This is a genomic window from Capnocytophaga sp. oral taxon 902, from assembly GCF_013394735.1.
GTDB lineage: Bacteria > Bacteroidota > Bacteroidia > Flavobacteriales > Flavobacteriaceae > Capnocytophaga > Capnocytophaga ochracea.
Genome location: NZ_CP058261.1, coordinates 1,348,870 through 1,406,540, shown reverse-complemented (window position 1 = coordinate 1,406,540; position 57,671 = coordinate 1,348,870). Strand labels below are relative to the sequence as shown.

The 57,671-nt window shown below is 36.7% G+C and carries 50 protein-coding genes and 1 pseudogene (2 of these 51 only partly in view); 8 read left to right on the top strand and 43 right to left on the bottom strand.

Annotated elements, in window-relative coordinates:
• The 6 genes in view from traK to HW278_RS05970 are tightly spaced (at most 40 nt apart) and all read right to left on the bottom strand, a layout consistent with a single transcriptional unit that may run on beyond the window.
• Window positions 1-475, bottom strand: partial view of a conjugative transposon protein TraK gene (gene traK / locus HW278_RS05995; protein WP_009389087.1) — the 5' portion only. Its footprint begins 149 nt before the window's first position; 475 of the gene's 624 nt are visible here — the first part of the coding sequence; the start codon lies at window positions 473-475; its stop codon lies beyond the left edge, outside the window.
• A 28-nt stretch (window positions 476-503) separates the two neighbouring features.
• On the bottom strand, window positions 504-1,490 hold the full coding sequence (gene traJ / locus HW278_RS05990; protein WP_009389084.1) for a conjugative transposon protein TraJ: 987 nt from the start codon (window positions 1,488-1,490) through the stop codon (window positions 504-506).
• An 11-nt stretch (window positions 1,491-1,501) separates the two neighbouring features.
• Window positions 1,502-2,131: a DUF4141 domain-containing protein gene (locus HW278_RS05985; protein ID WP_178977243.1), complete on the bottom strand. Its 630-nt coding sequence runs from the start codon at window positions 2,129-2,131 to the stop codon at window positions 1,502-1,504.
• 40 nt (window positions 2,132-2,171) lie between these two features.
• Window positions 2,172-4,661, bottom strand: a complete 2,490-nt coding sequence (locus tag HW278_RS05980) for a TraG family conjugative transposon ATPase (protein WP_178977242.1) — start codon at window positions 4,659-4,661, stop codon at window positions 2,172-2,174.
• Window positions 4,651-5,001 carry a DUF4133 domain-containing protein gene (locus tag HW278_RS05975; RefSeq protein WP_009750754.1) on the bottom strand — a complete coding sequence of 117 codons (351 nt, stop codon included), beginning with the start codon at window positions 4,999-5,001 and terminating at the stop codon, window positions 4,651-4,653. Before HW278_RS05975 ends, HW278_RS05980 begins: the two co-directional genes overlap by 11 nt.
• A gap of 3 nt (window positions 5,002-5,004) precedes the next feature.
• Window positions 5,005-5,271, bottom strand: coding sequence for a DUF4134 domain-containing protein (locus tag HW278_RS05970; RefSeq protein WP_074698907.1), 267 nt, complete (start codon window positions 5,269-5,271; stop codon window positions 5,005-5,007).
• A 215-nt stretch (window positions 5,272-5,486) separates the two neighbouring features.
• Between HW278_RS05970 and HW278_RS05965 the strand changes: the two genes are divergently transcribed.
• The 4 genes from HW278_RS05965 to HW278_RS05950 are packed head-to-tail and all read left to right on the top strand — an operon-like array spanning window position 5,487 to window position 8,841.
• Window positions 5,487-5,825, top strand: coding sequence for a hypothetical protein (locus tag HW278_RS05965; protein WP_178977241.1), 339 nt, complete (start codon window positions 5,487-5,489; stop codon window positions 5,823-5,825).
• Window positions 5,822-6,394 (top strand): ABC-three component system protein, encoded by a 573-nt coding sequence (locus HW278_RS05960; RefSeq protein ID WP_178977240.1) that lies wholly within the window; start codon window positions 5,822-5,824, stop codon window positions 6,392-6,394. The genes HW278_RS05965 and HW278_RS05960 overlap by 4 nt, the downstream gene beginning before the upstream one ends.
• The gene (locus HW278_RS05955; RefSeq protein ID WP_178977239.1) at window positions 6,381-6,899 is read left to right on the top strand and encodes an ABC-three component system middle component 5; all 519 of its coding nucleotides are present in this window, start codon (window positions 6,381-6,383) and stop codon (window positions 6,897-6,899) included. Before HW278_RS05960 ends, HW278_RS05955 begins: the two co-directional genes overlap by 14 nt.
• The gene (locus HW278_RS05950; protein ID WP_178977238.1) at window positions 6,889-8,841 is read left to right on the top strand and encodes an AAA family ATPase; all 1,953 of its coding nucleotides are present in this window, start codon (window positions 6,889-6,891) and stop codon (window positions 8,839-8,841) included. Before HW278_RS05955 ends, HW278_RS05950 begins: the two co-directional genes overlap by 11 nt.
• Before the next feature lie 70 nt (window positions 8,842-8,911).
• Here the strand turns inward: HW278_RS05950 and HW278_RS05945 are convergent, their stop codons facing one another.
• From HW278_RS05945 to HW278_RS05935, 3 genes are read right to left on the bottom strand one after another with little or no spacing between them, the layout of a single operon-like run.
• Window positions 8,912-9,463, bottom strand: a complete 552-nt coding sequence (locus HW278_RS05945) for a hypothetical protein (protein WP_178977237.1) — start codon at window positions 9,461-9,463, stop codon at window positions 8,912-8,914.
• Window positions 9,464-9,465: 2 nt separating this feature from the next.
• Window positions 9,466-9,849: a DUF3408 domain-containing protein gene (locus HW278_RS05940; protein WP_178977236.1), complete on the bottom strand. Its 384-nt coding sequence runs from the start codon at window positions 9,847-9,849 to the stop codon at window positions 9,466-9,468.
• Between the two features lie 11 nt (window positions 9,850-9,860).
• Complete coding sequence (locus HW278_RS05935; protein WP_107782025.1) at window positions 9,861-10,619, bottom strand: ParA family protein; 759 nt, start codon at window positions 10,617-10,619, stop codon at window positions 9,861-9,863.
• Window positions 10,620-11,200: 581 nt separating this feature from the next.
• Here HW278_RS05935 and mobA point away from each other — a divergent pair.
• From mobA to mobC, 3 genes are all read left to right on the top strand, one after another.
• Window positions 11,201-11,626, top strand: a complete 426-nt coding sequence (gene mobA, locus HW278_RS05930; protein ID WP_178977235.1) for a conjugal transfer protein MobA — start codon at window positions 11,201-11,203, stop codon at window positions 11,624-11,626.
• A gap of 24 nt (window positions 11,627-11,650) precedes the next feature.
• Window positions 11,651-12,988, top strand: a complete 1,338-nt coding sequence (gene mobB / locus HW278_RS05925) for a conjugal transfer protein MobB (RefSeq protein ID WP_178977234.1) — start codon at window positions 11,651-11,653, stop codon at window positions 12,986-12,988.
• A gap of 65 nt (window positions 12,989-13,053) precedes the next feature.
• Complete coding sequence (mobC, locus tag HW278_RS05920) at window positions 13,054-15,063, top strand: conjugal transfer protein MobC (protein ID WP_178977233.1); 2,010 nt, start codon at window positions 13,054-13,056, stop codon at window positions 15,061-15,063.
• Between the two features lie 54 nt (window positions 15,064-15,117).
• Here the strand turns inward: mobC and HW278_RS05915 are convergent, their stop codons facing one another.
• A complete protein-coding gene (locus HW278_RS05915; protein WP_178977232.1) occupies window positions 15,118-16,050 on the bottom strand; it encodes a hypothetical protein in 933 nt (310 codons plus the stop codon).
• Window positions 16,051-16,250: 200 nt separating this feature from the next.
• Here HW278_RS05915 and HW278_RS12890 point away from each other — a divergent pair, with 200 nt between their 5' ends.
• Window positions 16,251-16,367, top strand: a complete 117-nt coding sequence (locus HW278_RS12890; RefSeq protein ID WP_178977231.1) for a DUF4372 domain-containing protein — start codon at window positions 16,251-16,253, stop codon at window positions 16,365-16,367.
• A 283-nt stretch (window positions 16,368-16,650) separates the two neighbouring features.
• Here HW278_RS12890 and HW278_RS05905 read toward each other — a convergent pair whose 3' ends face one another.
• From HW278_RS05905 to HW278_RS05745, 33 genes and pseudogenes are all read right to left on the bottom strand, one after another.
• Window positions 16,651-17,544 (bottom strand): hypothetical protein, encoded by an 894-nt coding sequence (locus tag HW278_RS05905; RefSeq protein ID WP_178977230.1) that lies wholly within the window; start codon window positions 17,542-17,544, stop codon window positions 16,651-16,653.
• 5 nt (window positions 17,545-17,549) lie between these two features.
• Complete coding sequence (locus HW278_RS05900; RefSeq protein ID WP_178977229.1) at window positions 17,550-18,398, bottom strand: hypothetical protein; 849 nt, start codon at window positions 18,396-18,398, stop codon at window positions 17,550-17,552.
• A complete protein-coding gene (locus HW278_RS05895) occupies window positions 18,359-18,958 on the bottom strand; it encodes a hypothetical protein (protein ID WP_178977228.1) in 600 nt (199 codons plus the stop codon). Before HW278_RS05895 ends, HW278_RS05900 begins: the two co-directional genes overlap by 40 nt.
• Window positions 18,959-18,960: 2 nt before the next feature.
• Window positions 18,961-20,907 (bottom strand): phospholipase effector Tle1 domain-containing protein, encoded by a 1,947-nt coding sequence (locus HW278_RS05890; RefSeq protein WP_178977227.1) that lies wholly within the window; start codon window positions 20,905-20,907, stop codon window positions 18,961-18,963.
• Between the two features lie 14 nt (window positions 20,908-20,921).
• Window positions 20,922-22,061 (bottom strand): DUF2931 family protein, encoded by a 1,140-nt coding sequence (locus tag HW278_RS05885; protein ID WP_178977226.1) that lies wholly within the window; start codon window positions 22,059-22,061, stop codon window positions 20,922-20,924.
• A 4-nt stretch (window positions 22,062-22,065) separates the two neighbouring features.
• Complete coding sequence (locus tag HW278_RS05880; RefSeq protein ID WP_178977225.1) at window positions 22,066-23,205, bottom strand: DUF2931 family protein; 1,140 nt, start codon at window positions 23,203-23,205, stop codon at window positions 22,066-22,068.
• 4 nt (window positions 23,206-23,209) lie between these two features.
• Window positions 23,210-24,348 (bottom strand): annotated as a pseudogene (locus HW278_RS05875) (DUF2931 family protein).
• Between the two features lie 4 nt (window positions 24,349-24,352).
• Window positions 24,353-25,477, bottom strand: a complete 1,125-nt coding sequence (locus tag HW278_RS05870) for a DUF2931 family protein (RefSeq protein ID WP_178977224.1) — start codon at window positions 25,475-25,477, stop codon at window positions 24,353-24,355.
• 2 nt (window positions 25,478-25,479) lie between these two features.
• Window positions 25,480-27,384 carry a type VI secretion system Vgr family protein gene (locus tag HW278_RS05865; RefSeq protein WP_178977223.1) on the bottom strand — a complete coding sequence of 635 codons (1,905 nt, stop codon included), beginning with the start codon at window positions 27,382-27,384 and terminating at the stop codon, window positions 25,480-25,482.
• 82 nt (window positions 27,385-27,466) lie between these two features.
• The gene (gene tssD / locus HW278_RS05860) at window positions 27,467-27,862 is read right to left on the bottom strand and encodes a type VI secretion system tube protein TssD (protein WP_095900710.1); all 396 of its coding nucleotides are present in this window, start codon (window positions 27,860-27,862) and stop codon (window positions 27,467-27,469) included.
• 92 nt (window positions 27,863-27,954) lie between these two features.
• Window positions 27,955-28,341, bottom strand: a complete 387-nt coding sequence (gene tssD, locus HW278_RS05855) for a type VI secretion system tube protein TssD (RefSeq protein WP_009411177.1) — start codon at window positions 28,339-28,341, stop codon at window positions 27,955-27,957.
• A gap of 51 nt (window positions 28,342-28,392) precedes the next feature.
• The gene (gene tssD / locus HW278_RS05850) at window positions 28,393-28,779 is read right to left on the bottom strand and encodes a type VI secretion system tube protein TssD (RefSeq protein WP_009411176.1); all 387 of its coding nucleotides are present in this window, start codon (window positions 28,777-28,779) and stop codon (window positions 28,393-28,395) included.
• Window positions 28,780-28,917: 138 nt separating this feature from the next.
• Entirely contained in the window at window positions 28,918-30,285 is a 1,368-nt protein-coding gene (locus HW278_RS05845; RefSeq protein ID WP_178977222.1) for a DUF5458 family protein, read from the bottom strand.
• Between the two features lie 32 nt (window positions 30,286-30,317).
• Window positions 30,318-30,758: a hypothetical protein gene (locus HW278_RS05840; RefSeq protein ID WP_002682314.1), complete on the bottom strand. Its 441-nt coding sequence runs from the start codon at window positions 30,756-30,758 to the stop codon at window positions 30,318-30,320.
• A 245-nt stretch (window positions 30,759-31,003) separates the two neighbouring features.
• Window positions 31,004-32,833, bottom strand: coding sequence for a type VI secretion system baseplate subunit TssF (locus HW278_RS05835; protein WP_178977221.1), 1,830 nt, complete (start codon window positions 32,831-32,833; stop codon window positions 31,004-31,006).
• Between the two features lie 25 nt (window positions 32,834-32,858).
• Window positions 32,859-33,287: a GPW/gp25 family protein gene (locus HW278_RS05830; protein WP_178977220.1), complete on the bottom strand. Its 429-nt coding sequence runs from the start codon at window positions 33,285-33,287 to the stop codon at window positions 32,859-32,861.
• A gap of 41 nt (window positions 33,288-33,328) precedes the next feature.
• Complete coding sequence (locus HW278_RS05825; RefSeq protein ID WP_178977219.1) at window positions 33,329-34,027, bottom strand: hypothetical protein; 699 nt, start codon at window positions 34,025-34,027, stop codon at window positions 33,329-33,331.
• A gap of 12 nt (window positions 34,028-34,039) precedes the next feature.
• A complete protein-coding gene (locus HW278_RS05820; protein WP_178977218.1) occupies window positions 34,040-34,600 on the bottom strand; it encodes a hypothetical protein in 561 nt (186 codons plus the stop codon).
• 26 nt (window positions 34,601-34,626) lie between these two features.
• A complete protein-coding gene (tssO, locus tag HW278_RS05815) occupies window positions 34,627-35,148 on the bottom strand; it encodes a type VI secretion system TssO (protein ID WP_178977217.1) in 522 nt (173 codons plus the stop codon).
• 30 nt (window positions 35,149-35,178) lie between these two features.
• Window positions 35,179-36,330, bottom strand: coding sequence for a hypothetical protein (locus HW278_RS05810; RefSeq protein ID WP_016479348.1), 1,152 nt, complete (start codon window positions 36,328-36,330; stop codon window positions 35,179-35,181).
• Window positions 36,331-36,383: 53 nt separating this feature from the next.
• Window positions 36,384-37,352: a TssN family type VI secretion system protein gene (locus HW278_RS05805; protein WP_178977216.1), complete on the bottom strand. Its 969-nt coding sequence runs from the start codon at window positions 37,350-37,352 to the stop codon at window positions 36,384-36,386.
• Window positions 37,349-38,287, bottom strand: coding sequence for a type VI secretion system baseplate subunit TssG (locus tag HW278_RS05800; RefSeq protein WP_178977215.1), 939 nt, complete (start codon window positions 38,285-38,287; stop codon window positions 37,349-37,351). The genes HW278_RS05805 and HW278_RS05800 overlap by 4 nt, the downstream gene beginning before the upstream one ends.
• Before the next feature lie 61 nt (window positions 38,288-38,348).
• Window positions 38,349-38,699: a DUF4280 domain-containing protein gene (locus HW278_RS05795; RefSeq protein ID WP_178977214.1), complete on the bottom strand. Its 351-nt coding sequence runs from the start codon at window positions 38,697-38,699 to the stop codon at window positions 38,349-38,351.
• A 23-nt stretch (window positions 38,700-38,722) separates the two neighbouring features.
• On the bottom strand, window positions 38,723-39,415 hold the full coding sequence (locus HW278_RS05790) for a hypothetical protein (RefSeq protein ID WP_178977213.1): 693 nt from the start codon (window positions 39,413-39,415) through the stop codon (window positions 38,723-38,725).
• Window positions 39,416-39,495: 80 nt separating this feature from the next.
• Window positions 39,496-42,849, bottom strand: a complete 3,354-nt coding sequence (locus HW278_RS05785) for a phage baseplate assembly protein V (RefSeq protein WP_178977212.1) — start codon at window positions 42,847-42,849, stop codon at window positions 39,496-39,498.
• Between the two features lie 77 nt (window positions 42,850-42,926).
• Entirely contained in the window at window positions 42,927-43,565 is a 639-nt protein-coding gene (locus HW278_RS05780; protein ID WP_178977211.1) for a C40 family peptidase, read from the bottom strand.
• Between the two features lie 5 nt (window positions 43,566-43,570).
• Window positions 43,571-46,048 carry an AAA family ATPase gene (locus HW278_RS05775; RefSeq protein ID WP_178977210.1) on the bottom strand — a complete coding sequence of 826 codons (2,478 nt, stop codon included), beginning with the start codon at window positions 46,046-46,048 and terminating at the stop codon, window positions 43,571-43,573.
• A gap of 25 nt (window positions 46,049-46,073) precedes the next feature.
• The gene (locus HW278_RS05770; protein WP_178977209.1) at window positions 46,074-47,141 is read right to left on the bottom strand and encodes a PKD domain-containing protein; all 1,068 of its coding nucleotides are present in this window, start codon (window positions 47,139-47,141) and stop codon (window positions 46,074-46,076) included.
• 216 nt (window positions 47,142-47,357) lie between these two features.
• On the bottom strand, window positions 47,358-52,901 hold the full coding sequence (locus HW278_RS05765) for a helicase-related protein (protein WP_178977208.1): 5,544 nt from the start codon (window positions 52,899-52,901) through the stop codon (window positions 47,358-47,360).
• On the bottom strand, window positions 52,888-53,361 hold the full coding sequence (locus HW278_RS05760; protein ID WP_178977207.1) for a DUF1896 family protein: 474 nt from the start codon (window positions 53,359-53,361) through the stop codon (window positions 52,888-52,890). The genes HW278_RS05765 and HW278_RS05760 overlap by 14 nt, the downstream gene beginning before the upstream one ends.
• A gap of 40 nt (window positions 53,362-53,401) precedes the next feature.
• Window positions 53,402-54,265, bottom strand: coding sequence for a type IV toxin-antitoxin system AbiEi family antitoxin (locus HW278_RS05755; RefSeq protein WP_178977206.1), 864 nt, complete (start codon window positions 54,263-54,265; stop codon window positions 53,402-53,404).
• A 177-nt stretch (window positions 54,266-54,442) separates the two neighbouring features.
• Window positions 54,443-56,560, bottom strand: coding sequence for a type IA DNA topoisomerase (locus tag HW278_RS05750; protein ID WP_178977205.1), 2,118 nt, complete (start codon window positions 56,558-56,560; stop codon window positions 54,443-54,445).
• A 32-nt stretch (window positions 56,561-56,592) separates the two neighbouring features.
• On the bottom strand, window positions 56,593-57,671 hold the 3' portion of the coding sequence (locus tag HW278_RS05745; RefSeq protein WP_178977204.1) for a DUF3945 domain-containing protein. The gene runs 400 nt beyond the window's last position; the window shows 1,079 of its 1,479 coding nt (coding positions 401-1,479); its start codon lies beyond the right edge, outside the window — the gene reads right to left on this strand; its stop codon occupies window positions 56,593-56,595.

The following is a 57,671-nucleotide window of genomic DNA, read 5'->3' as shown; positions in this document are numbered from 1 at the left end:
TGAACTGTTTGGCAAAGGTTTCCACCTGATAAGGATAGCTATTAAAGTTACAGCGCACGCTATCGATGACTACCCGTTGGAGGATATTACCAGAGATGATGCGGTTGTAATAGCCTTTTTCAGCCAAATCTTTATAGTAGTTAAAGGCAGATTTATCAGCCATAAAGAAGGCACGTTTGGTATTGTCTTCAATTGCTTTTTTATCGGGCGCTAAGTTGAAGAAGAGTTCGTGAAACCTGCGCACGTGTTCTTTAGCCTCGACAGGACGATTGATTTTTTCATCTTGAGAGAGTGCCAGCATTAGTGATTTACCGTTGTCTAACACATAGATTTTCTCGCGCTGTTTCTCGGCAAAGTAATAGGCATAGCCTACAGCGAAGATACTCACGCCTGAGCAGAGCACAGCAAAGGCTATGGCATACATACGGATTTGCTTGAATCCGTTTTCAATGTTTCTAAAGATTTTAAATTCCATTAATTTTAGTATTCAATTAGACTTGTTTTTACTTCATTAACCTGCCTGTAATATTACCTGAAAGAGAGCCAGCTCCTGCACCTGCTATATTACCTGCATTGGAGGTAGCTTGGTTTACATTTCTACCATAATTACCCATACCTCCTGCTTGTATGATCCAACCTGCTACAGTAGGAATGGTAAAATAGCCTATGATACCAATGACCATAAAGATAATGTAGGCTGTGTTGGTAGTATCAGGAATAAAACTTGGGTCAGAGAGTTGTTCGATGTCTCTTTGTAATATAAGAGATTGGATACGTGCTAAAATAGCACTAAACAAATCGGATACAGGAAGCCATAGATAGACACTTACATAACGGGTAACCCATTGTAGTAAGGTAGATTGAAATCCATCCCATACCGAAATGGCAAAAGCTATAGGTCCTAAGATAGACATCACCACAAGAAAGAAAGTGCGTATGGTGTCAATCACTAAAGCGGCTGCTTGAAAGAGCATTTCGAGTAGCTCACGAAACCACGATCGGATGCTTTGCTTGAGGTCATACATTCCTCTTTCAATATACATTCCTGCCATTACAGCCATATCTTCGGGCATCCAACCTAATTCATCAATCTTTTTGTCAAACTCTTCATCTGAGACAAGGTAGGCAGTTTCAGGGTTACGCAATTGTGCTTCTCGCTCTAATCGGTCTTTCTGCTCTTGTAGTTTGTGCAAATCGAGCGTTTGTCCTTCTAAGATGCTATGGGTACCTGTTACCACAGGGCTTAACACTGTATTCATTGTTCCTAACACCAGAGTAGGGAAAAATATCACACACAACCCTATGGCAAAGGGACGGAGCAAGGGATACACATCCACAGGTTCGGCACGGGCTAAGGCTTGCCATATACGCATTGCCACATAGAACAGTGCCCCTAAGCCTGCCAAGCCTTTGGCTATGGCAGACATCTGAGCTGTTAGGGGCATCATCTCGTCGTATAAAGTACGGAGTATTTGGTGTAGATTTTCCATTTATCAGTCTTTTACCAGTATTTGAGTTCTGTTCCATAGAGTGAGAGTACCTTTTGCGCATCGTTTTGCTTCTTAGCTCGTAGATAGCTTACCGAGATGTTCTTCTGGGTGTAGTAGCGTACTAAGTTATAGTACTCTTTCACTTCCTTATGCACCTTGTCGATAATATCCATACGCTCTTTGTCGTTCATAGAGAGTGAGGAACTATTGACAATTTGTCGCAGGTCTTTGAGCAGCTTAGAACTTTCGCCCAAGAGCTTGGAGTAGCCATTGGCAATAGCCGACAACTCTTGAGAGGAGAAGTTAGGGTCTTGGCTCATCTTCTTGAAGTTGGTTACATACATCTTGGAGATGTCGCCCACCAGTAACACTGTTTCTTGTACCTTGCGGGCATCTTTTACCAAGTTATTTACCTTTTTCAGAGCATCGTAATACTCCTTGCCTTGGTTGTAGAGCTTTTCCACCTCTCGGAAGTTGTTGAGCATATTCTTAGCTGTTGAGGAGGTTTGCACTATCTGCTGGGTAGTGTTGATAATGCTCTGAGCAAAATTAGTCGGGTCAGTTACTACCCATTGTGCGCTTAGTTTGGAGCTTGCCAGCATAGCTATAGCAAAAAGCCCCGTTAATAACATTTTCTTCATTGGCTTTAATTATTATGATTTACGTATGATTATTAGTTTATTACAGTCCATTAGCCATTTGTACGATGGCTTTTTCCAAATTGCCGTCTAACTTCTCGGAGAGTTCCATCACTTGGTGTTTTTCGCTCTCTTCAGTGGTGTAGGCGAAGTATTCTTCTCGGCTTACCTCTGTAGCATACACCGCAGAGTGTGTGCCTCCTAAGCCTATCCACACTTCTTTGTATTTGCGACGAGAGTCGTTGGAGAGATTGATAGATAGGATTTGCGACTTCTCTTTCTCGGTAAGCCCCAACATCGCTTGGATAGCATCGAACTTGTTCATATACTTACGCTGGTCAAGCAATATCTTGCAATCGGAGTTGTTGATGATAGATTCCTTCACGATAGGTGAATGGATGATATCATCTACCTCTTGGGTTACAATCACTGCCTCTCCAAAGAACTTACGCACGGTTTTGAATAGGTACTTGATGTACTCCGCCATTCCTTCTTTGGCAATCGCTTTCCACGCTTCTTCGATGAGAATCATCTTGCGGATACCCTTCAGACGTCTCATCTTGTTGATAAACACCTCCATAATGATGATAGTAACCACAGGAAAGAGTATGGGATGGTCTTTAATCGCATCAATTTCAAAGACGATAAAGCGTTTGGAGAGCAGGTCTAACTCCTTGTCAGAATTGAGCAGATAGTCGTATTCACCTCCTTTGTAATAAGGCTCTAACACGTTGAGGAAGTTAGCCAAGTCAAAGTCCTTTTCTCTTACCTGCTTCTCTTGTAGTATAGCTCGGTAGTCATTCTTGATATACTCGTAAAAGCCATTGAAAGAAGGTGTGTGCGAGGGATTGTCTTTTACCAATTGCAGGTAAAGGTTCACTGCATTGGAAAGGGCTACCTCTTCCGCACGTGTAGGAGGCTCATTGTCTCGCTTCCAAAGGGTGAGTATCAGTGTTTTGATACTCTCTCGCTTTTCGATGTCGAACACCCCATCATCAGTGTAGAAAGGGTTAAAAGCAATGGGATTGTCCTCGGTATAAGTAAAGTAAATCCCATCCTTTCCTTTGGTCTTATGGTGAATAAGCTCACAGACTCCTTGGTAGGAGTTCCCTGTATCTACTAAAACGATATGTGTTCCTTGTTCGTAATATTGCCTCACTAAGTGGTTCGTGAAAAAGGATTTGCCACTACCCGAAGGTCCTAAGACGAACTTATTGCGGTTGGTGATAATCCCTTTCTTCATAGGTTCATCGGAGATATCCAAATGGATAGGCTTGCCTGTGAGCCTGTCGGCCATCTTAATGCCGAAAGGACTGGAAGAACTTTGATAGTTGGTCTCCTGAGTGAAAAAGCACAAAGCGGGCTCTATAAAAGTATAGAAAGTCTCTTCACTGGGAAAGTCGGCTGCATTGCCAGCTATACCTGCCCAATAGAGAGTTGCCGTATCAATGGTGTTATGGCGAGGCTTGCACTCCATTGACGCTAAAGCACTCCCCACATCGTTTTTAATGCTCCTAAGCTCTTGTGGGTTGTCCGACCACGCCATCACATTAAAGTGCGCTCTGATAGAGGAAAGTCCGTAAGAGTGTGCCTCATTGAGGTATTGCTCGATCCACTCTTTGTTGATTTGGTTGCTACGGCTGTATCTTGAAAGCGAGTGCATATTGCGTGCTGATTTCTCAAACTGTCTGAGGTTCTCATCGGAATTGTCCAAGAATAGGTATTGGTTATAGATATGGTTACAACTCAGTAGCAAGCCCACAGGGGCTGCAAACGACAAACGGCAATCGCTCTTATCGGTAGAGAGTCGCTCGTAACGGCTATCGGCTTGTACCTTAGAAGGCAAGTCTTCTGTATCTGATAAGGTATGCACACAGAGTCTTTGGTTACCAATGCGCATTTGCTCGGCAGAGAGGCATATATCTTGCAGACTCTCTTTCTCATTAGTGGAAAGACTGAGATATTGTTCAAAGAGTCCCTTTTTGTGAGGAGTGCCTATATAGTCCTCTGTTTTTAGCTGACGGAGCTTTATCAGGTTAGAGTCGTTTAAAATACGCTCTAGCTGTGCTAAGGCTTCCAAAAATTGAGTGGCGTGTTCTCGGTTAGTGAGCTCCTTAGGCAAGAAGTTTCCTTTGCAAAGGGAGGAAAAGTTGCTTTGGGCTCTCATTCGGTTTTTGGTGGTTTGGGTGATAAACAGATAGCATCTGTGATTTAAGAACGGACGTTCGTTAAAATGCTTTTCGTACGAATGAGAGAGAAAACTCAGGTTCTCACCTTGCAGTTCAGGTTCGTATTGTTCCTTGATAAACCAGTCCTGTTTGTGGATAACGGTATACTGTGGCAATACTTTGATAGCCTTATGCCAAAGTGAGTGGAGTATCTCATAGTCCTCACCCGAAATGGTAAAGAGCTCTGGGAGCTGTACCTCAAAGCCTATACTGATGTCGGCTTCTTTGGTGAGTAAGCAGTCTTGTTCTATGGCAAGAATAGGAAACTTACTCTCTAAGGTGTTGATTTTAGAACTATTTCTCATTGAGGGTTGTTTTAGGTTTGGGGTAACGAATAAATTGGCGTGGTGATCTTTGGTGACGTAGGTATTTGGGGTGGCGTTTGCGAGCTGCTTGTTTCATCAGGCCGTGTTCACCGTATTTCTGGTTTAGTGAAAAAGTCTGCCAAACCACAAGGCTGACCATACTAACGCCTACCCCCAAGCATACAAAAGAATTGACCCCTACCGTGTAGAGGATCATCACCAAGATGAGCACCGAGAGCAGTCCCCCTGCAAAGATGAAGAGGTACTGCGCTTTGAGTCCTTTGAACTCTACACTTCTGCCGATGCCTTTGTTGATAGAATAGCTATTTTTTGTCTCCATAATCTATAAGAAGAACGAACGCAAGATGGTAGCCGCTACAATTAGGAAGATACAAGCCCCAAACCAACTGGCAGCCGTTTTGCTGGTATCGGGGTCGCCACTACTAAACTTGTTATACACCTTCACCCCACCGATGAGTCCCACCACAGCCCCTATGGCATAGATGAGCTTGGTAGCTGGGTCGAAATACGAGGTAACCATACGGGTAGCTTCGTTGATACCTCCTACACCATTGCCCTGAGCAATGGAAAATTGTGTAACTCCTATCATTGTCAGTAGAAGGAGTCGTTTTAGAATTGATTTTCGCTTCATTGATAATCTGTTATTTTAAAATTTGGTGCAAAAGTAAAGGAAGATAAAGAGCAGGAAGCAAGTGTGGTAGCAAGTGGCTGAAAATGGCAGGGAATGGCTCTGAAAAAGAAAGTCTTAAATATTTCTTGTATATTTTAAATATTTGATGTACATTTGCAAAAAAAATATATATAATGGAAATATCAGCACTTGTATCTATAGTAACACCTCTTATCTTGCCTTTTTTTAATAAGGTTGGAGATGGAATTATTGGAAAAATGGGAGAAGATCTATGGAATCTTTTAAAAAAGCCCTTTGAAAATAAAAAAATTCAGGTTAATGATAAAATTGAAGAAGAAAATTTGAGACAAGTTTTATCGGAAATTTTAGAAGAAGACTCTATTTTAAGAGGAAAAGTAGAATGTTTGCTTAAGTCTAACAATTCTAATTTTACTCAAAATATAAACAATGAAGGAGCAACGATAGGAAAGCTAGTCAACATAAGTAATGTAAACGGTACTATCAACTTATGACAACTCAAAATATAAATAATAATTCTGTAGATCAGCAGACCAATATAACGAATGTAGAAAATCTGAATATCAGTCCAAAAACAAGGTGGCAAAAGCGTTTTGAAGAATTAAAGCGACAAGTTGAAAATGATGAAAGATATGCTACCTTTATTGATGATTTTGAAGAATATAATACTATTAAAGATGGCATAGGTTTAGAGAAAAAGTTAAGTGATGGCAAGTTTAATGAAACTGAAATTAATCGTGCTCTTCGTCTTAAAGAGAAATATGCCAAAAGAGTTGTTAAAGATGAAATGTTTCTTGCTCAACAAAAAATAGATGTAGAAATATTTTCAATAATAGATAATGGTTTTTATACCTATGTATATCCTTTAATTCTTGAAAATCAATCTAAAAAATATATTTTGGAAATATTGAATGAAAAGGTCATACAACCTATCTTAGAAATATTAAATAAAGAAGGAGCTGAAGATAATTACTTAGATTACAATGCTAATGATATTTTTGGTATGGTTTATTTTTTAACAGGTAAGTGTCACTTAAATTGGAAAAATTATGATACTTTATAACAACGCTTTTGATTTATATCACACTATTTTTAGGATATTACATCTATTAAATAAAGTAAGTGATGATGAAGTTATTGAAATTGATAGAATCAGAATTTGGGATTATTATTTACTATTTACAAATGAGATTTTTAATATAAAACCCATAAGAAATAAAAAAGAATATAACCAATTATTAAAAAAGCTCAATATAAAAAAGAACAATCCATATCAACAAATTTATGACCAAAGAAAAACTTTAGAAAAAATAAAACCATATCAATTATCCGCATTGAATTGTTTAGCTTCTTATAATATAATTGATAAGGAATATCTGTTTAAAGAAGAAGTTAAAATTAATTCTTTTGACTTACTAAAAGGATATATACAATCTGTAGGAGATTTATCGGATAGAGAAAAAAATATAATAACCATTATGACATCATTTTTTAGAAATATATCTTTAATAGGGAATGATGGATTAAAAAAAAGAAGCAATTTAATGGAAAGTAAGTATGATGAATAACCTATTCTTGAGAAGATTGGTAATATACACCAATGAGAGAAACATAGCCTATGACGAGACTTTTCATAAAGGAATTAATATCATCTGTGGGGATAATAGTAGTGGAAAATCTACTATAACACATTTTATTTTCTTTGTTTTAGGAGGAGATTTTAAGGATTTTGTTCCTGAAGCAAAAGAATGTCAAGTAGTTTATGCAGAAGTAGAAGCGAATGGACTTATTTTTACTATAAAAAGATATATTGAAATTAATGAAAGAAATAATATAAACTCACGAGTTGCAATGCACTTATTCCTTGGAGATTTTGAAGAAAGTCAGAATCCTCCGTCAAACAAATATTGGCAGAAATATCCGTACAATACAACTTTAAAAAAGAAGAGTTTTTCAAATGTTCTTTTTGAGCTATTAGATATTCCAGAAGTTAAGGAAGAAAATAATATTTCTATACATCAAATATTAAGACTTTTATATATTGACCAAGAGTCGCCGACAGGGTCTTTATTTTACTATGAACAATTTGATAGTCAGTCTACGAGAGAGGCTATAGCTGACTTACTTTTAGGGGTGTATAACCAAGATTTATATACTCACAAGTTGAGTTTACAAGATTCAGAAAAAAGATTAGAAGAATTAAAGAGTGAAATTAAAATTACTAAAAACTTTTTTCCTGATGCTTTTTCTCTCAGTAAAGAACATATAGAAACTCAAATAGATAATAATAAAAAGCAAATATCAGAAATAAAGAACAAAATTATTGAAGTTAGAAAAGGTGTGCAAGTTGTAGAGTTTGATAGTGAAAAACAATTAGAATTTCAAAAACTACAACAAGAAACTGCACAAGAAAGAGAGAATCTCATAAAACTACAAAATGAAATTACAGTTTTACAAAATGAAATTGTAGATTCTGAATACTTTATAGAGGTACTAAATAATAAATACAGAGCCTTAAAAAATTCTATAAAAACGAGAGAATTTTTAGGAAGTATTCCAATTGATTATTGTCCTGAATGTTTAAGTAAACTAGAGAGTGTTATAGAGGAAAATAGATGTAAGTTGTGTAAGCAAGAAATTGATGATACTTTGGGAATTACTCAAGCCAAAAGAATGCAATTAGAAATAAAATTTCAAATAGAAGAATCTAAAAAATTACTTAATTTAAAAAATGAAAGACTAGAAGAAAAGCGAATTTTGTTGCAAAACAAGAAGGAAGTTGTGGAAAATTTACAAAGAAAAGTAAATAACTCAATAGTAAATGTAATACCTTTTGAATTAGAAGAGTTAGACTCCTTAAATTATCAAATAGGAATTATAGAAGGAAAAATAACACAACTCCAAACAATGTTAGAACAAGCATTAAAATATGAAACTTTAATTGACGAGATGCAATTCTTAGAAAAAAAAATATACAACTTAAAAAATATAATTTCAGGTATTATAAAAGAACAAGAAGAAAATAAAAAGAAGATATTGAGTGTAATACAAGAAGAGGGAGTTTTCCTGCTTAACAATGATTTAGAAAGACAGAAAGAGTTTACCGATGCAGAACCAAGAGATTTAGTAATCAACTTTTCTAATAATATAGTATACCTAAAAACAGATAATTCAGAAAGGTATAAGCAATATCAGAAATTTTCGGCAAGTTCTAATTTCTATTTAAAAGTAGCTGCTCGTTTTGCTATATTCTTAGCTTCATTACGTGTTCTAAATATGCGTTTTCCTCGCTTTATTTTTGCTGATAATATGGAAGATAAAGGAATTGAGCTTGAAAGAGCTCAAAATTTGCAAAGAATTCTTATAAAACGTGTCAATGAATTAGATAAAGGACAAAATTCTCAAATTATTTATACTACTTCATACATTACAGAAGAACTTAAACAAAGTAAATATGTTGTAGGACAATATTATACAAAAGATAATAGAAGCCTGAAAAATATTGGTTAATATTTAGAGTAATATACTGAACAACCTGCCTTTGCCATAGCAGATGAAATTCTGTGCGACATAGCTACCCTCACACAAATTCCCTAATATCAAACTCCGTTTTACTCTCTACAGTTTTAGGCAACGCCTTCTCCAAGAGCGCACTCACTTTAAGAGTCGCTTGGGGTAAGGCTTTTTCTATAGCTTCTAACAGGCTAGTACCCTTTACTTTTTGCAGTAGCTCTATGTTCTCGGTGGTAACCTCTTCTTTGTCCTCAGAGAGGAAAGTAGCTACCTTTTCCAAGTCCTCAAACGAAAGCCCCGTAGCAAAATCATTGTCCTCTTCCTCTGTTCGATAGCTGCGTAAATCCTCTTCTTCATCTTCAAGGTCTATGGTAGGTTCCTCTTCCCATTCTGTCAGAATATCCTGTTGCTCTTTTTCTGTTAAGGGGATAGTTGTCGTAGCTACCTTTGCAGGAGGCACAAACCTGCTTTCCCCCATTACCGAAGTTGAAGGAGCTGTTTTGGGTATAGGAGTAGCTTTAGGTTTGGGAGCTCTCTTTTTAGAATGTGTTATAGGCATTTTGTCTGATAGCAACAACAAAATCACCACGATAAGTAGTAAAATGATAATTTTTTCCATTGTTAAAATATAGGTTTGTATTTCTGTTCAAAACTCTGTGTGATTTCCTCTTGGTACTGCTCGAAATGCGCTTTAAGCACATTGTCCAAATAGTTGTACAGACTGATCTTGTCTTCTCCTATCACTTGTACAATGCGGGCTATTCGCTGGTGAAACTCTGGGCGTATATACACCGATTTTCCTTCCCTTGCTGAAGTCTCTCCTTGCTCAAAAAAATAACTTTCATACTCATAGAGTTCTGCCTTTTTCTTTTTGGTAGGAGCTGGTTTCTGAGGTGTTTTCTCTGTCTCTATCGGAGCCGTAGCAATGGCAGGGGCAGGCGTGGGTTGCTTGCCTGCCATTAGCTCCATTAGTTCGTTTTCGTCTATAGGTTTTACTGTCTTCATATCTTTAGGGTTTATTGAATAATCTGTACCAACTCATCAATAAAGTCGTCCAAATGGCAACCGCTCATCAGCTTCTCATCAGCAGGCATTAAGGTAGAACGGAATACCAACCGTTGGTTTTCTGTGCCATCTTTTCGGAAACGCTTGCTATCAGAGATGTAGGCTTGCATTAGGTTCAAACCTAAATCAGCGATCACCTGCTCGTATATCTTATACAAAGGCGATTTTTCTCTCCCATCTACCTGATTCCAAAACAAATGCACGCTTTTAATGGTACTTTCGGTATTCTTAGCGATGATATTGGAAAGTACCTCAGTAAAACTCAAAGTACTTTCAATTACCACTCTATCGGCAGTGATAGGTGAGAAAATGTGATGCATTTGAGCCAACAGGGTCAATATTCCTGCGGTGTTTACTGTCCCTGGCATATCAAAAAGTATAACCTCTATAGGGAAAGGTGTCTCTGCGATGAGTTGTTGTGCCTTTTCAAGGGCTTCATTAGGTTTACATTGTATTATGGGATATGCCTTTTTGTTCAGCTCACTGAACTGTCTATGAGCAGCTTTCTTAAAATGCTCGTTGTTCATCACTGTTTTGAGGTCTTGCTCTCGCATTCGGTGTAGGCTGTATTGTGGATAATCACAATCCATCACTGCTACATTGTAGCCCATTCGGTAGTGTAGCAAGCTGGCTACTAAGGTAGTAAAAGTGCTTTTTCCTACCCCTCCTTTCTGGGTAGAAAAGCTAATGAATTTTGTCGTTGATGTCATATATATGTGTTTAAATATGTTTGTAATTCAGTGAGTATATAAGTGCATAGCTATTCAAATACAACTATCTGTAATTAGCCAATTATCTAACTGCCTCTATAAGTAAGTATTTACTCACATAAGTAATTGACTAATTATCTAATTACTTACGTATGTACATACTTCTGTAGCTTTATAGCTTTGTAGCTTTGTAGCTACATAGCTACCTAATTACATTTTTACTTTCGTACATACTTGCTTTGGTATGCGGGTGCAAAGGAACATACAAATATACATATAGCCTTATGTAGGGTTGTAAATGGCTTTGTAAGGAAGTGATTGGCTTTATGTTACATACAAATCCTTTGCTAAGAAATCACTTGTTTTGCACCCTGAAATCACTTTACCCGCTCGTAGTGTTAATTTCTCTCTTTATGGCTAATTAAAATTCGACCGTTAGGGAGAATTTTCTGTTCACCCGAACAGAGCAAGTTGTGTTTTGAGGCACGCATTAGGCGTGTAGGCACCTCAAAACCACTTGCCCTTGCAGGGAGCTTAAAACGCACTCCGAAGTCGTGTTTTTTTACTAACACTGAATTTATATGACCTTACAGAAAACAACTCACAAACGCTCCACAGGTAGAAATAAAAAGATAAATCCTGCTTCTTTTAGATATGTCTTTAGATTAAATGAAGAAGAAAACAATCAGTTTCTCTCGCTTTTCGAGCAATCAGGAATGAAAGTCAAAGCGCATTTTATCACCTCTTTGCTTTTTAACCGAGAGATAAAAGTGGTGAAAATTGATAAATCTGCTTTAGATTATTACACCAAACTCACTGAACTCTATGTGCAATTTCGTTCGGTAGGGGTCAATTACAATCAGATTGTAAAGATACTCTACCGTAATTTTTCGGAGAAGAAAGCGGCTGCTTACCTCTATAAATTGGAGAAAGAAACTACCCAATTGATTGCTATCTGCAAACAAATATTAGAGCTTTCGCAGCAAATGGAGCAAAAACTAAGGTAGCTTTTAAGAAGAAAACAGCAGTTTATGATAGCAAAAATACATCGAGGAGAACAGCTGTTAGGAGTACTTTTGTACAATCACAACAAGGTATCTAAAGGGCAGGGAGAGGTGTTATACGCTCAAAAAGTGATACAACCTCTGCAAGGAAGTGTAGGCATTTCGGAAGTATCTCGTTCTTTTGCCCCTTATCTCTATGCCAACATAAGGACAGAAAAACCTATCCTACACATCTCCCTCAATCCCGATCCTAACGATAAGGTGAGTGATGAGACCTTTGTAAAGTTGGCTACTGACTATATGCAGCGAATAGGCTTTGGCGACCAACCTTTTGTGGTTTACAAACATTCGGATATTGAGCGCAAACATATTCACATCGTATCGCTGGGGATAGATGAAAACGGCAAGAAAATCTCTGATACTTTTGAAAAAATACGCTCAATGAAAGTATGCCGAGAGTTGGAAACGAAATACCAACTTATCCCTGCTATCACCAATGATTCACAGCTAACAGATGATGAGTTCTTGCCTTTGTCTAAATTAATACCCTTAGATTACCGACAAAACGACCTTAAAAAGGAGTTGGTACATATTGTAAAACAATTGCTAAAACACTATCATTTTGCCTCGTTAGGAGCATTTAACGCCTTGCTCAATCAGTTTAACATAGCGGTAGAAAAGGTAGAAGGCGAACTACAAGGTATTCCTAAAAAGGGCTTGGTATATGTGGTATTGGATGAGAATGGCAATAAGGCGAGCCATCCTTTTAAAGCCTCCAAGCTCGGCAAAACACTGAGCTTACCTTATATCGAAAAACACTTGCAAAAGGGACACGAATACCTAAAAGGACAAGACACCACTTCCTTAAAGGCACATATCACCTTTGCCAAAGAAACAGCTCATAGCAAAAGTGAATTTGTTCAAAAACTAAAAGCTAAAGGTATTGAGGTTGTCTTTCGTGAAAACAAAGAAGGGAGAACGTACGGGGTAACCTTTATCGACCACAACAGCCGATGTGTGTATAATGGATCTCAGCTGGGGAAGGAGTTTTCTGCCAATGTTTTTCATCAGTGGCTAAAATCGTTAGAAGAGCCTGCTACGGCTTTAACCTCTCAGGTAAATATGCCGGCTGTAACTCCTTATGCAAGTAAAAATCACGACAATACTAATACTGTTGAAGAGGATACTTTCTCTGACACTTCTTGGACACATTACCAAGAGGATTTTGGCAAGGACTCAGCCTTAAATGCTTTCTTTACTCTTTTCTCTTTGGATGATCAGGGGGTAGATTACGAAGAAGAGGATTTTACCAGAAGAATGAAACGTGCTACTGCCAAACGGCGAAAAATGAAAAACAAATCTTAGGTGTGGCTATTGAGCTGACACAGCTAAGTATAAAATATTGATAAACACTAAAAACAGAAACAAATATGCAAAACGATGATGATTTAAGAGCATTAGCCAAGATAATGGCGTTTATGAGAGCCGTAAGTATTCTCATAGTACTAATGCACCTCTATTGGTATTGTTATGGCTTTTTCCAAGGCGAAAAGTGGATATTAGCCGTAGTAGATAGAATCCTGACCAACTTCCAACGAACAGCAGGACTGTTCTCTCACCCGCTATACACCAAATGCTTTGCCCTCCTGCTCTTAGCCCTGAGCTGTTTGGGAACAACAGGCGTAAAAAACGACAAAATTACTTGGCGAAAGATTTACATCGCTCTGGGGGTAGGAGTAGCCCTCTACTTTGGCAACTTTTGGATTTTGTACTTGCGACTTCCTGCTTCAGTGGTTGCCTTTTTTTATATCCTTACCCTATCTTTGGGCTACATAGCGCTCCTTATGGCAGGTTCGTGGATGAGTCGCTTGTTAAAAGATAACCTTTTAGATGATATTTTTAACAATGAAAACGAGTCGTTTATGCAGGAAACTCGACTGATGAAAAACGAGTATTCTGTGAATCTACCTACTTTGTTCTACTACCGCAAGAAGTGGAACAAAGGCTGGATCAATGTGGTAAATCCCTTTCGGGCAACCATAGTGCTGGGGACTCCTGGTTCTGGTAAGTCTTATGCCATTGTGAACAACTATATCAAACAACAGATTGAGAAAGGTTTTGCAATGTACATCTACGACTTCAAGTTTGATGATCTCTCTACTATTGCCTATAATCACCTACTAAAAAACTTAGACAAGTACAAGGTAAAGCCCAAGTTCTATGTGATAAACTTTGATGATCCTCGTCGCAGTCATCGTTGCAACCCTATCAACCCAAACTTTATGAGTGATATTTCCGATGCTTACGAGTCTGCTTATACCATTATGCTCAATCTCAACCGATCGTGGATTCAAAAGCAAGGTGATTTCTTTGTGGAGTCACCTATCATTCTCTTAGCGGCTATCATTTGGTTTTTGAAGATTTACAAAGAGGGTAAGTACTGTACCTTTCCACACGCCATCGAGCTATTGAACAAGCCTTATGCTGATGTCTTTACCATTCTCACCTCGTATCCTGAACTTGAGAATTACCTATCGCCTTTTATGGATGCTTGGCAAGGAGGTGCACAAGACCAATTACAAGGACAGATAGCCAGTGCTAAAATTCCTCTCTCCCGAATGATTTCGCCTCAACTCTATTGGGTAATGACAGGTGACGATTTTTCGTTGGATATCAATAATCCTAAAGAGCCTAAAATCCTTTGTGTAGGCAATAATCCTGATAGACAAAACATTTACTCGGCAGCTTTGGGTTTGTACAATTCACGTATTGTAAAGCTCATCAACAAGAAAGGACAGCTCAAATCCTCTGTGATTATTGACGAGTTGCCTACGATTTATTTCAGGGGGTTAGACAACCTGATAGCCACAGCCCGAAGTAATAAAGTAGCCGTTTGTTTAGGCTTCCAAGATTACTCACAGCTCACTCGTGATTATGGCGATAAGGAAAGTAAGGTGATACAAAATACTGTAGGGAATATCTTTAGCGGACAAGTAGTAGGGGAAACTGCTAAAACCCTTTCTGAACGTTTTGGAAAGGTATTGCAGAAAAGGCAATCTACTACTATCAACCGCAATGACACCTCTACCTCCATATCTACACAACTGGATAGTTTGATTCCTGCCAGCAAAATATCCAATCTTACTCAAGGGATGTTTGTAGGAGCTGTTTCTGATAATTTTGACGAGCGTATCGAGCAGAAGATATTCCACGCTCAGATTATAGTAGATAATGAGAAAGTAGCTGCCGAGACCAAAGCCTACCAGAAAATACCTCAAATCCTCTCCTTTGAAGACGAAAACGGAGAAGACCAAATGCAACAACAAATACAAGCTAATTACAAACAAGTAAAAACCGACATCATCCAACTCATCACCGACGAGCTCACCCGCATTGAAAACGACCCTGAATTAGCGCATTTAATAAGGAAAGAAGAATAAATGAAGAAAACTGCTAAATATTTTAAGATGTTTAGCAGTTTTTTATTAGTTAAATCAGTCTTTCAAGAACTCCCCGACCATTATTCTTCCTCCTCCTTTGTCTTTTTCAGAATTTCTATATACTCCTCCTTTTAATACGATATATCTGTCTTTATAATAAGCAACAGGACGGGAAGCTGCAAAAAAATTATCAGCTTCATAAGAATACCAATTTTTCCCTTTATCAAAAGAGTAATTTAGTGTTATATAAGGAGTGGAAGATTTGTAATAACATATAAAATCTTTATATTTATAGTATTTTATTTCTTCTTCAGATTCAGTATATATTTCTCTTTCTTCTAAATTATATAAAGTAGCTTTATCTTTAAAAAAATTAAATTTCACCAAAAAAATATCGTCATTTTTCACTAACAAAATATCATAATTTTGAGACAATACTTTTACTTCTTCCTTTTGGGTAAGAAGATTGTAAGTGTATAAGTTCTTATTTTCCACATAATATAATGTATTATCTGAGTGTAATTGGTATTTTTTATGTTGCCAATTTTCAGGTATATTATACATTTTATGTGTCTCTATATCTGTAAATTTAGAAATATCATAAGATTTACATTCTAAGATTTTCCCATTAAAAACTCCATAAGAGAAAAGAGATTCATCATATTCTCCTATTTTTTCATATTTCAAATTTGAATTATTTAACAAATAAACATTTCTTTGATTATCTGTTTTCTCAGTTTCAATTAAGCAATATTTTTTAGTTACTGAAATGAAATAAATACTTTCATTAACAAATTCTATTTTGTGATATGTTTCTCCTAAGTCTTTTGATATAAAAATAATACCTGTCCTAGAAGGAGTACCTATCCCTTTAAAACCTGATAAAATTAATGTATTTTCATCTACAAAATAGAACTCTTCGAATTCTATATCATAAGAATTTATATCAAATTCTTCATAAATATCTGTAATTGCAATCCATTTCATATCTTTCTTTATTGAGTTTGTACATTGACATAATAGTATAAAAAGTATGTAAATAATATTTTTTTGTATCATTTTTCACTACTGTTCAATTAAAATTAACAATTTTTCTTTGAAATAATTGAAATATAGTTAGTTATATAGTATTTTTGAGTCAACGGATTTGATTTCACACCTTCGCAGAACATCATAAGAGTCTGCATGTGCATCAAGATAAATTTATTTTCGCTCAGTTAGTCTCATTTTTTAACAGAAATTATTTTAATTATCTAGTTTGTAAGTATGAGGATGATAAGTATATAAAGTCCTTTAGCTTTTAGAATCAGTTACTTACACTAATGTTTGGTCAACTTAGTAATCATGAAAATCTTTGTGACCTGATAGGAGACTCAGTATCTCGTTGACTGATAAAACTCTTTTGAGAGAACTTTTTGACAACACTATATTCGATAATGACAAAGGATGAAATAATTCAAGTGAACCGCTATTATTTAATTTTTATTAATGTCATTTTTTAGTGGACACTAGTGATCATTTTTTAAATTCTAGGAAATTTAGGGAACTTGGGAATTGATGGAACCTTGATAGTTTTCATAACAGGTATTACTGTTTTATCCATAATTTTTTTATCATATCATTAAAAATTTTTCTTAAGGTAGATTTTGTTATTTCTTTATAATTCAATTTTTGAGCCATAATAAATACTTGTCTCCAAGTAGCCGCACCTAAAAATTCTTTTGCATCGGGAGTTGAAATGATTTTTAATAAATCGTGTGCGGAAAGTTTCGACATCTCTTCTGGATTATATGCGTCTGGGTGTGTGGCAAAAGCAAATTCTTTAAATCGTTCATTATCTAATTCTATATTTGAGTAATAATTATAAATATTTTTTCTTATTTTTTCTTTTTTTTCTTTATCTGACAAAGTGAGTTTTTCCCAAATAGACAGAGAGAAGTTATCATTAAATTTATTTTCTATAATATCAGGTTCCATTGTATCATCATTTTTTGCTACATATCTTCGAAATACAACACCTTCTTCCATCAAATTTTGTAATCTATTTTTAGCTCTTATTAACCATTCTTGCCCTTCAGTAGTTAAATTATAATATAAAACCGTCGAAAATCGTACACAATATTTAAAACCATAACTAGTAGATGGGATTGGTTTATATTTATTTCCTTGTTTTTCATATATTTCTACTTTTAAACTAATATCTTCCATTTCTTTTGTAAGAGAAGGAGTCCACCACTCCTTAGTGTCATTTATTAAAGACCAAGAAGATATTTCTCTCATTTCACCAAAATAATATACAGGAGGCATATGTTTACAGTTTTTATGTCTTTCCATAAAGTCCTTAAAACGTTCTATATAATAATTGCAATCCCCCATTTTTTCACTTAGAGAAGTTGGGTTTTTATTACAATCATTAACCTCAAGAAAGGTTTTTTTTGTTTCTCCTAAGCTTGTTTTTAAAGTAAATGTTGTTTTGTTCATAACTATTAATTTAAAGGTTCTACAACTTCTAATTCTACGATTTCTTCGTTACTCTGTACTAAATGGTCTTTGAGTACATCTTTTTCAAGTCTTTCACCATTGAGCAGGTAATCTGCTTTTTCATTATTCATATCTACAGATATTGTTTCTCCTATATACCCCACTGTTTTTATATGTAAATATACAAATGTACCATAATCAACATCTTCTAAACAATTATTATGTTTATCTGTTAAATAAAAATCAATCACTTTAGGAGTTGGGATATATTCTGGCATAGGCATCCCTATAGTATCTATGTTTTCAGGGACATTTATTTGTCCTGAATCTATGAACTCTATTTTACCACTTTCAATAGGGGCATTGGCAGGGGGCATTTTGCCTGTGCCCATAATGGTAGATTTTTTAATAAGAGCTAAGTTATCTTGGTATTTGGCTGTTCCAATATCTTGCCATTGTGTTAGAGACAATAGTTGAAATCCATCCATAAAAGAAAAGTTTGCAGGACTTTTTTCTATTTCAGTACCTACAGTTTTACTTTGGATGGTAGGGGTGTCACTTAACACTTTAAATGTTCCTATATGAGGACCGAATTTCACCTTGGCTCCATTAATAACAAAAAGTTGGTCTTCTTGAGCTTTATCTTCCTTTTCTTGTTCTTTCTCAATAGCTTCCATTCTTTTTTGGTTACGCTGAGCTACAACTTGAGAAGCTCGTTCCTCTTGTTGTTCTGGAGTTGCTTTACCAATGGTAATGATTTCAGCCTCTTCACGTTCCTTTTCTTGACGCTTTTTATTATTCTTCTCTAAATTGTCTATGTATTTTTGTTGTTTATTTCCAAAGAACCAAGCCATAACAATGAGTATTTTAAATTTGTGTTGTTATTTATTTCATTTACAATAGATTCTATAAGAATACTATTTCTATATTCAAGTAGGTCTTCACCATTGCGAATTACTTTGTCTTCCTCTTTGGGATGTCCATTAAAAAGTAATCCTAACATATTATTTTGATTAAGGAAAGTAATAAAACCTTGTTCATTCTCTAATAGGTTATTAATAGAAGCGCAATAGTTCTCTATTTCATAACCTTTATGATTGGCAGTAATAGATAGTTGTATCTTTTTCCATTTGATTTTAATAGCAGAAAGATTGAATACTTTGGCTATTCTATTTTCTTCATTGATACCTACTTCTAAATAATTGAAAGTAGAGGCTATTTTTCGCAATAAAGTATTTATTGTATTTTCTTCAGGAAATAGATACTTTATAGTCATTACTTGGTAATAAGCTAAATTTGCTTTTTTACCTAAATACCAAATCTCTATAAAACGTTTATAAGTATCCTCTTGAGCATAAGGCGTAGTATAATCCTTAGTTACAACACTTTCTATGAGATATTTTTCATTTTTCATCTCTAATATTCTTTGCGTTTTCTATCAGAAGTTGGTTGCATACCAAACCAATCTCTATTAGCTGACCAGTGAAGATATTTATTGCGGAGGATTCTTAAAACATCCTGTGTTTCAATGATTGGGTTTCTTTTATATACTTCTTGTAAAACTTTTGCGTAATTGATTTTTGGCTCACTATCAAAAGTAACTGTTTTTTTATAAGTACCTCCTTCTAGAAGCATCATATTTTGATCTTCTTTTTTTATCTTTTCCTGTTCTTTTCGTCTTTTGCTTTTAATTTCATCAATTACTTTTCTCCCTTCTTCCTGAAGTAGTTTTTTTCTTTCTCCATCAGAAATAAATCTCCACTCTTTTTCTTCTTCTGATCTTTCCTCTTCTTTTTTATTCTCATCTCTAAAGACATATTTCCTCAAACGTTCTTTAACTTTTATGAGTATTTCGTCTTGAGGATCAGAAATAGGATAATCAGTAACAACATTTTTACTAATTACATTTGCATAGCTATTCCCTAAAAACTCATTAAAAAATTGCTGCATAAAATGTAGAGGGATATAACTATATTCTTTTCGTAAAAAACGAGTGCCTGAAAGTTTGAAATAGCTCTTATCAAAACTTTGATCCAATTGATCTTCCTTATACCAATGTTCTAAAATAAGATACTGTTGGAATACGTCTAAGTATATATGATTAATAATATTAGTAATATCATAATCAATTTCTATTTCATCAACATACTCAGTACCTGTTTCATAAGCACCTCCGATATCACAATGCACTCCAGGAAAAGCCTTTTCTATACAATTACGTTTGGGATTAAGAAGTATTTCTTCTGAGAAATGGGTTAAAGCAAAGTTTTCACGATGTTCATCCATTGCTGTAAAATGAACTGCTTTTTGGAATTTACCCAAATTATTGAGCTGTAGTTGTTCTACATCATCTTCAAAAAAACTTTTTTTACTATGCTGTATCCCTTTATCAAGTAAGTTAAGCCCGCTTATATTTCCAAATTCTTCATAGGAAGAAACAGTGTCATAAATCCCTACAAATCTTATCTCTAACCTTATCTTATCTAATATTTTAGGATTTATTCCTTCTTTTAATAGATAGTATCCTAAGTAGCCATATTTAGGCCATTTACCTTCTTCAAAGAAATCTATATTTACTCTTACCTTATCCTTATCATAATAAAAATAAGCATACTCATTATAACCATAACGATTACCCTCATTATATAGTCTTCTCCCCGTTTTTTCAAATCTTTTATCTAATTTAGCATCTTCTTCTCTTTTATTTGAGATATTTACTTCATAGAGGAAATTACGTGCTGCTGCAGCCCCTCGACTAAAGCCAAACACATCTAAGGTAAGTTCTATGTTCGTTCTTCCTCTAAATAACAACTTACTTTTTATTTTTTCAGCTAACATTTTACACCCTTTGCGTACTTTTCCTCTAATACCTGTATCTCCTGATCCAAATTGGAAGCCTGCACTTATATCTTTTTGCCTATCAAGAGAACCAATACCTTCTATATAAATAGCATAATCTTCATTACAGCATTTCCACATACGGGCTACATTGGTATAATCGTTCATCAGACTATTATCAACCCCTTGTTTATCTAACCAATTTCTGCTATCTGCCCGACGATAATCTGTAATATCAGTTTTGTTTTCTACATTTTTTTTGTCGTTATAAGGAATCATAAACTCAAAAAAACTCTCGGAAATTCTATTTCTTCGATATTTCAACTCTCCTTCCTTTCTTTTTACCTCTTTTTCATCATCTGAGGGAAGAATTTTAAGATCGTTTTGGTTGAGTACTTTTAAGCGTAAATCTGTATTCTCTTTGTTGTTGAGAGTACCATCAAAGAATAATCCAAACTCTAAGCGAATAGTTTCCCCATCTATCTCTTTGGGAGCCCCTGAGTTATATACAAATGTCTGTGTCATAGTTAAATTAGTTTTTATTCAAAAGGAGTGGGCTTATATACGGCTTTTTCAGACACTTTAAAAACTTCAACTGTTTTAGGTTCTAAAAAAGTTTGTTTACCATTATCGCCTATCAACTGAAAGGTGAGGTAGGTATTGGCGCGATTTACCCGAATGTCCAAATGAGCGGTTACTTTATCAGCATCTTCTCCAAAAACTTTTTTGTAAGCAGCTACTACTGCTTCCCAATCAAAACTTAGTTCTGCTAAGTATTTTTGTCCATTTTGAGTTTTGTAGTAAAATAACAGATTCTTAAATAAAGGGCGTTTTTGAATACTTTCCTCTAAGTAAAAAATATCTTGTTTGCCCATAAAAGAGGTAAATTTGGTATATAAGGTAGTTCCTGCTTCCCCATTCCAATAACGATACCCTACATCACCCATTTTTCCTTCGGGAACTTCAAAAGTAGAGAACCATTGGTATTGATGGTCTCTATAACTATCCCATAAGTCAAAGGGGATGGGCTTGTTTTTATTGGCTTCGCGTACTGCTTTAGGAATTGTTAAATCACTATTTAAAACCTCTTCTCTATCTTCTTTGCTAAAAATGAGGCGTTCGTGGCTATCTAACCCAGGAGGCTCTTTCAAATCTATTTTCTCAGCTTGGTATCTTCCTATTTCAGTAATTTTAAAATAGGCGTTACCAACCCATAACACTACTACCCCGCCAGGAGCTATACCTACTACTACCGTATTATAAGTAGTGTGTTTTACCTCCCCATTAGGCAATCTTTCTTCATAGCCTTCTCTAAAGAGTTTTTCTATCTTTTCGTAATCAATAGCTGTTTTGAGTCTATAAAAGCAATCCTCTTTATAGGAGAGCCATACCATATCTACGCTTTTAGGTAGTTTATCCATTGAAAGGCTTTCATATCCATAAGCATTTCCCCAATCGGGTTCTTCTTTTTTAGTGTACAACTCTCTTACAATGGGTCTTCCTCCTACCATAGCGGCATAAAAACGTATAGGGTAGCCTATAGGAGTATTTACTGCTATGCCCCATTCATATTCTTGTTCGTTCATATTCTTATTACTGTTGTTATGGTTTTGACAGCTAGCGAGCTGCAGGGTTAAGAGTAAAAATAATAATGGTTTTATTACAAATTTCTGTGGCATATTTTTAATCTAAAGGGGTAGGAGGAATAATATCTTCCTCTGTAAATTTTGAAATTTCTAATGTTTTAGGTTCTAAAAAAGTTTGTTTGCCATTATCACCTATCAATTGAAAGGTGGGGTAGGTATTGGCGCGATTTACGCGAATATCTAAGTGAGCCGTTACTTTATCGGCTTCTTTTCCAAATACTTTTTGATAAGCTGCTACTACTGCTTCCCAATCAAAACTTACTTCAGCCAAATATTTTTCTCCGTTTTCTGCTTTATACCAAATTACTAATTCTTTGAATAAGGGACGTTTTTGAATAGGTTCTTCTAAATAGAAGAAATCTTCTTTACCCATATAGGAAGCGAAATCAGTATACAAGGTAGCACCAGCTTCTCCATTCCAATAGCGGTAATTGACATCACCTATTTTTCCATTGGGAATTTCATAGACAGGGAACCATTGGTATTGATGGTTTCTATAACTATCCCATAAGCCAAAGGGGATGGGCTTGTTTTTATTGGCTTCTCGTACTGCTTTAGGAATTGTTAAATCACTATTTAAAACCTCTTCTCTATCCTCTTTGCTAAATATAAGGCGTTCGTGGCTATCTAACCCAGGAGGCTCTTTCAAATCTATTTTTTCTGCTTGGTATCTTCCTATTTCAGTAATTTTTTTATAGCCTCTACCTACCCATAGCACTACTACACCCCCAGGGGCTATGCCTACCACTACTGTATCATAAGTAGAGTGATCTACTTCTCCATTAGGCTCTCTTTGGTCATAGCCTTCTCTGAAGAGTTTTTCTACCTTTTCGTAATCAATAGCGGTTTTGAGTCTATAAAAGCAATCCTCTTTATAGGACAGCCATACCATATCTACGCTTTTAGGTAGTTTGTCCATTGAATGGCTTTCATAGCCTAATGCACTCCCCCAATCGGGTTCTTCCTTTTTAGTGTACAACTCTCTTACAATGGGAGTTCCTCCCACCATAGCGGCATAGAAGCGTATAGGGTAACCTATAGGGGTATTCACCGCTACGCCCCAATCGTATTGTGGTTCGTTCATATTCTTATTATTGCTATTATGGTTTTGACAGCTAGCGAGCTGCAGAGTTAAGAGTAAAAATAATAATGGTTTTATTACAAATTTCTGGGGCATATTTTTAATCTAAAGGGGTAGGAGGAATAATATCTTCCTCTGTAAATTTTGAAATTTCTAATGTTTTAGGTTCTAAAAAAGTTTGTTTGCCATTATCACCTATCAATTGAAAGGTGAGGTAGGTATTGTTGCGATTTACGCGAATATCTAAGTGAGCCGTTACTTTATCAGCTTCTTTTCCAAATACTTTTTGATAAGCTGCTACTACTGCTTCCCAATCAAAACTTACTTCAGCCAAATATTTTTCTCCGTTTTCTGCTTTATACCAAATTACTAATTCTTTAAACAAGGGGCGTTTTTGGGTAGGTTCTTCTAAATAGAAAAAATCTTCTTTGCCCATATAGGAGGAAAAGTCAGTATACAAGGTAGTGCCTGCTTCTCCATTCCAATATCTTACCCTAACATCGCCTATTTTTCCGTCGGGAATTTCATAGACAGGGAACCATTGGTACTGATGGTCTCTAAAACTATCCCATAAACCAAAGGGGATGGGTTTGTTTTTATTAGCTTCACGTACCGCTTTAGGAATTGTTAAGTCACTATTTAAAACTTCTTCTCTATCCTCTTTGCTAAATATAAGTCTTTCGTGGCTGTCTAACCCAGGAGGCTCTTTTAATTCTATTCTTTCAGCTTGGTATCTTCCTATTTCAGTAATTTTTTTATAGCCATCTCCTGCCCATAGCACTACTACGCCCCCAGGAGCTATGCCTACCACTACCGTATCATAAGTAGAATGATCTACTTCTCCATTAGGAAATCTTTCTTTATAGCCTTCTCTAAAGAGTTTTTCTAGCTTTTTGTAATCAATAGTTGTTTTGAGCCTATAAAAGCAATCTTCTTTATAGGATAGCCATACCATATCCACACTTTTAGGTAGCTCGTCCATTGAATGGCTTTCATAGCCCAAGGCATTACCCCAATCGGGTTCTTTTTTTCAGTGTATAATTCTCCTGTAATGGGTCTTCCACCTACCATAGCGGCATAAAAGCGTATAGGGTAACCTATGGGGGTATTCACCGCTACGCCCCAATCGTATTGTGGTTCGTTCATATTCTTATTACTGTTGTTATGGTTTTGACAGCTAGCGAGCTGCAGGGTTAAGAGTAAAAATAATAATGGTTTTATTACAAATTTCTGCGGCATATTTTTAATCTAAAGGGGTGGGGGTTATAAAATTTTTATCGGAAAGCTTATAAAATTTTAATTCTTTAGGTTCTAAAAAAGTTTGTTTGCCATTATCACCTATCAATTGAAAGGTGAGGTAGGTATTGTTGCGATTTACGCGAATATCTAAGTGAGCCGTTACTTTATCGGCTTCTTTTCCAAAAACTTTTTGATAAGCTGTTACTACTGCTTCCCAATCAAACCAAACTTTTGCTAAATATTTTTGTCCGCTTTCAGCTTTGTAAGAGATAACTAATTCTTTGAATAAGGGACGTTTTTGAATAGGTTCTTCTAAATAGAAGAAATCTTCTTTACCCATATAGGAATTAAAATCGGTATACAAGGTAGTGCCTGCTCCTCCATTCCAATAGCGATAGTCTACATCACCTATTTTTCCATTGGGAATTTCGTAGATAGGGAACCATTGGTATTGATGGTTTCTATAACTATCCCATAAGCCAAAGGGGATAGGTTTGTTTTTATTGGCTTCACGTACCGCTTTAGGAATTGTTAAGTCACTATTTAAAACCTCTTCTCTATCCTCTTTGCTAAATATGAGGCGTTCGTGGCTATCTAACCCAGGTGGCTCTTTCAAATCTATTTTTTTTGCTTGGTACCTTCCTATTTCTGTAAGAGGAAAATAACCATACCCCACCCATAACACTACTACGCCACCGGGAGCAATACCCACTACTATAGTATCATAGGTTTTATGTCTTACTTCTCCATTAGGGACTCTTTGATTAAAACCTTCTCTAAAAAGTTTTGCTATCTTTTCGTAATCAATAGCCGTTTTGAGCCTATAGAAGCAATCTTCTTTATAGGATAGCCATACCATATCTACGCTTTTAGGTAGTTTGTCCATTGAAGTGCTTTCATAACCAAAAGCATTTCCCCAATCGGGTTCTTCTTTTTTAGTATACAACTCTCTTACAATGGGAGTTCCTCCCACCATAGCGGCATAAAAACGTATAGGGTAGCCTATGGGAGTATTCACCGCTACGCCCCAATCGTATTGTGGTTCATTCATATTCTTATTATTGTTGTTATGGTTTTGACAGCTAGCGAGCTGCAGGGTTAAAAATAAAAATAATAATGTTTTTTTCATAGTTATCCTTTATTTACCATAGCATCAATCTTACCTAACACCTTAGAAACCCCCGCACTTTGTATAGTGATATTTCCTTTTTTTGCTGTATGGGTAGTATCTGCTGTGTTTTCTACCAAATTACCTTCAATATCTATTGTTTTAGCTCCTTGTACTGTCTGTTTGTAGTCCTTAGATTTAAAGCTATGATTATTAACAATTTCTACACTATTGTTATTCTGTACTGTAGTGAACATATCATTTCCTACTTCCATAATACAATTAGTTCCCGCTTTGATATTTACATTTTCTCCCGCTGTAAAACTAATATTCTTAGGAGCACTTACATTGATATTTCCTTGTCCATCCATTAGGTAAGTATTACCACTGGGATCTTCTATAAATACACTACCTTCCCCATCATTGAGAATGATTTTAGTACCTGAGCGGGTGTGTATCACTTTCTTGTCGTTGCCTGCTGTATGGTATTTACTGTATTCCTTACCGTTGTAGTTGCTGCCTACTACAAAGGGGCGTTCGGCATTTTGGTCTTCAAAATCAACCCATACTTCTTCGCCTATTTCGGGGATGAAGTAAAAGCCTTTGCCACCTCCTGCGTGGGGTTGTACTACGCGTATCCAAGGGGTTTTGGTTTGGTGTTTTTCTTGCCATATAAATTGTACACGCACACGTCCCCAACCTTCGGGGTCGTTGTTGTCAATCACTCGTGCTGGTTGCTGTTCGGCTCTCGGGAGAGCTTGTTCATCGTAATAATAGGCTACAAATACATCGGGAATGGCTATAAATTCGTTGTAATAGTCTCCTTCGCCTTGATAGTGGGTTACGTCTATCACACGATAGGTTTCCATCGGCAAATCGTTGATGTCCTTGAGTTTTACAAAGCCCCCAATGCGCACGTGTGGGTTGCGACTCTTACCTCGCACTTGCATCAGCTGTTCACGTTTTTCTTTCTCTCTTTGTACGGCTTCTTTTAGGTAATCACCTCTAAACTCATCGGGCAACGCTCCATAAGTTTGGTCGGTGGTTTTGGCAAATACTTTCTCTGAGGCTTGAATAGCAGCAAACTGAAAAGGATTTTCTTTGTATTGTGGTTCTGTTTGCTCGCTACCTTTGACCTCTGTTCTGGTCATTTGTGAGTTGTAGGACAGGTAATTGAACTTTTGAGGTTTGAGCATCAGTTCAAATTCTACCTCTGAAAGATCGCCTCCTTCGTAGAGGGTTACCGTTTGTTGTGCCCTGCTGCCAAAAATGTATTGTGTGCCATTATAGTAGAAAAACTCACCATAACGTTTGGCAAGGCGTTGGATAAACTGATAGTCGGATTCGTTGTATTGTACAGTATAAGGGATTTTTTCTTCGTTGTTGATAAGACCCTCTATGTGGATTTGTGATTCTTGTGGGTATTCGGCTGTAGCTTCAGCGATGATTTCGGGGAGGGTTTTGTTTTCGTACGATTGACAGGTTTTGCCTCCGTCTAACACTATACTGGGCGCATAGCCTGAGATGTGCAGCGTGCCATAGCCTCCTCCTTCGTTTTTCTTGTTGCATATATTGGCTATAATCCCTTTAAAAGAATAAATGACACTTCCAAATTGATGAAAATGAATGGTGATATTTTCTCCCAGAAGGTCTTTGGAGTTTTTCATCACTTGCCCTTTGAAGTCGTCAATGGCTGTATCGTTGACAATAATGGTAAACTCATCGTGGGCATTGGTGTGTTGGGTAAGGTGTGTTTCAAAAGTAGCGTTATCTAAAAAACCTTTGTCATTGATAGTAAGGGTAACCATCACTACGGGATTGGTTTTGTCTACCAAAAAGTCTTGAAAACTTCTCACCGATGCAAAATGAGCGATATCATCGGGGTGATTGGTGCGATAACCTGTGAATTGTTCATCATTTGTACTCATAAGATTCTCTTTTAAAAGGTAATTTTAGTATAGTATTAAGTTCATACAGTGTAAATTAGTTTATTTTACAATAGAAAAGTTTTTATAGCGTCATTTTCCATTGCTTTTCAAAGGTAATTCCACTAGTGATAAGTTGTTGTGCTGATATAATGAGTTCTATTTGTAAAGGGTCGGAACTATCAGCATTAAAATCTTCTATAAAGTTCACACAAAAAGCTTTTTTGAATACAAGCTCTTTGAGCTTACTCATAGCATCGCGACGATAGTAAATAATCTTACCATCTTTGGTCTCGTTGTTATCTTTCATCCACTTAAAGAAATCAGGTTCTCCTGTACTTTCTAAACGAAGATGTATTTCGCCTCCTTCGGGCATTCCTTTGGGTAATCCTGTTTTATCTCTATTTTGAGTAAGTTCATATCTACAAGAGAGTACATTGTAGGTTTTTCCGTCTAATTCTAATTTAACTTTGAAAGACATATTCTATTTATTTTATGGATTATACTTAAATTCTGTTTGTTTTTTACAAAAATTGGGCAGCACTCTAAAGCGCTACCCAATTTCCATAAGTTTTACACCCACTCATTTTCGTAAGCACCTGTACCCATTTCTAATTTCCTTGCAGAAATAGTAAAGGATTCTGTGAGGGGTTTTTCTCCTGAGGCATCAAAATGCTCTCGATGTTTTACAAGGTAAGCCTCAGTGAATTTCAATTCTTTTAGGGTAGCTTCACTGTCTCTTTTTAAGAAAGTGATACTACCATCTTTACGTTCAAAAGAATTGGTCATCCACTCGAAGAAGTCGGCTTCTCCTGTGCTTTCCACTACTACATCAATTTTTCCACCACGTGTAACGGTAGAAGGACGACCTGTTGCATCTGTTTCTTGGAACAATGCATAACTTACGCTAAGAACATTATATTCTTTGCCGGCTACTTTAAGTTTGGCTTTGAAAGACATACGTTTAAAAATTTAAAAGATTAATAATTACATTAAAAAATCAAAAGAAGATTACACCCATTCATTGGTATGTTTGGCTGTACCCATTTCAATCTCTTTAGCAGAGAGTGTAAAGGTTTCTGTCAGCGGATTATCACCTGCTGCATCGAAATCTTCTTTGTACTTCACGATGTAAGCTTCTTTAAATTTCAGCTCTTTCAAAGTAGCCTCACTGTCTCTTTTGAGGAAGATGATGCTTCCATCCTTGCGTTCGAAAGAGTTGGTCATCCACTCAAAAAGGTCGGTATCACCTGTGCTTTCCACAGTGATAGTAATTTTGCCACCTCTGGTAACCGAAGAAGGTCTACCTGTGACGTCGGTCTCTTGTAACATTCCGTAGTCCACGGAAACGATGTTGCGTTCTTTACCAGCAACATTCAGTTTGCATTTAAACGACATAATTAAAATAAATTAAAATTTAATACTCAATAATACCAATTATGGAAATATATATATAAAATGTCTCCAATGCCTTATGTTGGAAGTCTAAACCTTGTTTTATTGTTTAAGGTGAATCATCCCTTCATAAGAGGTACTTTACTTTTGTTCATATTCAGTATCCCATTCATTAGCATCAGTTCCCTTGTGTCCATCCATTTTGATAAGGAAGTTTTTAGCAGGGAAATAAGGTTTCATATGAATGTCTAAATAGATTCTGTCTTTTTGTTTAGGGTCTTGTTCAAATCGTCTTATCTCGAAATTCTCAATAAGGTTTTTAGGACCTGTAATACTATCCAAGAATTGGACTATTTGGTTCATAATATCCTTACGAGTAGTAGCTGTAAAATTCTCAAAAGCTCTACGGTTAAGGAAATCCATTAGTACTTTGGTCACATAGTCGAACACACGTACTACAGAATACGTTTGTAGTCCTAAGTTATCTCCATTGAACAATGTTTTGCCAGAGAAAGCCATTACTTTTCCGTATTCATTTACCATAGGGATAAGTCCTAAACTTTCTAAGTTGGCTATTTCGCTTTTCTTCAAGTCGAAACGGACGCCTTCTACTTCGTTGATACCTCCAAATTTCTTTCCTGCAGTTACCTGAGACATCAATGTTTTGTAGATTTTTCCAGCTAAAGCGGCGGAAGGAGGGACAAACAAATCGGTTGTTTCGCCTATTTCATTGAAACGACCTCTACCTACTAGCCAGTTGCAGGTCATTAGTACATTGGCACGATACACATCGCCACCTGTGAGGTTTGCTTCGTCGAACATCTCCATTACATCATCGGGTTCATCTAAGTGTTCAAAGTCAGTAACGAGCATTACTTTGTTTTCGTGAGCGATTTTTGCCCATTTTTCGACTACCATATTAGAGCCTAAATAACCTGGAATCACTAACAAGCCATAGTTATTTCTAAGGTCTAAACGGTCGTAGTTATCGGAAAGTTCGGCGTGTATGGTATCAATAAAACGCGTGTTATCAAGGTCTTTGAGTTGCTCTAAGGAAGCGTTCATCACTGTAATGTTTTTGATTTTGTCTTCCTCAGTATTTTTGTAGAACAAAGCTATGGTTCGATAGTTTGTTTCTAACTCACGAGTAGCCTCTACAGCATTGTATAAGTTTTTAGAAAGCAACTCTTCTGCTGATTTTTGTTGGTCTTCGCAGTGAGATACCATTTCTACCAAAGAATCGCTTTGTTTTAGTACACTTGCCCAAAGTTCTAATGTTTTCTTTAGGGTATCTCTTTCTTTTTGCTTGCTACTTTCGGTAAGGAATATCTTTCTACGAGCATTCCTATCAGGGTTTACATTTTGTACATTTTCTATGGAGGCTTCTAACAAATCAAACCCTCCATAACGCACTAATTTATCTAATGACTTTTCTAATGAAATAGGTGATTTCTTAACAGATTCTTGTGCTTGTGATGCTGTATTTACTGTTTCTACTTTATTTGACATCGTTTCAAATATTTAATTGGGAATTTAAAGAATTAACTCAACTCAGCTATTAGAGCTTCTAATGTATCTTGTAAGGCTTTTTTAGCATCAGGATCTTCCAAGGCTGCTTTAAGGAGTTTGTTTGTTTTGAGTTGTTTGATTATTTTCTGATATTGGTCTTTTTCTGTAGCCAATCCCGTAAGGAAAGCGCTTTGGGCTGTAATTCCTTTAGTGCCAAAATCTCCCAAGTTTTTAAAAGTCAATTCTTCTACTTTGGTAGCTCCTTCACTGTCTTCAAAATCTACTTTCATAGTAGGCTTGAAGTGCTCGAATACCTTGTCTAAGGTATTGAGACCTTCCACTAATTCGGGTTTTACGGGGTTTTCTGCACTGAGCTTTTGAGCTATCAATGTGCGGTTAGGAGCTATTTCCAAAATAGCTTCACTAGCGTCTATAGGCACTTCATTGCCTCCTATTCCTTTGTTTGTTAGCATTGAATAATGTTTTTAAATTTTTACCAAACTTTATTACGCGACAAATGTAGTTAAAATTAAAATACAATGCAATTTTTTAATCAAATATTTTTCAAAATATTTTTAAAACATATTTTAACTACTTGTAAAACAAATAAATGTGTTTAATTATTTTTAGATAAGAAAAGGAAAAAGCACCTAAAGAAGATGCTTTTTTTGATATATTCCTATAAAAGAAATGTATAGTTTTACACGGTGATGTTAAATTACTTCTCAAAAATCCTATAAGGATAAATATTTGTAGAGGCTTTTTCTAATTTAATCAAGAAACTATCCCTTAAGTATTCCCATTCTGTTGCGTTGACATCTACTTCTTTGTTTTTATTTAGGTAAATATCTATAGTTCTTTTAAATCCTCCTTTTAGTGAGACTTCCTTTTTAGTACCTTTTTGCACCTCTAATCCTTTGATTGTGTGCTTGAAATGGCTTTTAGCAAAGTTTTTTACATCGGCAATGGTAACAATTCTACCTCGAGAAAGCAATGCATTGCGATATTCTAAAATCTTATCAGCAGTGCTGAGCCCTCGCTTACCTCCCAAAGAAGGTTTAACAGTAATAGCACTTTTAATAGCTGTTTTATTACTTTTATCACACTCTAATGAAACTCCCGTTTTTATATCATTTCCTTCTTCTCCTGCTGTATGCCAATAGGAAAAAGTAAAGCTCATATCCAATTCTTTATTCATAGAAGAAATGATTAGAAATGGATTGGTGTTTAAGGAAAGACTTCTTTTCTTTATGTTTTGGTAGATAGAAGCTAGATTCTGTCCTATTTGCCTAAGTTCTGCATCGATAGCAAAGTCATTTCCTATGGCGGAAAAAGAAGCTGTTTCATCTCTTATCAACCTTAAAGTGTGTTGTAAATGGTCTAAAGCACTTCGCTCATCAAAGCGTGCTACCCCACCTCGTCTTAAAACGAAGGAAATATTATCTTCAGAATCCTTTTGATAGTTTTTCACTTCATATCGCTTTCCATCGTCATCAGAAATGTAGTCAATATCCAAAAAGGTGTTATCTCCTATAATAGGATAGATGGTTAGTTGCCCCTTAATACGTTTGGTTTTTTTAGTGTTGTACATATTCACCACAGGGATACAGTTTAAAGCAATGCGTATATTTTCCAAGATTTTTGGGGTAATTACTTCATAGAACTTAAAGCGCAGCCAAACGATATCTTTTTCAGTAGCAATACGATGGTTAGAAAAATTCTCTTCTATAAAAGAAGTTATGTACTCACTTTTTTCTCTTTCAGGATATATATTTCCTTTTAAAGTAAAGAAATTTCCTTGATAGAACTGATTTACTTCATTATAAATAGCATCTACGCTAGTGTAGTTTTTAGAGACAATATCTTCATATTCAAGATTACTTGTTGGTACATTATATCCTTCTACTAATTCATATTCTTTTTCGCCACAAAACACTTTTACTTGTTGCAAGTAATAATTGAAAAACTCTTTTTGTTCTTTGTTGTTTATATCTATATAGAAGCATAAATCTTCCAACTTTTCTACCTCAGGGGTGTATAGCCCTACCCAAAACTCTCCTGAAGGAATGTTTCTTTCAGAATATCCTACCTCTTCCTGATAAAAAAAACTTTCTTGTTGCAATATTTTATTGCCAAAAATTAAATATTTTACTTGAGCAGTGGTAAGTTTCATTTCTAAGGTAGGACTAAAAAAGATGTCCATTGTTTTTACTTGAGTAGGATCGTACAAGTTTTGTATCCGTTTAACAGCTTTAAAATGACTATAACGAGATATTTGTACGTTGTTCTCTATAGGAGTGAGTTGTAGAAGAGTTTGAGAAGGGGTAATACCGGTAACTTCATCGGGAAAAATAACTTCAAGGAGGCGTTCTGTAATTCTTGCGCGAGAATTTTCTTGTTCAAAGCGCAATTTTTCAAGTTCTGAAGCACAAGCTGAAAGAATAAGTTCTAATACAGGATCAAAAGCGTTTTCTGATTCTAATTCACTATAGCCCCACATCTTTGAAGCTCTTTTTAGCATCCTATTTTTTATCTGTTCTTGTTTCATTATTCAGTGTTTTTATTAAAAAAAATTAGTAGGATAATGGGCTTACAAAAAAAGAATTTTTGTATACATAAGGGCGATTGGTCTCTAAAATAACTGCTTTTACTGAAACCAATACCTTTTTCTTTATTCGTTTTTTACCTAAGCTACCTAAATTTTGTTCTGTAGTTATTACATCTATATCTTGAACAGTGATACGTTTTTCGTGTTGTGAAATACTATTTTTTAAGCTTTGGGCTACAAAAGTTTTTAGTTCGTTATCACTTTTGAGGAGATCAAAATCAGTATCCCATATTTCACAACCATAGGTTTCATCGAACTTACATTCTCCAAAAACAGTTGTCATCAAGGTGAAAATTGATTGAGAGATAGAATCTTCCAAAGCTATTTTAGCAAGGTCTTGTTTTTTCATCAAGCCTTCAAAATCGATAGGTAGCTTGTAATATATTCCTTTCATAAATATGAATCGTATGTGTTTAGTGTAGCTTTTCTAATAATTTACAAATAAATGAATTTTTGAACTTTTCCTTTATTATCAAAAGAGAATTCTTTGGCTATTTTGGTGCGTTTGATAACTTGGAGTGTTACTTTAGGGGTGAGTTTTAGCATTTTTTCTCGATAAGAAATATCACCTATAAAACTTTGTCCTTCATTACTATCTACAATGATAAAATAACTATCTATATCTGTAGGTTTTGCAAAGTTTTCTAAGCTCCCTGCATAGATAAGGAGTTTTTTATCTCCACTTTGAAACTGATAGGACAAGGAATTATCTGACAATTTACGATAACGCGATAGTTCGAAACTCTCTATACTGTCTTTTTCGGGTTCAAAGGCTATGTTTTCATACAGGAAAGAGGTTTTATCAAAGCGCTTGATGCCTAAGAATGAAAAAAAACTTTTTTGGGTAGTTTCTTTTTTAAAAGTAAGGAAGTCACGAGTTACTTGGAAAGTTTTTATTTCTTCGGTTTTGTCGTCTGTAACCGTAAGTTTGTAGGTAGGAAGTTCTACCCAATGGTCGTCTATTTTTAGTTGAACGCTTCCTATGGGTTGTTCTGAGATGAGAATACTAATGGTATGTTTTTGAAAATGGGTATCAGTACGTACCACTACTTTATTTTCGTTTCTATCTTCCCATTTTTCTGACAGATAGCGGTCTTCATATTGTAGTGTTAGTTTTATTTCGGGTAGTGGCATAGTATTTTTTTGTTATTTCAACTGTTTATACCTTCTTAGACATTGTATTAGGGTAATGATGTCATCACTTTGTTTAGGACTTATCAAAAACTCATAGTTTTTATGATAGGTATAAATACTAACTTTAGTTATTTTTTTAAAAATAATCTCATCTATTTCTTTGGCATTTAGCTTATGCGCAAAAGCCCCTTCACAATTGATGGGAAATTGATTTTTTAGGGTTATCTTTTCTCCTGAAGCAAAGAACATATCAAAATCTTCTTCTTTTTTCAAGCAAACAGATTCGTCTAATATTTTGACATATAGGAATAAATCTTTTCCTCTTCTGCCAAACTGGAACACTCCATAAGTGAGTGTATCTTTATTAGCACGCAGATATAAAGGTTGTGCACTTGCAAAATGTCTTCCTTTTAGTTTTTTATGACCTTGTACTATCTTGCAATTGATAGTAACAGGCTCTTTGGGGTTCTTTGAGATGATTTGCAAGCTATCTTGCTTTTTTTCTTCTTGAGCAAAAGTAATAGAAGAAAAGCATATAAAACTTATGAATGAAAGTAAATATATTTTTAACATATCCAATTTGTCTTTTTATAGTTACTTTATTCCTGTTGGTATAGTTGTTTGCAAACTTCTAAATCTACTTTCATCTTATCATATTCCTCTTTTAAAGTTTTGTTGATAGTACTAAGGCTATCCAAGGTTTTTTGATTGATGGTAAGTTGTTTTATTTGTTTCTTAGCATCAATAAGTTCTTTGTATACCAAGATAGTATTGTTGTACATATTTTTATTTCTAAGAGAGTCTTTAGGGATTTGCTTGTACATATCGGCAAGGATAGAAAGGGCTAATTTTTCGTTGAAAAAATCGTTTTTATAGCTCCCTTGAGGTGTTCCTATAGAATCTACAGCCACTTTAACTTTTTCTAACTGAAAAGAAAAGCCATCTTGAAATTTCATTTCTCTTTGTATACGAGCATTTTCTTGTTTGAGCAAATCATTTTCCTTGAAAGGGAAGTAGATATTGACAACGAGTGCTAAAATTATAACAAATACAGCAAGAGCGAAAAATAACACGAAAAAGCCTAATGCTTTTGTGCGTTCTTTTTGATTTAATATTTCCATATAGGTTTATTTTTTTGTTGTTAATTTCTATTAATCGGCTAAGAAAGTCTTGCTTCTCTCAGGTTGTAGAGAGCTTTTTTCATTTGTAATTTCAGATACGAAAATGCTGCCATCACGTTTCTTACCAATGAAGTCTAAGCGGTTTAGAATAGCGAATAAATCTTCTAAGGTTTTCATAAAACGTTCTACTTTCACCACAGCATCACTTATTTGATTGTGATTGTATTCTGTATTGATTACCTCAGAGAAGACTGTTTCAAACTCTCCTTGACTTACGTTGCACCAATCGGCAAAGTAATTGAGCAATTCTTCTTTACCTACTCCAGATCGGGCATCGATAAAGTTCTTAAGCACTCTTGCAAATCCTACTACTGACACTAACATTTCGGCAGGGGTACTATAGAGTGTAAGCCAGCGAAAATGATTGATTTCAGTAGCTAAGTAGTAGAGCATTCTATCGGTCATTTGCTCTATGATAGTAGCTAATTTATTGGTCTGGTTTTTAGTATGTATTTTTTGAGCGATTTGGATAGCATAAATTTCCATCTGACCATAGAAACGGTCGATTTCGTTGTATAACTGTTGTAGTTTTTGATGAGAAGCAACCAGTACACAAGGTGGAATATAAGAACTATCAAGATTGGTATTACCACCACTTACCCAAATTTTTCCTACAATGAGATAATGTCCCCCTACACCCATATCTTTTCTGAGCTCCTCTTCCTTTACTAAAGAAAGGTAGTATTCAGGCTCGGTATAAGGGTCGCGTGGTGGATTCTCCTCAGGGTCAGGGTCTCCACAAGGGACACGCTTGAATGGATTGACAGAAATACAAGCTAATAACGCGACCTCATCTTCTTTTATCTCTTTGATAATTTCGGGATATGAAAAAGAGAGCGTACTCTGTTCCGTGTTAGAACTGATGTCTATTCGAGAGCCATTAGGGGTAATTGCGTGGCATTCTTCTATACGGAGTCGGAGGTTTTTATGGGTGTCTACTGACAGGTTCATTCTCACTGGGTCATTGACGGGCAACAATCCATAGGTAAGCATTGAGGTGTGTACCCCTATGGCATCGCGTACCGAATCGATGACAAAGTTTTGAATATCTATAAAATACCTTTTATTGATTTTCATTCCATCAATAAAGTTCACTGGCAAATGGGTGAGTTTTTCTGTCATTGTTATTCTATTTATTTTATATCTGTTGAGTTATTATCTTAAGTAAAGTGGGACTAATAAGCTTGAACTCGTTCATTGTCCTTTTCTTTACTGTATTCAAAATCTGTTTCTTGGTCACTATTATTCATTGCGGCGTCGGAAACAAGTGTTCGCATACAAATGATGTAGCTATTCTCTTCTATTCCATTCATATATAGGGTAAACTTAGGGTCTATATATTTAGTGGATTCGTACCATTTAGGTTGTTTGAAGAATACCCAATTATAAAAGCCTTCTTCATTTTGTATCTCGATAGGGGCATCGGCAAAACGCTCGTTGTAATCTTCTACAAAATTGTAGAACAAGCGCCCAAAATCTATTCGGGTAGGCCCTTTGGCACGATATAAAGTATAGTCTTTATCATTTTCTTCTTTTTTTATCATTAGTGTGAATACTACTAAATCGCGCATCTCATCATCGCTCACTCCTACTAATTCTTTGTAGTTTTCGGGGAATTGCCAAGTGGTGTAGATTTTAGGTGGTATCTTTAGAGAATGATTGAAGCTCGCATTTACTAAAGTAGGTATGAAAAAAACTATAAAATTACCCATCATTAGGGGCATATAGTACATTCCGTTTAAAAAAGTGTAAATTAACAAAAAAGGTACTGCGGCATATAGCACGACTAATAAGGCAAAAAATAGTTCTTTGAACACATCGTCCTCCAGTTTGAATTTATTGAAAAACAAACGGTAAAAATAACAATGAAAGAAACCGAGAGTTAAGGTACAGATTTGATAGAAGACAAATTCACTTAGGGTTTTCCCTTCAAAGAGGCGGCTATATCCTAAAAAGGCAATGACTGAGTACACCAATACTGTTAAGAACAGATAGATGTAGATGTTAGTTTTATACTGTTTGAACTCAGGTACTTTCTTTGAAAAAATGATGGTAATAGCTATACACATAGCTACTAAAAACAATAATATTACCAATAGACGAGGGTCGAACAAATTGATGAAGTAATTCTTTAACTCTTTCATATACAAGTGTTATAACCTAAAATAGGGTCGTTGTTTTCTTTTAATTCAAATTGGCTTTCTTCTTCTGAGAGCAATACACTTAATTGGATTTCTACTTCCAAAGGGAAAAAGTGCTCACAGAACATTATAACGAATTTTTCTTTATTGCCCCCAAGAATGTAATCAGTAAAAGCAGAATGCTTTAAAGGACCTATCTCAAGGGTCAGGTGTTTGGTATAATCTTCATAGGCTGTACCTGTGATCATATCTACTCCTAAGTAGATGTCTTCTCCCAAGCAAAAACCTTGTGATTCATCAGAATAAGTGGCAAACTCTTTTTCTTTAATATGTACTTCTTCACCTAAAAGTTTTGAGAGTATTTGCACTGTAAGAGGGATATTGCCTACTATTTTGTAGCTATAAGGTAACAACCTTATGAATTTAGACACTAAAAAAGTAGAAAAATCTTTTGAAATACCCCAAAGTTCATAGAATAATGTAGAAATTTCGTTTGCATTAAGCTCTTTAAAACTATCTTGTTCAAAGGATTCTATTTCTACTCCTAACTTAAAAATCTCATTCTCAAAAGGACTAAAAAAGGTACGAGCAGCTTTTTCTTCTTGTTTCCTTTCTCTGTAATCTTTGAGCATCGTTTCTACTCCCTTGCCTTGAGTTTCATTCTTGGTATGATGAGCGACGCTTTCGGGGAGCATATCATACAAACTATCACGAGAAAGGCTTACCTCTATCAGTTGGGTAGGATCGTAGTTGAAATCAGTAAGCTTTGCACTTAGTACATCGGTGCGATAACCACGTACAAATTGCCCTTGGTGTTTTACTATATATTCGTTGTCAGAGATGATTCCTTTGTCTAACAAGTGGTTTAATAGCACTTCTGCCCTTATATCATAAGGTAACCGATTTATCTCATTTATAACTCCTGTTAGGTGTTCCATTTTGATAGTTTTTCAACGTTGCAAATATACAAATAAATTGCAAAAGTGCAAATTTTTGTTTTTATTCTATTTCGTGTTGTTCGTTATGTCCTTTATGGGTAACGGATATTTTACCTCCTACAGCGCACTGACAAGTGCTTTTTTCGGTTAGGATTTTTAGATCGTTGATAGTATCTTTCTCAGCTGTTTGCTCCCATTTTGTAGGAGCAGGCATACAAGGCAAGTAGCCTCCTGTAGTAGGCTTTAGCTTGCACTGACCAAAAGGCATTATATTGACATTAGCTTGTTTGTCGCCCTCAGTAGCAATAGGCTTGTCCTCAATAGTTACAATATCCTGACTTGTTACAGTAAGTTTGCTTTTGGTAGTACCTTGATTGCAACTAAGTTCTGCGGTATTGGTGATGATATTCATAGTGTGGTGTTTTTTAAGGTTTGTTACCCAAAAAGTTTATCCCAAAAGTTCTTATGGTTTTTGTTAGCTTGGTATTTTTCCCATTGTTCTTGTTCAAAGACTTTCCACTCTTCTTCAGTGTAGGCTTTGTCGTTGTAGGTACGATAGGGAGTGGAGGAATGTTTATACTTTTCATTTATCATTTCTTCTGTCCATAATTTTCCTGTTTCGTCATCTATAAAAAAACTTTCTACGGGCTGTGAATACCATTCTCCTTCAAGAAGTTCTGATTTTAATATATGTATTTGGTAATATTTTTTCAATATTCCAGCTGTTTCATCTCCTTCAACTCGGTTAGCCATTGCTTGTCGTTGGTCATAAATATCTACACCTCTTTCTTTTAATACAATTTCTCGAATTTGCTCAAAACTATGGTTAAAAAATCTGTTATAATCTTCTTCTTTTACTAATTTCCCCAGATTATTGTATTGTATTATAAGAATTATAGAGCTATTAAATTCCTTTATTTCTGTAAGTATATTCCCTTTTTCATCATAGACATAAGCATAATGTACGGGATAAAAAAGTTGAGATATTTCTCTTTTATACTTTACTTTATTTTCTTTATAATAACTATACTCTCTAATTTTTCTATTATCTAGAGAATAACGATATTCATTAGCGTATCCTTGTTTTCCTTTATTTTTTTCAAATTTTTCTATGTCAAAATTTTTCATCTCCATGTGATTTAAATTATTATTTATTTGAGATTTGCAACCTATCGCAATTAGTAATAATATTATCAAAATTGTCGTTCTCATTTTTCTTTAATATTAGGGTTAATAATATGCCATTGCCAACGCCATAAAGATTTTTTTATTTTATTTCCATAACTCATTATATTATCGGTGGAATTAGTTATATTTACATTGCCATTAGAATATACATATTTCCTTGTTGCTTCTTTAATAGGTGTAGAATCTTTGTGCGTATGGTGTAGCCCCAAACCGTGTAGTGCTTCATGAGGAAGAGTGTCTGCTTTTCTTTGCCCTCCTCGTATGCCATTAAATAAGAAAACATTTTCAGTTGAAATTTTTTCTACCTGCCCTGGTACAGCTCCCGCTTGTCCTGTTGTAGGAATATTGTAACTATCATAGGTATTTTCATCAAAACAAAAAATTGTGAAGTAACCTTTATATTGGTTATTTTCTTTTAAATATAGCATTTGAACATATCTGAATATACCTGATTTGTCCTCCCAAATATTTCCATCTGTTCGTTTTGAATTCGGAGGAGTTCCGTTTTTAAATATATAATCTCCATAAATTTTTCTTCTTCTACTATCAATTCTAATTTGAAATTTACGGTTAGAACTTAAATCAAGTGCTCTTCCTTCTTCTAAAAAACCTATAATCAATCCTTGATATAAAAAACTAAGTAAATTTTCTTTTTCTATTAAAGAAAAAGAACCTATTTTATCATTACCTACAATATTATGTATATTTGTCATCACAGGTACTAATACAAACTTCTTTTCTTTCCTTACTCTGCTGTCATTTTGTAGAATAATAATCTTACCAGCTAATTTTCGGTTTAAAAAAGATTCTAATTTATTGTAGAAATCCTGTTCTTCAACGGCTTGACTCTCACTACCTAAAAGCATTTCTGGTTCAGAACTATCTATTTTTGGATAAGCGTAAATCTTAATCTCTTTGTCACTATCTAAATCTTTTAAACAAGTGATTTTTATTGTTTCTCCCTTAGTTAAAGAAGTTACGGTTTTATTAGATAAAACATTTTTATCTAATTTAAAGATATCTTTGTTATATTCAAATTCTAATTTATCAATATTTTCTTCTATCTCTATTAAAAGTTGAATCTCAGCTTCATATTGAGGTAATATTACAGGACGATTAGGAGAAGTAGCTAATTTATCTACAAATTCTTTAGAAAAGAGAGAAAGATAAGGAACAAAATATTCTGTATTTGTGTTTGTTATATCTTTTCTCTTTATACAATGTTGATGATATTGTGTTTTAAGTTTAAGACAAGCTGTTCCAGTTGCTCCTCTTGTTAAATCCACTATACCATTCCCATATCCTCCTTCTATAATTTCTTCATAAGGTTTTTCTTTTGTAAGGGCAGCCCCATCATTAACCCTTAACCAATCAAATCCAAATTCTCCTCTCCAAGTGTCTAAAGGTCTAAAATGTACTACTGCTAAGCCTATTTCTTCAGCTGGAGTAGAAGACACCTCTTCAGCTTTTTGGGTGTATTTATTGCCTTGTTTCCCTTTGAGCTCAGCGGTTCCTAAACTGTTTACAACTGCTACATTATCAGAATGTACAATAGATTTTTCTGTACCGAGGAGTTTGGCTTCTTTGGCTTCAATATCTATGGCATTTGTGGTGTTTATCAAAGCGCTATTGCTGAAAAGATGCATAAAGCCATTGATTTGCTGTTTGAACCAAGTACTAAACACATATATCTTGCTAAGGGCATTGAGGATGTAATCGTTGGTGGTTATTTCAGTTCTTTCGGTGGCATTCATTATAATACGTTGGGCATTGAACTCTAAAGTAGCTCCGTTGAAGCTAATCTTCTGTTTGCCGTCCATATAAATGTTGTTACCACTGGGGTCTTCTAAAAAGAGGCTACCATTACTATCATTGATTTTAATTTTTACTCCGCTGCGGGTTTGTATGGCTTTGATATCGTTGTTTGTGTTGTGGAAAGGGCTGTACTCTTTGCCGTTGTAGTTGCTGCCTACTACAAACGGGCGTTCGGCGTTTTGGTCTTCAAAGTCTACCCATACTTCTTCGTCTATTTCGGGGATGAAGTAAAAGCCTTTGCCACCTCCTGCGTGGGGTTGTACCACGCGTATCCAAGGGGTTTTGGTTTGGTGCTTTTCTTGCCATATAAACTGTACACGCACGCGTCCCCAACCTTCAGGGTCGTTGTTGTCAATCACTCGTGCTGGTTGCTGTTCGGCTCTCGGGAGAGCTTGTTCATCGTAATAATAGGCTACAAATACATCGGGAATGGCTATAAATTCGTTGTAATAGTCTCCTTCGCCTTGATAGTGGGTTACGTCTATCACACGATAGGTTTCCATCGGTAAATCGTTGATGTCTTTGAGCTTTACAAAGCCCCCAATGCGTACGTGTGGGTTACGACTCTTACCTCGCACTTGCATCAGTTGTTCCCGTTTTTCTTTTTCTCTTTGTACGGCTTCTTTTAGGTAATCGCCTCTAAACTCATCGGGCAAGGCTCCGTAGGTTTGGTCGGTAGTTTTGGCAAATACTTTCTCTGAGGCTTGAATAGCGGCAAACTGAAAAGGGTTTTCTTTGTATTGTGGTTCTGTTTGATCGCTACCTTTGACCTCTGTTCTGGTCATTTGTGAGTTGTAGGACAGGTAGTTGAACTTTTGAGGTTTGAGCATCAGTTCAAATTCTACCTCTGAAAGGTCGCCTCCTTCGTAGAGGGTTACCGTTTGTTGTGCCCTGCTGCCAAAAATGTACTGCGTGCCGTTGTAGTAGAAAAACTCACCATAACGTTTGGCAAGGCGTTGGATAAACTGATAGTCGGATTCGTTGTATTGTACAGTATAAGGGATTTTTTCTTCGTTGTTGATAAGACCCTCTATGTGGATTTGTGATTCTTGTGGGTATTCGGCTGTAGCTTCAGCGATGATTTCGGGGAGGGTTTTGTTTTCGTACGATTGACAGGTTTTGCCTCCGTCTAACACTATACTGGGCGCATAGCCTGAGATGTGCAGCGTGCCATAGCCTCCTCCTTCGTTTTTCTTGTTGCATATATTGGCTATAATCCCTTTAAAAGAATAAATGACACTTCCAAATTGATGAAAATGAATGGTGATATTTTCTCCCAGAAGGTCTTTGGAGTTTTTCATCACTTGCCCTTTGAAGTCGTCAATGGCTGTATCGTTGACAATAATGGTAAACTCATCGTGGGCATTGGTGTGTTGGGTAAGGTGTGTTTCAAAAGTAGCGTTATCTAAAAAACCTTTGTCATTGATAGTAAGGGTAACCATCACTACGGGATTGGTTTTGTCTACCAAAAAGTCTTGAAAACTTCTCACCGATGCAAAATGAGCGATATCATCGGGGTGATTGGTGCGATAACCTGTGAAGTTGCTGTTGTTTTCCATAGTGTATTATTTTATTGTGCTTATTAGGGACAAGTGTACGAAAGTTTTTTTGAAAAGGCAAGGTTTTTTGAAAAAAACTACTTTTTCTCTTTGAGCCTTCCAGCACTCGTATAGCGTTTTTGAAAGTACACATCATTGAAATCATAGATGTTTAGCCCTTGTGTGGTACAAGCCAATATCCTGCCATTTCCTAAATATAAGCCTACATCGGAAATAGGTTTGAACTTATCGTATCTAAAAAACAAAATATCACCTTCTTTTAAGTAAGTACGCCCTGTGAAAAGTTGTAAATCCTTAGAGCGGAAAATGCCATCGGGAGTTTTGGGAAAAGTAGTTTCATACACTTCACTGAACAAGGCTTGTATAAAGTAAGAAGCATCTGCCCCCTCTTGTTTTTCTAAGGTCTTTTCCTTATAAGGCGTTCCTATCCATTCATCTATAAAAGCATAGAGCTTATAATTAGTAATTTTTTTAGGGGGTACAGCCAAAATAATGGAGTATTTCTCTCTTAAGGCTAATTCCTTATCGGATAGGTTTTCTCCCTTATCATCTACCAAGGTATATTGCTCATTGATTTGTTTCTTTTGGGCTAATACTGCTTTGTAGAAAGCATCTGTAGGGTAATGATAAGGAAGCTCAGCAAGATAACGACTTGATGAGCAAGATGATAATGCAATTGTACTAAAAGTAACGAAAAGTATTTTTAAGTGTTTCATTCTATTTATTCGGTTATATTCGATTTTTTCCAAACGACTTCATTATTTTCCCAGAGTACCTCTATAGTATCTCCTTCTTTAAATTCACCTGCTACAAGTTTCTTAGCCAAAGGACGACGTAACTTAGCACGAATGATACCTTTTAAAGGACGAGCTCCATAGGTGGCATCATAGCCTTGTTCTGCTAAATGCTCTTTTACTTCTTGAGCAATATCAAGAGTGACGTTTATCCCCTCTGTTAGGTTTAAAAGCTCTTTTTTCAAATGTATTTCAAAGATTTTTAGAGCATTTTCTTTGCTAATAGGTGCAAAAGGTACTATCTCGGTAAGACGCCCCAAAAACTCAGGTCGGAAATAACGACTCATTATCTCCAAAAGAGTAGATGAGGAAGGAATATTCCCCTCAGTAAAGGATTTGACAATAAAGTCAGAGCCTATATTGGAGGTAAAGAGGATAATGGCATTAGAAAAATCACCTTCTTTACCCAAACGGTCGTGCAACTTCCCTTCGTCCATTATTTGTAGGAATACATCAAATACTGAAGTATGGGCTTTTTCTATCTCATCAAAAAGTACGATAGAGTAGGGCTTTTGTCGGATTTTATTCACTAATAAGCCACCTTCCTCATAGCCTACATACCCTGGAGGTGCTCCATAGAGTAAGGCTGCCGAGTGCTCTTCTTTGAACTCCGACATATCGAAACGGATAATAGCGTTTTCATCTTGGAAAAGGAACTCGGCTAAAGATTTAGCCAATTCTGTTTTCCCTGTTCCTGTAGGGCCTAAAAAAAAGAAAGAACCTATTGGTTGTCCTGCTTTGCTCAATCCAGAGCGATTTTCGAGTACAGCCTCACTGATAATAGCAATAGCGTGGTCTTGCCCTACTACCCGCTCGGAAAGAATAGCATCCATATCACTCAAACGCTGTTTTTCCTCTTCTTTGAGTTTACCTATAGGAATATTCGTTTTTTGAGAGATGAGTACGGCTAAATCCCATTCGGTGATGTGAGAACGTTTTTCTTGAGCTACTTTTTCAGCTTCGGTAATGAGTTTGCGTCCATAGCTCAATAGGTTATCAGCAGTTTCAAAAGTAGTAGTTTGTTCCTCTTCTAAAAGGGTAGAGGCATCTAACAAAAAGGGAATGCGCTGTTTGATATCGTTCAATAACCAAGCAGCGTTCTTTTTGCGTTGCTCTTCTGTAAAACCTTGTGTATTGTCCTCCAAATGAATTATTTGCGTAAGCAAAGCATTTTTTTCTTTTAAGAAAGATGCTCCTGCCGTTTTCACAACTGACATTGTATGGTCTATGAGGTCTATCGCTGAGGCAGGCAGACTTTTCTCTTTTAAATACCTTTTAGAAAGGCGTATGGCTTCCCAAATTGCCTCATCGGTTATGGCTATATGATGGTGGTTTTCATAAGCTGAAAGGGTTTGACGCAACATTCTAAAATGGGTTTCATCATCACTTTCTTGCAATTCTACCTTTTCAAACAAAGGTTCTAAACCTGATTTTTCTATTTTCTTGGTAAATTCATCAATAGTAGAAGTGCCTATAACAGTGAGTCCTTTAGTAAGTTCACTTTTAAGTAGATTTGCCATAGAGGAATCAAAAGAGTTACCTAAAAGTGCGTGTAATTCCTCGATGATAAGTACTGATTTAGGATATTGCTTGAGTTCTTGGGCTATGTTCTTGATACGGTCTTCAATCTCTCCTTTATAGGAGGCTCCTGCTATGAGGGCTCCCATATCCAATTCAAATACAGCTAAGTTAGACAACACATCGGGGACTTGGTTAGATATAACCTTCTGTACAAAACTATTGATAAGGGTAGTTTTTCCTATACCTGAATCACCTATGATAAGCACATTTTGTTTGCTAAATCTGCACAGTATTTCGGTGATTTTTTGAGTTTCGGCAACTCTGCCAACAGGTATTTCTTTTGAGGCTTTAGCTTTGAGGACATCTTTTTTATTGACACAGTATTTTTGCAAAAAACCTTTAGCTGTGGAAGAAAGAGGAGCAGAAGAAAAAGGTTTTTCGGCAGAGGCAGCAGGAAGAGGGGTAGTTTCTAAAAGTTCAGCACGTGTTACAGGATAGGTTTTCATTTGGTCGAAATTGAAAGCTACTCCCTGAGTACTCAATGCTACAAATACATCCCATAAGGAGATTTCCTCTTCATCTAAAATTTCCCGAATAGCTTCTGCTTCAGTGAAGATAGTGTCTATCACTTCATCGGGGTCGCAGGAATAAGTGTTGGTAGCTTTTAGAGCTTCCTCAATGCGCACTTCAGCCCATTCTTCTAAATAGAACACATCGACTCCTTTAGATTCCAAGAGTTTTAAGAGTGGTAAATCTCTGTTGAGAACGGCTTTCAATAAGTGTCCGCCAGAGTAACGAGCGTTCATATTTTCACGAGCTATTTTCTGTGCTATCTCTAATGCTTTAGTAACCTCTGGGGCATAGCTCAATTTCTTTTCTTCCATTGTTTTGTATTTTTTATGATTGTTATTATCCTTTCTTCCAGAATATTTTTCCTTTTACTTTGTAATAAACATATATATTCTGGATACAAGCATTATTAACATCCTTTTGCAGGCGCAAATTTTCTATTTTTACTTTCTTTCCAGAAATTTCTTTGCAAAACTGTGCAAAGGGTACGATCTTATCATCATTGATAACTACAGGGACTTGGTAGTTCTCACAAAGATAGTCTTTGAAATCATCTTTGGTTTTAGCTTGAGAGGCTACCCCATTGAGAAGCAGGATAAATTGCTCATTAGAGATATCAGGAACTTTTTTTGCAGAAGGAGGTGTGTCCTCTTTTTTAGGAGCTTTTGGAGCTACGGGAATATTGGTAAGCATATCTACCAAGGGGTCTTTCTGTGCTTTACCCATAGGTAGTGAAAAATCACTATGCGGTTGTTCATATACATAACTCTCCATATCTATAGGTTCTTTAGCAACAACGTGCTTGGGAGCTACATAAATGGTTTTGGTGGCTATATGGTCTAAATCGCCATTGACGATAAGGGTTATCTTCTTTTGTCCTACACGTTTGAACTTATAGGTTACAGAATCACCCACAGCATCAGTAGAGGAAGTTTCTCCAAAACTCCACTCAAATGAGATACCTCCTTGTTTTTGTCCTATGAATTTAGTAGTCTCTCCTAAAAAGACCACATCAGGAGCTTTGATGGTAGGCAGGTAGCCTACTTGTTGATTGAGAGAGGAAATGGTAAGCACCTTTTGAGAAGTACAAGATCCATTGATAGTAAGAGTTACCACATATTCTCCAGTCTTTTCATAAGTGTGGAAAGTACGCTGTCTAAAATCGACAGGAGAACCATCGCCAAAATCCCATTTCCACGATTTAGCATTTTTGGTCTTATCACCAAACTCGATGACTTCCTTCACAACATAGTTATCGGCAAAGACATAGAAGTTAGCCTCCTCGCAATCGACGTGACGAGAGCATTGGAAAATGAATAAGAAAATACCAAGACAAAGGAGTACTCCGAAACTCCAATAGATTTTAGGGTCAAATTTAGGAAAAAAACCAGTAGAATTATAATTCATATATCTTCTTGTTAAAGAAATAATAGTAATTTAGAGGCGCAAATTAGTGATTTTTGACGAAACAACCAACAAAATTCAAATATATTTTTGTTTTTAGCTTATATGAAAATTATAAACACTTATTTATCAGCAGTATATAAAAACAAAGAAAACCAGCAAAACATAGTTCTACTGATTTTCAAAATGGAGATATACAGGTTCTTTAAGGAATAAATACTACATTTTAAACCCTCGAGAGTTTTTGTTAAGAGTCTCTTTTACAAACTCCTTCGTGGGAGTTGGGACTTCTTGAGTTTCGCTTTTTTGACTCTCTTGTAATAGCTCTTTATTGAGTTCTTCTGCCTCTTGTACCTCTTGTTTTTCTTGTTCTTCTTGAGCCTCTTGTGGAGTATTGGAGGAGAGTGAAAGTTGTATTTTTCTATCGAGAGCTGAGAGCTCAGTTTTAAGTTCGGAGAGCTGTGTTTCTTTACCCCATACTTTTTCGATGATTTCCTTTAGAAGAGGAATGTCCTTTTGGATAAGGGCTATCTCTTTTTCTTCCTTTTCCATCATTGCAGGGATTTTCTCAATGGCATTGACAAAATTCATTACTGCCAAGTTAGGGTCACTTGCCAATCGTCCGTTGTTATAGGTGTACTTGATACCTCCTTCCCCTTGTACAAAAAAACGATTTTCTTTTAGGTCAAGTTCATCTTTTTTGGAGACTTCAGTCTTTACTAATATCTGAAAACCATAGATACTTCCTATTTCTTGATATTCGCCTTTGGTACGGGCGTTTTGGGCATAATCTTGTAACTTCTGTGCTAACTGCTTTACACTGCTCTTTTCGTCTAAGCCATCCAAACGCAAGGCATTGACTACCGAGCCATCTTCTCGGCGTACGGCTTTATCTGAAAAGTTTTGCCAATCCGTCTGAAAACGATACAAGCGATCTTGTAGGGCTTTCAAATCGTTACAGAGGTTATCTAAACGGTTTTTAGAGGTATATTTAGAGCGTAAGAACGTTTGCTTTTCACTCTCTAAAGCCCCAATCTTCTTTTCCAACTTCGCTTTTTCGAGCAAATCGGTATTTCCTGAGAGAATAGCCACATATTCAGAATAGTTCATTCCCGACTTTTCGTCCATCGCTCCCTCATCAATGGTTCGTTTGCCCAACTTGTTGTTTTTAAGCTGGTCGATAAAGAGCTGTTTGTTAAATAGTAGATTGAACTTGTATGAGTCCAAAGACTTTTCAACGGCATAGATAATCACATCCACCTTGTTATCGGCAAAGTATTTAGCCACTTCATTACCCTTGCGAATGGCACGTCCGTCCCTTTGTTGCAGGTCACTGGGTCGCCAAGGGGTATCTAAGTGGTGTACAGCAACGGCTTTTTTCTGTGCATTGACCCCTGTGCCGAGCATATCGGTAGAGCCAAAGAGTACCCGTATCTTGCCCTCGTTGGTGTCGCTGATGAGTTGTTTGCGCATTTTATCGTTTTTAGCCTCTTGAATAAAACGGATTTCGTGAGCAGGAATACCATAGTCTTCTACCAATTTCCGCTTGATTTCAGTGTAAGGATTCCACTCATTAGGCTTGTAAGTACCCAAATCAGAAAAGACAAACTGAGTCCCTTTCTGCGCTTTGTATTTTTGATAATATTCATTGATTTTCATCGCACAATGAGAGGCTTTGTTATCAGGATGATCTTCATACTTATCGGAGATTATTCGCATATCTAAGGACATTTTACGAGCATAATCAGTTGCGATAAGCATTTTGGCTTTTTCCTCGGACTCGGATAGTGGCGCACGCCCCAAGAGGGTTGCATTACCCGTTTTGGCAAACTCCATTAGTTTTTGAATGAATACCTCTTGATCGGGTGTAGGAGGTATATTGTGTAAAATTTCGTTCTTTTCGGGTCTGTCTATCCCAACATCCTTTGCGGTTCTATAATCGGTTATTTCAGCGTAAAACTGTGCTAATTCGGGTACTTTGATAAAGTAGCGGAAGCGTTCTTTCTGCACAATGTTATTAGCCACTGAAAATTCGTAATCGGTGGTCTTGCGGGCATAGATCGCTGCCCAAGCATCGAAACAGTGAATTTGTTGCTTTTCTAAGGCTTGAGGACGCAGGTACTTAAAGAGCAAATACAGCTCAGTAAGTGAATTGGAAATAGTAGTCCCCGATAGAAAAGTAGCCCCCATATCCTTGCCAGTACGCTCTTGAATAGTTCGCAAGGCAAAAAGCAGGTTGAGGGCTTTTTGACTGCCTTGGGAATTGCCCAAGCCTGCCACTCTATCGTGCCTTGTATTGAACATTAAGTTTTTGAACTTATGGCTTTCATCTACTAGCAGATGGTCAATGCCCATCATCTTAAAATCCACTGTATCATCGGTGCGCTCATTAATGTCGTGTTCTAAGGTTTTGAGCTTTACTTCTAGGTTTTCTTTACGCTTGTACATTCCTTTGATCATCGCACGAGAGACTTCACTGCCTTGTTTTTCCAACTGCCAAAGACTCTCTTCAATATCTTGGAGTTCTTCTTGCAAAATGCTCTGTTGCACTTCGGGGGATTGCGGTATCATCTTAAACTGGTCGTGGGTTAGAATCACACAATCCCAATCATTGTTTTTGATGTCTCCAAAGATACGCAAACGCTTTTGAGGGGTAAAATCCTCCTTGCCAGGGTAAAGGATTTTAGCAAAAGGATAGGCACAGCGATAGGTCTCGACTATTTCGTGTACATTGGCTTTAAGCCCTATAATCATCGGTTTATGCGCTAATCCTAAACGCTTCATCTCTTGAGCGGCACAGCACATAATAAGGGTTTTACCAGCTCCTACCTCGTGGTCGCAAATCGCCCCATTGTTGAGCTTTATCATCCAAATAGCATCTTTCTGACTATCATACAAATCCTCTATGCCTAAATTCTCTCTATCGAGTCCAGGGAAGGACTGAAAAGAACCATCGTACTGCGGGCGTACAAAACAGTTAAAAGACTGATTATACTGCTCAGCCAAGCGGTCTTTAAACTCCTGACTCTGCTCTAAGAGCCACAGAGGAAAAGCATTACGTATTTCATCAATCTTGCTGTTTGCCAGTTGGATTGCCTCCATATCGCGCACCTTGACTTCCTTGTCGTCTATCTTGATTTTCTTGGTAATATCAGGGGTAGTATTTACTAAGGCGTGTTTGAAGAGGGCAATACCATCGTAGGTTCTGCTCTCACTTTTTACAGCATATTTTTCCCAGATATGTAAGTTTTTTTGTCGGCATTCCACTGAAAACTCATCGGTTTGAGTGCTGTATTGCACACCTACCTTGGTATCGAAAAGCGAAGAGGCAAAATCACTATAGATTTGTGGGGAGATCCAACGCTCGCCCAAGTTAAAATCCAACTCTTCAAAAGGAATAGGGGTAGGAATTACCTGCCTGAGTCCCTCTAAAGCGTGCTCAATTTCTGATTGCTTAGGATGTTCAGGGTGAGTGTTTTGATATGCTTCTACGGCTTTGATTTTAGTAAAGACATCCCCCGCTTGCCACTTTTGAGCAATTTGGTATTCGTCTTCTATAGGATTGTAAAAGAGTTTACCCTGTAACTGCGCTTTGACTTCTTCCTCGTTGGTGTTAGAAAGCTCGGTTATGTAGGGAATATCCACCCTGCCTAATTCACTTAGGGAAGTGAGTAGTGCCTCTTCAGCAGAAATGTTTTCATTCTTCCTCAGAGAGAATACCACAGGCTTGTGAAAGATATCTGCTTTTTGATAAACACCGTTTTTGATACGCTCTAAGTAAGGGATTTCAGCGCCTGAGGCATCGGTTTTTATTAGCTTGATATTATCAGCACTATTTAGCCGACCATAGTTCTTGACAAAAGTATCGTAAAGGGCGTTAAGATTTTCTCTTTCCGTAGGATAAGGGGTATAGGTGGTAGCCTCTTTATGGTACAAGTTGGAATAAGCATCTCGCAGAGCGATATAGGCAATGGCTTTTTGCCTTTCCAAAGAAGAAAGCGCAAGAGGCACAAAGGTAGCAGCTGTTTTGTTCTTATTGAGATCTTGCAAAAAGCCCACCGTATCGGCTTGTACTACCAAAGTATCTTCTCTGAAATGAGGCAAATATTCTCCCTCAAAAGGTACAGGTTCTTTTAATAATGATACCGCAGGAGATGTGTAATACAAAGCAGGAGAAGCTTTTGAAAGCACCTCTGTTTCATTCCCTTGATTGACAGGATAAGTAAAAGAAAACAAATCCAACTTTTGAGCATTCCCTAATTGAGAGGTAGTCGTTTTCTTCTTTGTTTTCTTTTTAGCTCCTGTGGGTATAGTAGGGACTGTTTTAGCTGAAATGTTGGGAGGACTTGCTAAAGTAGCGGTGGCTTCCTGCTCTGATAGAAAATCAAAGAGACTTAGCTGAACGACTTTGGGTTCAACTTTTTGATTCTTAATTTCTTTTGACTCTTTAGAGGTGAGATTCGCATTGGAAATAACAAAGGAAGGCTCGTTGATTTTGCTTTCAATTTCAATAAATTCTTGCCGTTCAACCTTTTTTACCTCAATTTCCTTTACCTCAATTTTTTGTGAATTAACCTCTTGTAGCTTAATTTGTGTTGTTTGGCTTTGTTGTGCTGTTTCAGGCGATAGATAATGCGCTTTAAAATCGCTTAGGATTCTTTCTTTTACCTCCTTGGCAATGCCTTCTACTCCTTCACTATGGGTATAGACCATTGCAGGCTGTCCGTATAGGTTGGTGCCTGCAAGAGCATCCGTACAAATAACGTTTTCTCTTTGTGAAAGATACTCGTTTTGTAGCATTCCCTGTGGTAGCCTTGCTGTATTGCAAAACTGCTCTTCTATAGGGTTTAAAGCGCCTCTTTGACTGTCTTTTTGAAGGATGATAAGATCGCTTCCTGCTTCGGTACCTGCGTAATCGGTAAAGAGGTTGTTAGGCAGGCGCACGGCAGAGACAAGACGCGCACTGGAGAGCATCGCTTGGCGAATAATCTCATTTTGAGGACTATCGGCTACCCCTTGGGAGGTGATATAGGCAAGGATTCCTCCTTCCTTTACCATATCCAAACCCTTTAAGAAAAAGTAGTTATGCACCCTACGGGAGGCTTGTACCTTAGCAGGATCGCTACTACGAGAGTAACTCAAATCAAAGACAGCGGTATCGGAAAAAGGGATGTTACTGGTTACCAAATCAAACTGGTTCCTTTTCAGTGGGCTGATTTGTTCGAAGCCATCGATATGTACTTGCTCCTGAGGGTAAAGATGAGAGAGCACTTTGCCTGTGAGCAAGTCCTTTTCAAAAGCAGTAACCACAAGAGAAGGATGCTCTTCTTTAAAAGCACGGATAAAATTGCCTCCTCCTGCCGAGGGTTCTAACATTGTTTGCAGAGGTACGCCTGTTTCCTTTATTGCTGAAGCGATAGCCGAGGTAAGACGCATTGGGGTATAAAAAGCCGTTAGCACAGAATTTCTAAGGCTTTGTACATAGTTTTGGTATTGCCTTTCATCAGTGGAATGTTCTCTAATAAGGGCATACAGACTCCTTACATCTTGCCAAAAGACTTGGTCAGCTTTTGCCCAGTACTTTAAATCAGCTTCAGACTGGTGGGGATTGAGGATAAACTTCAATCCCCCGAAGCCTGAATAGTGTTGTAAGAGTTCTCGCTCTTCTTGGCTTAGAAGCGTGCGCTTTTGCTTCTCTAAATCGAAAGCCAATGCCAGTGCACGAGCATTACGATTAAAGCTCAGTCGTTTAAGATATGCCATTTTCTTCTATCCATAGTTCGATGGCACCCGTAAGTTCTGTATAGAGGGATTGATAGGCAGTAGAGTGCTGAAAATCCTCATCGATTTCATTCTCGTACTTTTTAAAGTAAGGAACCAGTTCTGGGAAGATTTTTAGGGCAAAGGGGCGCAAATCTTCATCGGCTAATTGAGTGTCGAACTCCTGAGAAACGACCTCAAAAACCATATCAAAGGGAGAGAAGAAGAGTCCATCGAAGAGTACTCCTGAGGCTATTTCATTACATTCAGGAATACTGATACCCGCCTCAAAAGCCTCTTGGTAGGCTTGGGCTGCATACTCACTTCTGTCCTTGATAAAGACAGTGTCAGCTAAAAGATTAGGAAAACTCGTTTGTAACAGCTCTTTGAGTCTTAACTCGTAATAAGACAATGACCCTAAAGTACTGTCAGTGATCTGGGGTTTGGTTTGTGTTTCTTTCATTGTTAAAATTACTTTTAATGGGTTCAACAAATTTTAATTTTTACAAAGTGTCGTTCTGCAAAGATATATTTACCACGATTTTCCAAATAGGGCAAAAAGGCTCTCCTCCCTTTTCAGGAACATCTGTTTTTAAAAGGGTTCTTCTAAATTTTTTTCCTGTGCTAAGAACTCTCTTTTTGAGCCTCTCGGCCAGTTCTTCCTCCTTGATAAAAGAAAGAACATACCCCAAGCGCTGGAAAATAGAGACAGGTGTAGAGAGGATTACCTCTGTAGGAAGTTCTTGCCAACTCAGATGTTTTTTAATCCTTTGAATTACCTCTACTGCTTTTTGAATGCCTCCTATCTCTTTTTCATAGAGGAGCAAATCAACCGCAGTGAGCTCTAAAGAGGCTACCCGCAAAGTTCTTTCCTCTATAGAAAAAGGTAAGGTTTTTCTTTTTACTCCTATTTCTCTTAACTTTTTGATATCCTTTTTGACAAGGTAACGAATCTTACTTTGTCCCCTAAAGGAATCCCTCAGCGGAGGTAAGGAGGTTATCACTGTAATTTCATTTGCCTGTAAAGCCTCTTTGGGAGATAGATGTACTCCTACTGCACTGAGCAGGGCTACATAGTATTCCCTTTTTAGGTGTTGCATCAGTGTTTCAATGTAGAAATAGGGTTTTCCCTCTTCTCTGATAGCTTTGTTATCAGTAGCATTACCAATGTCCACAAAACGGACGATGCTATAGATGCCATTCCAAAGAGGCAGGAGCTTTCCTTGTTTTTTAAGTCCCCCTAAAGTATTGAGAATAGTTTTTTCTTTAAGGTGAGCAAACACCTCTTTTAGCTCCTGCATAGAAAAGCTGTAAATACCCTTTTCCTCCAATAATTGTATCCACTTTCGTATGGTTAGTCCCTTCATATTGAAAATATATATCGTTGCAAAACATTTGCAAAAGTACTATATTATTTCTAAAGAGCAAATATATTAGAACAAAAAGTTATCAACAGGAGGACTAAACTTCACTTAGGATATGGTACATAATCCGTTGTGTTAGCTCACAGACTTTCTTTACTGAAAGTTTTTACCTAATCTTTGTTAGTATTTTCGCTTTTTGGAAGTTTTCTCAGGAAACTCAAAGGCGGTTTCACCATTTTCTTTCAGACGTATATAGGCATCGAAAGTGCTGCTTGATTTGCTTTTCATTCCTTTTATCAGAGGTGTTCTTCCTTTTTCAAAGAGCGTTTTGAGCAGTTCATCAGTAAGAGGTTTGCCACATACATTTCTAAAAAGCACATAACCACAGTCCTCATCAGGGCATTTGGCTACCTTTTCAAACAGTAATAAGGAAGCATTTCTGCATTTAGGACAGGTGATTTTGAGTTTTTCTTTTTGGGGTATTTCCATAGCTAAAAACGTATCAGTAAGACTATGGGTATAGGCTTCCATATCCGAAGAAAAACTATCGGGAGAGAGCTCTCCTTGTTCTATCTTTTGCAATTGACTTTCCCATTCGCCTGTAAGGGCAACATCAGCTATTGTAAGTGATTTTACCCACTCATATACCTGCATTCCTTTATCGGTAGGAATAAGAGACTTTTGTTTGCGCTCAATATAATTGCGCTTTAAAAGCGTCTCAATAATAGCGGCACGTGTGGCTGGAGTACCTATACCTGCTCCTTGTAATAACTCACGTTGCGCCTTATCTTCTAAGGTCTTTCCTGCTGTTTCCATAGCCCCCAACAGTCCTGATTCGGTATATAAAGCAGGAGGTTGGGTGGTTTTAGAAAGGATTTCAACGGCTTTAATCTTTATACTTTCTCCTTGTACAAGTTCAGGCAGCACTTGATTGCTATCACCTTCATTGTCTTCTTCACTGTCTTTGGCAGTTTCATCAGAGTAAAAACCACCGATAGCGCGCCAACCCGCTTGTAACACTTGAACACCTTTTACCAAGAAGTCAGTGTGCAGAGCCTCCAGTAGAGTCTTTTGCACTTCTTTTACACAGGGTTCAGATACCGCTTCCAAAAGTCGGGTGGCAATCATTTTGTAAATAGTGTTTTCTTTTGCTGTAAGGTTGGTAGGAAAGCGCTCGGTAATAAGAAGTCCGTGATGGTCTGTTACTTTCAAATCATTAACCATCTTCTTATTCAGCGCTCCAATTTTCACAAGTTTAGCTTCGTTGGCGTATACCTCACTTTCTTGTAACAAACGTATCAGCTGTGGGATTTCTTCCCATACATCCTCTGAGATGTACTTGCTACCAGTACGTGGGTAAGTAATGTATTTTTGCTCGTAAAGACTTTGTGCAATTTGCAGAGTCTCATCGGCTGAAAAGTTCCATTTTTTATTAGCTTCTTTTTGTAAGCCTGTTAGATCATAGAGCAAAGGAGGTTGTTCTTTTACCACTTCTTTCTCAGTGGAAATCACCTCGGCCATTGGAGACTTTTCTAATTGTTTTTGTAAGGCTTCAGCTTCCTTTTTATCCTCAATTTTAGCTGAGATACTGAAAAAATCAGTATAGCTTTTTTGGTGCTTGAGTCGCAATTGGTAAAAAGGTTTCTTTTGAAAATGTGTGTGCTCTAAAAATCTTTTACAAACCATTGCTAAGGTAGGTGTTTGCACCCTTCCTAAGGAATAAATCCCTTCACCTACGGCTATACTCAGAGCTTGGGTAGCATTGATACCCACCAGCCAATCAGCCTCACTACGCTTTTGAGCAGAGGCATACAACAAATCAAAAGCACTTCCTTCTTGCAGATTGGCAAGTCCTGTTTTGATACCTTTTTCGGTTAAGGAGCTAATCCAAAGCCTTTGAAAAGGTTTTTGACAGTGCAAATATTCATAGATATAGCGGAAGATCAGTTCTCCTTCACGACCTGCATCGGTGGCGACAATAATGGAACTACACTTCTTAAAAAGGCTATCAATGATTTTAAGCTGTTTTAAAGCCATAGGGTCTGACCTGTAGCCTTTCTTATCTTCAGGGATTTGCTTGGGTACCAGCACAAAGGGATGAGGTAAGATAGGCAAGTGTTCTCTGTGGAATCCTACACAACCATAAGCCTCTGGGAGGGCTAATTGCACCAAATGCCCCAGAGCCCAAGTAACTGCATAATCATTACCTAACAAATATCCATCTTGTTTTTCGGTTGCCCCCACTATAGTGGCAATTTCTCTTGCCACACTGGGCTTTTCTGCTAATATAACTTTCATTTTTCTACGTGTATTGAGGTTAAAAATTAGAGTTATACTTTGCGTCCCTTGGACTTCTTAGCAGTTTCTTTTTGAGCTGTTTTTTCTGATTGCTTTTGAGGTTGTTTTTCTTCTTTGGCTTTAGAAGTTTCAGCTTTTTGTTTGGTAGAAGAAACTTTATCAGTAATGTCCTTTTGAGGATTGTTAAAGCTCATCTCTACCTTACCTTTGTCCTTGTCAAAAGTAAAATAACCGCTATAGGTTTTACCGGCTTTGCTCTGTAAACCTTCTAAATAAATAGGATTACCCTTGCTCAGTTCCTTGTGTTGCTCTTCGGTAAGAGTTACTCCTCGTATGACTGTAGGAGCCTCAGTGAGTTTCTCTTGATTAGTAAGTTTAGGAGCTTTGTCTTCAAAGAGAAATTCCACATAACGCTTGTCAGCATTGAACTGTACGGTTGCGTTAAAAGGCTCTCCTTTTTTAGAAGTCATTCCCTCGACAAACAGAGGCTTGCCTTCTTTGAGCGTTTGTTTTTGCTCCTCAGAGAGTTTGACTCCTTTGATTTCATCGGGGACTTTGATGTGTTCACTGCGCAAGGCAATGATTTCATTGGTGAGCCTATCAATACTGATAATAGAAGAGATTTTCTCTTGAGTTTTGCTATTGGTAAGCTCAACCGTACGTCCCATATTTCCTGTGGTAAGCAGGTTCTTTTTATCCTCTTTTGAAAACTCGTGACCAAAGAAAGGATAATCCAATTGTGGTTCCTTGCGCATCCCGTGAATGGCTACTGCTACTTTCCCATCAACTTCTCTTAGGGACAGACGAGCATCAAAACGGGTTACTGTAGAGCCTAAATTGAAACTAATAGGTACCAGTTCATTGGTTTTATAACCTTTCAAGAGGGGCTCTAATAGGTTCCTCTTCTCTAAAGATTCTCGACTCACCCCTAAGTTTTGTAACGTTTCCCAATCAATAGCATCAGGGTTGTACTTGAGTTCCTCTTGGGCAGGAGTACTTTGGGATTGTGCCTGAGCGGGAGCATCTTGTGCTTGTGCTTGAGCAGAAGCTTCAGGAGGGGTCTGAGCCACGGCAGTCTCTCCTTCTTGTTTTAGAGTAGCTGCTTTTTGCT

Coding starts and splice junctions, on each gene's coding strand:
- traJ (WP_009389084.1), bottom strand. CDS start 1,490: ATGGAAAATCTACACCAAATACTCCGTACTTTATACGACGAGATGATG.
- HW278_RS05985 (WP_178977243.1), bottom strand. CDS start 2,131: ATGAAGAAAATGTTATTAACGGGGCTTTTTGCTATAGCTATGCTGGCA.
- HW278_RS05980 (WP_178977242.1), bottom strand. CDS start 4,661: ATGAGAAATAGTTCTAAAATCAACACCTTAGAGAGTAAGTTTCCTATT.
- HW278_RS05975 (WP_009750754.1), bottom strand. CDS start 5,001: ATGGAGACAAAAAATAGCTATTCTATCAACAAAGGCATCGGCAGAAGT.
- HW278_RS05970 (WP_074698907.1), bottom strand. CDS start 5,271: ATGATAGGAGTTACACAATTTTCCATTGCTCAGGGCAATGGTGTAGGA.
- HW278_RS05965 (WP_178977241.1), top strand. CDS start 5,487: ATGGAAATATCAGCACTTGTATCTATAGTAACACCTCTTATCTTGCCT.
- HW278_RS05960 (WP_178977240.1), top strand. CDS start 5,822: ATGACAACTCAAAATATAAATAATAATTCTGTAGATCAGCAGACCAAT.
- HW278_RS05955 (WP_178977239.1), top strand. CDS start 6,381: ATGATACTTTATAACAACGCTTTTGATTTATATCACACTATTTTTAGG.
- HW278_RS05950 (WP_178977238.1), top strand. CDS start 6,889: ATGATGAATAACCTATTCTTGAGAAGATTGGTAATATACACCAATGAG.
- HW278_RS05945 (WP_178977237.1), bottom strand. CDS start 9,463: ATGGAAAAAATTATCATTTTACTACTTATCGTGGTGATTTTGTTGTTG.
- HW278_RS05940 (WP_178977236.1), bottom strand. CDS start 9,849: ATGAAGACAGTAAAACCTATAGACGAAAACGAACTAATGGAGCTAATG.
- HW278_RS05935 (WP_107782025.1), bottom strand. CDS start 10,619: ATGACATCAACGACAAAATTCATTAGCTTTTCTACCCAGAAAGGAGGG.
- mobA (WP_178977235.1), top strand. CDS start 11,201: ATGACCTTACAGAAAACAACTCACAAACGCTCCACAGGTAGAAATAAA.
- mobB (WP_178977234.1), top strand. CDS start 11,651: ATGATAGCAAAAATACATCGAGGAGAACAGCTGTTAGGAGTACTTTTG.
- mobC (WP_178977233.1), top strand. CDS start 13,054: ATGCAAAACGATGATGATTTAAGAGCATTAGCCAAGATAATGGCGTTT.
- HW278_RS05915 (WP_178977232.1), bottom strand. CDS start 16,050: ATGAAATGGATTGCAATTACAGATATTTATGAAGAATTTGATATAAAT.
- HW278_RS05905 (WP_178977230.1), bottom strand. CDS start 17,544: ATGAACAAAACAACATTTACTTTAAAAACAAGCTTAGGAGAAACAAAA.
- HW278_RS05900 (WP_178977229.1), bottom strand. CDS start 18,398: ATGGCTTGGTTCTTTGGAAATAAACAACAAAAATACATAGACAATTTA.
- HW278_RS05895 (WP_178977228.1), bottom strand. CDS start 18,958: ATGAAAAATGAAAAATATCTCATAGAAAGTGTTGTAACTAAGGATTAT.
- HW278_RS05890 (WP_178977227.1), bottom strand. CDS start 20,907: ATGACACAGACATTTGTATATAACTCAGGGGCTCCCAAAGAGATAGAT.
- HW278_RS05885 (WP_178977226.1), bottom strand. CDS start 22,061: ATGCCACAGAAATTTGTAATAAAACCATTATTATTTTTACTCTTAACC.
- HW278_RS05880 (WP_178977225.1), bottom strand. CDS start 23,205: ATGCCCCAGAAATTTGTAATAAAACCATTATTATTTTTACTCTTAACT.
- HW278_RS05870 (WP_178977224.1), bottom strand. CDS start 25,477: ATGAAAAAAACATTATTATTTTTATTTTTAACCCTGCAGCTCGCTAGC.
- HW278_RS05865 (WP_178977223.1), bottom strand. CDS start 27,384: ATGAGTACAAATGATGAACAATTCACAGGTTATCGCACCAATCACCCC.
- tssD (WP_095900710.1), bottom strand. CDS start 27,862: ATGTCTTTCAAAGTTAAATTAGAATTAGACGGAAAAACCTACAATGTA.
- tssD (WP_009411177.1), bottom strand. CDS start 28,341: ATGTCTTTCAAAGCCAAACTTAAAGTAGCCGGCAAAGAATATAATGTT.
- tssD (WP_009411176.1), bottom strand. CDS start 28,779: ATGTCGTTTAAATGCAAACTGAATGTTGCTGGTAAAGAACGCAACATC.
- HW278_RS05845 (WP_178977222.1), bottom strand. CDS start 30,285: ATGTCAAATAAAGTAGAAACAGTAAATACAGCATCACAAGCACAAGAA.
- HW278_RS05840 (WP_002682314.1), bottom strand. CDS start 30,758: ATGCTAACAAACAAAGGAATAGGAGGCAATGAAGTGCCTATAGACGCT.
- HW278_RS05835 (WP_178977221.1), bottom strand. CDS start 32,833: ATGAAACAAGAACAGATAAAAAATAGGATGCTAAAAAGAGCTTCAAAG.
- HW278_RS05830 (WP_178977220.1), bottom strand. CDS start 33,287: ATGAAAGGAATATATTACAAGCTACCTATCGATTTTGAAGGCTTGATG.
- HW278_RS05825 (WP_178977219.1), bottom strand. CDS start 34,027: ATGCCACTACCCGAAATAAAACTAACACTACAATATGAAGACCGCTAT.
- HW278_RS05820 (WP_178977218.1), bottom strand. CDS start 34,600: ATGTTAAAAATATATTTACTTTCATTCATAAGTTTTATATGCTTTTCT.
- tssO (WP_178977217.1), bottom strand. CDS start 35,148: ATGGAAATATTAAATCAAAAAGAACGCACAAAAGCATTAGGCTTTTTC.
- HW278_RS05810 (WP_016479348.1), bottom strand. CDS start 36,330: ATGACAGAAAAACTCACCCATTTGCCAGTGAACTTTATTGATGGAATG.
- HW278_RS05805 (WP_178977216.1), bottom strand. CDS start 37,352: ATGAAAGAGTTAAAGAATTACTTCATCAATTTGTTCGACCCTCGTCTA.
- HW278_RS05800 (WP_178977215.1), bottom strand. CDS start 38,287: ATGGAACACCTAACAGGAGTTATAAATGAGATAAATCGGTTACCTTAT.
- HW278_RS05795 (WP_178977214.1), bottom strand. CDS start 38,699: ATGAATATCATCACCAATACCGCAGAACTTAGTTGCAATCAAGGTACT.
- HW278_RS05790 (WP_178977213.1), bottom strand. CDS start 39,415: ATGAAAAATTTTGACATAGAAAAATTTGAAAAAAATAAAGGAAAACAA.
- HW278_RS05785 (WP_178977212.1), bottom strand. CDS start 42,849: ATGGAAAACAACAGCAACTTCACAGGTTATCGCACCAATCACCCCGAT.
- HW278_RS05780 (WP_178977211.1), bottom strand. CDS start 43,565: ATGAAACACTTAAAAATACTTTTCGTTACTTTTAGTACAATTGCATTA.
- HW278_RS05775 (WP_178977210.1), bottom strand. CDS start 46,048: ATGGAAGAAAAGAAATTGAGCTATGCCCCAGAGGTTACTAAAGCATTA.
- HW278_RS05770 (WP_178977209.1), bottom strand. CDS start 47,141: ATGAATTATAATTCTACTGGTTTTTTTCCTAAATTTGACCCTAAAATC.
- HW278_RS05765 (WP_178977208.1), bottom strand. CDS start 52,901: ATGGCATATCTTAAACGACTGAGCTTTAATCGTAATGCTCGTGCACTG.
- HW278_RS05760 (WP_178977207.1), bottom strand. CDS start 53,361: ATGAAAGAAACACAAACCAAACCCCAGATCACTGACAGTACTTTAGGG.
- HW278_RS05755 (WP_178977206.1), bottom strand. CDS start 54,265: ATGAAGGGACTAACCATACGAAAGTGGATACAATTATTGGAGGAAAAG.
- HW278_RS05750 (WP_178977205.1), bottom strand. CDS start 56,560: ATGAAAGTTATATTAGCAGAAAAGCCCAGTGTGGCAAGAGAAATTGCC.